The sequence below is a fragment of the Spirosoma endophyticum genome (genome assembly GCF_900112365.1).
GTDB lineage: Bacteria > Bacteroidota > Bacteroidia > Cytophagales > Spirosomataceae > Spirosoma > Spirosoma endophyticum.
In genome coordinates this window covers 378,590-436,260 of the sequence record NZ_FOLQ01000005.1, presented here as the reverse complement: position 1 = coordinate 436,260, position 57,671 = coordinate 378,590, and the positions used below count along the sequence as shown (strand labels likewise).

The 57,671-nt window shown below is 42.9% G+C and carries 49 protein-coding genes (2 of these 49 running past the window's edge); 35 read left to right on the top strand and 14 right to left on the bottom strand.

From position 1 onward, the window contains the following. Positions 1-169, top strand: partial view of a fatty acid desaturase gene (locus BM202_RS16670; protein WP_093828036.1) — the 3' portion only. The gene continues 863 nt to the left of window position 1, outside the view; the window shows 169 of its 1,032 coding nt (coding positions 864-1,032); the start codon falls outside the window, past its left edge; its stop codon occupies positions 167-169. Positions 170-263: 94 nt separating this feature from the next. On the opposite strand, the gene BM202_RS16665 is transcribed toward BM202_RS16670, so the two are convergent. The 3 genes from BM202_RS16665 to BM202_RS16655 form a co-directional block, all read right to left on the bottom strand. Then, entirely contained in the window at positions 264-584 is a 321-nt protein-coding gene (locus tag BM202_RS16665; RefSeq protein WP_093828034.1) for a low molecular weight protein tyrosine phosphatase family protein, read from the bottom strand. A gap of 59 nt (positions 585-643) precedes the next feature. Beyond that, positions 644-2,749: a protein-disulfide reductase DsbD family protein gene (locus tag BM202_RS16660; protein ID WP_093828032.1), complete on the bottom strand. Its 2,106-nt coding sequence runs from the start codon at positions 2,747-2,749 to the stop codon at positions 644-646. 110 nt (positions 2,750-2,859) lie between these two features. Beyond that, positions 2,860-3,693 carry a phytanoyl-CoA dioxygenase family protein gene (locus BM202_RS16655; protein ID WP_093828030.1) on the bottom strand — a complete coding sequence of 278 codons (834 nt, stop codon included), beginning with the start codon at positions 3,691-3,693 and terminating at the stop codon, positions 2,860-2,862. Between the two features lie 168 nt (positions 3,694-3,861). On the opposite strand from BM202_RS16655, the gene BM202_RS16650 reads away from it, so the two are divergent. Beyond that, the gene (locus tag BM202_RS16650) at positions 3,862-4,731 is read left to right on the top strand and encodes a helix-turn-helix domain-containing protein (protein WP_093828028.1); all 870 of its coding nucleotides are present in this window, start codon (positions 3,862-3,864) and stop codon (positions 4,729-4,731) included. A gap of 59 nt (positions 4,732-4,790) precedes the next feature. Here the strand turns inward: BM202_RS16650 and BM202_RS16645 are convergent, their stop codons facing one another. After that, a complete protein-coding gene (locus BM202_RS16645) occupies positions 4,791-5,087 on the bottom strand; it encodes a YXWGXW repeat-containing protein (protein WP_093828026.1) in 297 nt (98 codons plus the stop codon). Between the two features lie 282 nt (positions 5,088-5,369). Between BM202_RS16645 and BM202_RS16640 the strand changes: the two genes are divergently transcribed. The 3 genes from BM202_RS16640 (at position 5,370) to BM202_RS16630 (ending at position 7,930) form a co-directional block, all read left to right on the top strand. After that, positions 5,370-6,659: a serine hydroxymethyltransferase gene (locus BM202_RS16640; RefSeq protein WP_093828024.1), complete on the top strand. Its 1,290-nt coding sequence runs from the start codon at positions 5,370-5,372 to the stop codon at positions 6,657-6,659. 111 nt (positions 6,660-6,770) lie between these two features. After that, positions 6,771-7,631 (top strand): twin-arginine translocase subunit TatC, encoded by an 861-nt coding sequence (gene tatC / locus BM202_RS16635; protein ID WP_093828022.1) that lies wholly within the window; start codon positions 6,771-6,773, stop codon positions 7,629-7,631. Between the two features lie 80 nt (positions 7,632-7,711). After that, positions 7,712-7,930: a hypothetical protein gene (locus BM202_RS16630; RefSeq protein ID WP_394333794.1), complete on the top strand. Its 219-nt coding sequence runs from the start codon at positions 7,712-7,714 to the stop codon at positions 7,928-7,930. Between the two features lie 5 nt (positions 7,931-7,935). Here the strand turns inward: BM202_RS16630 and BM202_RS16625 are convergent, their stop codons facing one another. From BM202_RS16625 to BM202_RS16615, 3 genes are all read right to left on the bottom strand, one after another. Continuing rightward, entirely contained in the window at positions 7,936-9,285 is a 1,350-nt protein-coding gene (locus BM202_RS16625) for a DUF58 domain-containing protein (RefSeq protein WP_093828020.1), read from the bottom strand. After that, a complete protein-coding gene (locus BM202_RS16620) occupies positions 9,282-10,256 on the bottom strand; it encodes an AAA family ATPase (RefSeq protein ID WP_093828018.1) in 975 nt (324 codons plus the stop codon). The genes BM202_RS16625 and BM202_RS16620 overlap by 4 nt, the downstream gene beginning before the upstream one ends. A 123-nt stretch (positions 10,257-10,379) precedes the next feature. Continuing rightward, a complete protein-coding gene (locus BM202_RS16615; protein ID WP_093828016.1) occupies positions 10,380-11,564 on the bottom strand; it encodes a DUF4350 domain-containing protein in 1,185 nt (394 codons plus the stop codon). A gap of 413 nt (positions 11,565-11,977) precedes the next feature. Between BM202_RS16615 and BM202_RS16610 the strand changes: the two genes are divergently transcribed. Further along, the gene (locus BM202_RS16610; RefSeq protein WP_093828014.1) at positions 11,978-12,874 is read left to right on the top strand and encodes a hypothetical protein; all 897 of its coding nucleotides are present in this window, start codon (positions 11,978-11,980) and stop codon (positions 12,872-12,874) included. A gap of 52 nt (positions 12,875-12,926) precedes the next feature. Here the strand turns inward: BM202_RS16610 and BM202_RS16605 are convergent, their stop codons facing one another. The 3 genes from BM202_RS16605 to BM202_RS16595 are packed head-to-tail and all read right to left on the bottom strand — an operon-like array spanning position 12,927 to position 15,473. Continuing rightward, the gene (locus tag BM202_RS16605) at positions 12,927-13,694 is read right to left on the bottom strand and encodes a DUF4129 domain-containing protein (RefSeq protein ID WP_093828012.1); all 768 of its coding nucleotides are present in this window, start codon (positions 13,692-13,694) and stop codon (positions 12,927-12,929) included. Further along, the gene (locus BM202_RS16600) at positions 13,678-14,532 is read right to left on the bottom strand and encodes a hypothetical protein (protein ID WP_093828010.1); all 855 of its coding nucleotides are present in this window, start codon (positions 14,530-14,532) and stop codon (positions 13,678-13,680) included. Before BM202_RS16600 ends, BM202_RS16605 begins: the two co-directional genes overlap by 17 nt. After that, positions 14,529-15,473 carry a stage II sporulation protein M gene (locus BM202_RS16595; RefSeq protein ID WP_093828008.1) on the bottom strand — a complete coding sequence of 315 codons (945 nt, stop codon included), beginning with the start codon at positions 15,471-15,473 and terminating at the stop codon, positions 14,529-14,531. The genes BM202_RS16600 and BM202_RS16595 overlap by 4 nt, the downstream gene beginning before the upstream one ends. Before the next feature lie 106 nt (positions 15,474-15,579). On the opposite strand from BM202_RS16595, the gene BM202_RS16590 reads away from it, so the two are divergent. The 9 genes from BM202_RS16590 (at position 15,580) to BM202_RS16545 (ending at position 26,040) form a co-directional block, all read left to right on the top strand. After that, positions 15,580-16,275: an RDD family protein gene (locus BM202_RS16590; protein ID WP_093828006.1), complete on the top strand. Its 696-nt coding sequence runs from the start codon at positions 15,580-15,582 to the stop codon at positions 16,273-16,275. 70 nt (positions 16,276-16,345) lie between these two features. Next, positions 16,346-17,545, top strand: coding sequence for a M20 metallopeptidase family protein (locus tag BM202_RS16585; RefSeq protein WP_093828004.1), 1,200 nt, complete (start codon positions 16,346-16,348; stop codon positions 17,543-17,545). A gap of 269 nt (positions 17,546-17,814) precedes the next feature. Continuing rightward, positions 17,815-18,453 carry a gluconate 2-dehydrogenase subunit 3 family protein gene (locus tag BM202_RS16580; RefSeq protein WP_093828002.1) on the top strand — a complete coding sequence of 213 codons (639 nt, stop codon included), beginning with the start codon at positions 17,815-17,817 and terminating at the stop codon, positions 18,451-18,453. A gap of 105 nt (positions 18,454-18,558) precedes the next feature. Next, entirely contained in the window at positions 18,559-20,277 is a 1,719-nt protein-coding gene (locus BM202_RS16575; protein WP_093828000.1) for a GMC oxidoreductase, read from the top strand. Positions 20,278-20,459: 182 nt separating this feature from the next. Next, positions 20,460-20,996: a hypothetical protein gene (locus BM202_RS16565; RefSeq protein ID WP_093827996.1), complete on the top strand. Its 537-nt coding sequence runs from the start codon at positions 20,460-20,462 to the stop codon at positions 20,994-20,996. A gap of 70 nt (positions 20,997-21,066) precedes the next feature. After that, on the top strand, positions 21,067-22,494 hold the full coding sequence (locus tag BM202_RS16560) for an ATP-binding cassette domain-containing protein (RefSeq protein ID WP_093827994.1): 1,428 nt from the start codon (positions 21,067-21,069) through the stop codon (positions 22,492-22,494). Positions 22,495-22,519: 25 nt separating this feature from the next. Next, positions 22,520-23,326 carry a 4-(cytidine 5'-diphospho)-2-C-methyl-D-erythritol kinase gene (gene ispE, locus BM202_RS16555; protein WP_093827992.1) on the top strand — a complete coding sequence of 269 codons (807 nt, stop codon included), beginning with the start codon at positions 22,520-22,522 and terminating at the stop codon, positions 23,324-23,326. A 65-nt stretch (positions 23,327-23,391) separates the two neighbouring features. Beyond that, positions 23,392-24,000 carry a cytochrome c oxidase subunit 3 gene (locus BM202_RS16550; RefSeq protein WP_093827990.1) on the top strand — a complete coding sequence of 203 codons (609 nt, stop codon included), beginning with the start codon at positions 23,392-23,394 and terminating at the stop codon, positions 23,998-24,000. 66 nt (positions 24,001-24,066) lie between these two features. Next, positions 24,067-26,040, top strand: a complete 1,974-nt coding sequence (locus tag BM202_RS16545; protein WP_177236605.1) for a M1 family metallopeptidase — start codon at positions 24,067-24,069, stop codon at positions 26,038-26,040. Positions 26,041-26,106: 66 nt separating this feature from the next. Here the strand turns inward: BM202_RS16545 and BM202_RS16540 are convergent, their stop codons facing one another. The 4 genes from BM202_RS16540 to secA form a co-directional block, all read right to left on the bottom strand. Then, positions 26,107-27,045 (bottom strand): 3-oxoacyl-ACP synthase III family protein, encoded by a 939-nt coding sequence (locus BM202_RS16540; protein WP_093827988.1) that lies wholly within the window; start codon positions 27,043-27,045, stop codon positions 26,107-26,109. A 121-nt stretch (positions 27,046-27,166) separates the two neighbouring features. After that, positions 27,167-28,318: a glycosyltransferase gene (locus BM202_RS16535; RefSeq protein ID WP_093827986.1), complete on the bottom strand. Its 1,152-nt coding sequence runs from the start codon at positions 28,316-28,318 to the stop codon at positions 27,167-27,169. After that, positions 28,315-29,397, bottom strand: coding sequence for a hypothetical protein (locus BM202_RS16530; RefSeq protein WP_093827984.1), 1,083 nt, complete (start codon positions 29,395-29,397; stop codon positions 28,315-28,317). The genes BM202_RS16535 and BM202_RS16530 overlap by 4 nt, the downstream gene beginning before the upstream one ends. A gap of 120 nt (positions 29,398-29,517) precedes the next feature. Continuing rightward, positions 29,518-32,907: a preprotein translocase subunit SecA gene (gene secA / locus BM202_RS16525; protein ID WP_093827982.1), complete on the bottom strand. Its 3,390-nt coding sequence runs from the start codon at positions 32,905-32,907 to the stop codon at positions 29,518-29,520. A 432-nt stretch (positions 32,908-33,339) separates the two neighbouring features. Between secA and BM202_RS16520 the strand changes: the two genes are divergently transcribed. From BM202_RS16520 to BM202_RS16425, 20 genes are all read left to right on the top strand, one after another. Continuing rightward, complete coding sequence (locus tag BM202_RS16520) at positions 33,340-35,547, top strand: SLBB domain-containing protein (protein ID WP_317039697.1); 2,208 nt, start codon at positions 33,340-33,342, stop codon at positions 35,545-35,547. A 47-nt stretch (positions 35,548-35,594) separates the two neighbouring features. Beyond that, the gene (locus BM202_RS16515) at positions 35,595-36,668 is read left to right on the top strand and encodes a GumC domain-containing protein (RefSeq protein ID WP_093827978.1); all 1,074 of its coding nucleotides are present in this window, start codon (positions 35,595-35,597) and stop codon (positions 36,666-36,668) included. Next, entirely contained in the window at positions 36,665-37,627 is a 963-nt protein-coding gene (locus BM202_RS16510) for a GDP-mannose 4,6-dehydratase (RefSeq protein WP_093827976.1), read from the top strand. The genes BM202_RS16515 and BM202_RS16510 overlap by 4 nt, the downstream gene beginning before the upstream one ends. A gap of 7 nt (positions 37,628-37,634) precedes the next feature. After that, entirely contained in the window at positions 37,635-38,993 is a 1,359-nt protein-coding gene (locus BM202_RS16505; RefSeq protein WP_093827974.1) for a flippase, read from the top strand. Between the two features lie 68 nt (positions 38,994-39,061). Beyond that, positions 39,062-39,745: a class I SAM-dependent methyltransferase gene (locus BM202_RS16500; RefSeq protein WP_177236603.1), complete on the top strand. Its 684-nt coding sequence runs from the start codon at positions 39,062-39,064 to the stop codon at positions 39,743-39,745. A gap of 23 nt (positions 39,746-39,768) precedes the next feature. After that, on the top strand, positions 39,769-40,707 hold the full coding sequence (locus BM202_RS16495) for a hypothetical protein (RefSeq protein WP_093827970.1): 939 nt from the start codon (positions 39,769-39,771) through the stop codon (positions 40,705-40,707). A 23-nt stretch (positions 40,708-40,730) separates the two neighbouring features. Further along, the gene (locus BM202_RS16490) at positions 40,731-41,546 is read left to right on the top strand and encodes a methyltransferase domain-containing protein (RefSeq protein ID WP_093827968.1); all 816 of its coding nucleotides are present in this window, start codon (positions 40,731-40,733) and stop codon (positions 41,544-41,546) included. 13 nt (positions 41,547-41,559) lie between these two features. Then, positions 41,560-42,666 (top strand): glycosyltransferase family 4 protein, encoded by a 1,107-nt coding sequence (locus BM202_RS16485; protein WP_093827966.1) that lies wholly within the window; start codon positions 41,560-41,562, stop codon positions 42,664-42,666. A 72-nt stretch (positions 42,667-42,738) separates the two neighbouring features. Continuing rightward, positions 42,739-43,542, top strand: coding sequence for a glycosyltransferase family 2 protein (locus BM202_RS16480; RefSeq protein ID WP_093827964.1), 804 nt, complete (start codon positions 42,739-42,741; stop codon positions 43,540-43,542). 61 nt (positions 43,543-43,603) lie between these two features. Beyond that, positions 43,604-44,467: a glycosyltransferase gene (locus BM202_RS16475; protein WP_093827962.1), complete on the top strand. Its 864-nt coding sequence runs from the start codon at positions 43,604-43,606 to the stop codon at positions 44,465-44,467. A gap of 1 nt (position 44,468) precedes the next feature. Continuing rightward, positions 44,469-45,494 (top strand): glycosyltransferase family 2 protein, encoded by a 1,026-nt coding sequence (locus tag BM202_RS16470; protein WP_093827960.1) that lies wholly within the window; start codon positions 44,469-44,471, stop codon positions 45,492-45,494. 361 nt (positions 45,495-45,855) lie between these two features. Continuing rightward, positions 45,856-47,181, top strand: coding sequence for an oligosaccharide repeat unit polymerase (locus BM202_RS16465; protein WP_093827958.1), 1,326 nt, complete (start codon positions 45,856-45,858; stop codon positions 47,179-47,181). A gap of 35 nt (positions 47,182-47,216) precedes the next feature. Further along, the gene (locus BM202_RS16460) at positions 47,217-48,335 is read left to right on the top strand and encodes a glycosyltransferase family 4 protein (RefSeq protein ID WP_093827956.1); all 1,119 of its coding nucleotides are present in this window, start codon (positions 47,217-47,219) and stop codon (positions 48,333-48,335) included. Positions 48,336-48,480: 145 nt separating this feature from the next. Beyond that, positions 48,481-49,623 (top strand): glycosyltransferase, encoded by a 1,143-nt coding sequence (locus tag BM202_RS16455; protein ID WP_245776686.1) that lies wholly within the window; start codon positions 48,481-48,483, stop codon positions 49,621-49,623. 215 nt (positions 49,624-49,838) lie between these two features. Then, on the top strand, positions 49,839-50,579 hold the full coding sequence (locus BM202_RS16450) for a glycosyltransferase family 2 protein (RefSeq protein WP_093827954.1): 741 nt from the start codon (positions 49,839-49,841) through the stop codon (positions 50,577-50,579). A 14-nt stretch (positions 50,580-50,593) separates the two neighbouring features. Then, positions 50,594-51,835 carry a WcaI family glycosyltransferase gene (locus BM202_RS16445; RefSeq protein ID WP_093827952.1) on the top strand — a complete coding sequence of 414 codons (1,242 nt, stop codon included), beginning with the start codon at positions 50,594-50,596 and terminating at the stop codon, positions 51,833-51,835. A gap of 418 nt (positions 51,836-52,253) precedes the next feature. Beyond that, the gene (locus BM202_RS16440) at positions 52,254-53,939 is read left to right on the top strand and encodes an autotransporter outer membrane beta-barrel domain-containing protein (protein WP_245776685.1); all 1,686 of its coding nucleotides are present in this window, start codon (positions 52,254-52,256) and stop codon (positions 53,937-53,939) included. Further along, entirely contained in the window at positions 53,920-54,480 is a 561-nt protein-coding gene (locus BM202_RS16435; protein WP_245776684.1) for a T9SS type A sorting domain-containing protein, read from the top strand. The genes BM202_RS16440 and BM202_RS16435 overlap by 20 nt, the downstream gene beginning before the upstream one ends. A gap of 167 nt (positions 54,481-54,647) precedes the next feature. Beyond that, positions 54,648-56,189, top strand: coding sequence for a capsule assembly Wzi family protein (locus BM202_RS16430; protein ID WP_093827950.1), 1,542 nt, complete (start codon positions 54,648-54,650; stop codon positions 56,187-56,189). A 249-nt stretch (positions 56,190-56,438) separates the two neighbouring features. Beyond that, positions 56,439-57,671 carry the 5' portion of a sugar transferase gene (locus BM202_RS16425; protein ID WP_093827949.1) on the top strand. Its footprint extends 147 nt past the window's final position, so the window shows 1,233 of its 1,380 coding nt (coding positions 1-1,233); its start codon is at positions 56,439-56,441; its stop codon lies beyond the right edge, outside the window.

Genomic DNA, 57,671 nt, shown 5'->3' with positions numbered 1-57,671 from the left:
CCATACATCGTTTGTGAAGCTATTTTTTCTCTTTCTGTTCGATCAGGAGATATCGCTTTACTCGCGCATCGTTCGGAAGGAGCGTGGCCGTGTTCCTGTTTCTGATCAATCGAGACCTGATATGGAATTGGTACAGGCAGAACCAGTTCCTGCCGAAGCAATTGCCTAGCCTACAGAATTTATTATTTGACAAAAAATCCCCGCCAGAGTCTGGCGGGGATTTTTTTGTTTACAGGAGCTACTACGTGTTTTATGTCGATTACTTAATCCAGATAAGGAGAAACGGATGACTTTATGGATTCAATCAATTCTTCATTCATGTACCCGTAGTCATCGGGAATATCAAGAACAATCAGTTGCTTGCTTCTAACCGTATCAGGAAACTTATCGATGATACGTTGTTTATGCCGCTTTTCCATCACGAAAATTAAGTCGGCCCACTCCAGAAGTTTAGCCGTTAGCTTGATTCGGGCAGAGAGCTCTGTTCCAGCAGACTTTGCCGTATAATCAGCATGGTTCTTATAAATTGCTTCTGCCGTTGGACTTCGCCATTGGTTTCGACTACAGACAAAAACTAGGTTCACCCGATTTGTGATGTGTTGATTATCATCAATACATATATTGTGTCCATACCTGAAATAGATTAAAACTTCGCCTTCCCAGATTCCAGAAACGCCACAAAGTGCGCTACGTCGCGATCGTAGTTTTTGGGAGATACCAGCAGTTTGCCGTCGCTGTTCACTAAGCAGTAGTGAGGTTGGGCATTGTTATTGAACTTCGTGATCTGCAAATCGGCATTTTGGGCTCCAATGCTCTTTTTGACTTTCTGATCGTAGGTCGAGGTATACCAATCAGCTTCGGGCAGTTCGGTTTTGTCGTCTACATACAAAGCCAGAATCACGAAATCATTTTGTAGTCGCGACAAGACAGCTGGGTCTGACCATACGCGGGCTTCCATTTCGCGGCAGTTAACACAACCATGCCCCGTGAAGTCAATGAACACGGGCTTATTTACTTTCTTCGCATACGCCAGCCCCTGCTTGTAATCGAAAAAACCCTGTAAGCCATGCGGTAGCTTGAAGAGGTTGGCGTATTTAGGCGTTTCTGACAACGTAGTGGCTGCTGTGGCTAGGGCTGTTGATCTGTTATGAAGATTGAAATCCTGAGAGGTTTCAGGAGGTAGATAACCCGAAAGTGCTTTCAACGGTGCACCCCACAAGCCAGGAACCATGTAAACGACGAACGAGAACGTAGCAATCGCTAACAATAGCTTCTGAACACTGATAAACTTGGTCTCGCTGTCATGTGGCAAACGAAGCTTACCTAAGAAATAGAAACCAATCAGGGCAAAAATGACAATCCAGATGGATAGGAACACTTCACGATCAAGTAAGCCCCAATGGTAAACCTGATCAGCAATACTCAGAAATTTCAGCGCCAGCGCCAGTTCAATGAAGCCCAGCACCACCTTTACCGAGTTGAGCCATCCACCTGATCGGGGAAGATTTTTCAGCCATTGCGGGAAAGCTGCAAACAGCGTAAAGGGAATGGCAAAAGCCGACGAAAAAGCGGCCATCCCTAGAATCGGCTTCACCACCTCGCCACCCGCTGAGGCCACGAGCAAACTGCCCACAATTGGACCTGTACAGGAGAACGACACCAGTACGAGCGTAAAGGCCATGAAGAAAATCCCTAAAATGCCCCCCTGTTCGGACTTCGCATCGGCCTGATTAATAAGTGAATTTGGCAATACTATCTCAAAGAGACCTAAGAACGAAAGGCCAAAGACAAAGAAAATGGCGAAAAACAGGAGATTCGGAAACCAGTGTGTACTGACAAAATTGGCAAAGGCTGGCCCGTTAAAACGGGATACAACCGTCCCAATCAATACGTAAATGCCGATGATAAACGCACCGTATAACAATGCCTTCCAAAATCCACCCTGCTGATTGGTAAAAAAACTGACTGTAGCCGGAATGATTGGAAATACGCAGGGTGTAAGCAAGGCAACAAGACCTGATAGAAAAGCAGCTAGCATAAAACTCCACAATGAACCGCCTGCTGTAGTGCCGGTTTCATTTAGCGCTAAGTTGTTCTTTCTAACGTCTTCTATGACAGCGGCATCAGTTGCTTTAGTCGCTTCTGTTGCACTTACGGTGCTGGCTTGGGTTGTAGCCAGAGCAACCGATTCGGATGCGGCCGACGTAGCAACCGAAGTCGTTTTAGGCGTTGAAGCTACAGCTGTAGCCGTAGTAGCTTGTGGCAGCGTTGCCGTAGAAGTGGCCTTGATCGCTACTGAAAATTCAGCTTCGGCAGGTGGTAAACACACACCCTCTTTGGTAGAACAAGATTGATATTCGGATGTACCTGAGAAAGTTACGTCTGGTTTCAGGATTTTGATTTTCTGAATAAAAATACCCTTGTTCTCAAACTGACGAACTTTGCCCCCCCAAACTTCTTCAAAAACCTCTTTAACACCTACTGGCGTAGGTTTGCCCACGAGCGAATACGCATCGGAGGGAGAAAACTTGAATGACGTTGGAATTGGGCCAATAGTAGGATCAAGATCATTGGAATAAATGTGCCAGCTATCGTCAATACTGACTTGAATCTGAACGCTGACAATGTCGCCAACTTTAGCCGGTTGTTTATCCGCTTTGGCTGACCAATGAGTCGGGTCTTTACGAATTTGCGCCGTTGCGCTTAGGGTAACGAATAACCACGCAACAAGCGCGAATAATGATTTCATACCGCTTTGGGTAAGTGATGGTTTAGTTGGACAACAGAAATACCACCAAAATATTTCCATTTGCATCGACCGAATCAACAAACAGTTTCCCCAAAGCGGTCTACTACGTATCAATAGCTAAACAAAACCGGGTTTAGCTCGTCCTGTGGCTTGCTGCCAATGGGAACATTATTGAGCCATTTGGCGTGATCGGCCACTTGATATTTGTTACGAGGCTGCATAATGACTTGATCCTTATCCATATAAATCATCGTCATTACCCCACGCGGACGATTCGATACGTTAGGTCCAGCGCGGTGGAATGTCCAGCCTGCGTGATAGCTCACTTCACCCAAATCAAAAGGGGCGTCATACACGGTAAAATTTTGCTTTTGTAGTTCGTCGGCCAGAATTTTCTCACTCTCATCGCTAATTTCCAGATCGCGACCGATTTCAACTCGCTGGCTCCCTTCGGCAAAAGCCAGCGGCCCCATTTCCATAGGTGTTTCCTGTAGCGGAATCCAGACAGTAACGGTATTGGGCGATGCCAATGGCCAATAAAACTGGTCGGCGTGCCAGGGCGTAATACCTCCCGACGGTTCTTTGTATAGGGCCTGGTCGTGATAAATACGTACGCCCTGTACGCTCATAAGATCGGTAGCGATTTTGGCGAGTCGCTTCGAGAAAACGAATTCTTTCGCTTCGGCATCTTCCAGCCATAGGTTCATAATTTGCAGAAACGCACGCTCATAAGTCGTCCGCTCTTCCATTGGCTTAATGAGCGTATTAAGTCGGAAAACCAGATCTGTGATGATAGTGCCGTAGTAATCAATAACGGCTTGACTTAATACGTGCTTGAGTTTTACGTATCCATTCTGCTGATAGAATGCAATCGCTTCCGGGCTGACCGTGTAGGGCAGATCTAATTCGTTCAGTAAGGTTTCTTTGTCAATTGTGGTTTCCATCAGTGAAAGGAGTTAGGAGTAAAATCGCTCTTATTTAGACGTAGCGACTGAGACAAAATTAACCGGCTTTACTATCTGATAACTGACACCATTTTGCTGATTTATGTGCAATTTTGACTAGTTAATTCTTCACTAATTCGCTAGTACGTTAAAATAACGTAGTATACTTTGAAAGCACTCTTCGAGAAGATAATGTTCAGTGAGCAGAGTTCGCTACTGGTTCGACGGTTTCAGTTATCCTATTTTGACGCACCCTGGCATTATCATCCTGAGTACGAACTGACGTATATTGTTAGAAGCTATGGGCGTCGGTTTGTGGGCGACCATGTCGAGGCATTTCAGGCGGGTGATCTGGTATTACTGGGACCGGATTTGTCTCATTTCTGGCGCAATGACGACGATTTTTACACCGGCAACGTAGCGCAGCAAGCAGAGTCCATCGTTATTCAATTTCCGGCTTCGTTCGACCAGCGTGTGTTGGCTGCAATACCCGAGGCCGACTCGATACGTCACTTGCTGGAACGTGCCCGGTATGGGCTGCGCTTTAGCTCAGCCGTGAGTCAGTCGCTGGCTGCTCTAATGGAGCAATTGCTGAACCAGAGCGGATTTCCCCAGTTACTGGGTATGCTCGACGTGCTACACCGATTAGCCGCTGATTCTGAGGCAACATTGCTGGCTAGTGCGGGCTATCAGTTGGCTCCCGGTAGAGCCGAAACCGAGCGCATGAAGCGGGTGCTGGAATTTATGCTGACTCACTTCCGGGATGAAATTCGAATAGAGACCATTGCATCAGTGGCAAGTATGGCTCCGGCTGCCTTCTGTCGGTATTTTAAGAAGCGTACTCGGAAATCTTTTGTCGAGTACCTTAATGAACTACGTATTAGCCACGCTCGTAAATTGCTTACAGACGTTAACCTGAGCGTTGGGCAGGTATGCGCAGAAAGCGGATTTGTCAATAATTCGCACTTTCATCGGCAATTCAGGCTGCACACCGGGATGACACCTTTACAGTATCAAACGGTGACGAAAAGGAAATAATAGCCTAAAAAGTAAGGCCACTATCAAACGATAATGGCCTTCCAGAATTTACGTATTAATTAGCGCCAGTGGCCTTCAACCCATACCGGACCACGGCGGGACTGGCGCCACTGACCCGGTACCCAGGCTGAGTACCGTGCTGGTGTAGCCCTATAAAAACCATTGACCCATATGTAATTACGTCCCCGGCGAACGTAGTGTCCCGGAATCCATACGTGCCGGGTCGATGGCGCTCTTGGAATAACTTCAACGCGGGCTGGCGGAGGATCTTGCGTTACGGCTGTCGCTGTGCAGGCTGAAAATAAAGTTGGGAAAAGAAGGCCCAGAAAGATCAATACGCTTACTTGACTTTTCATAGCTTTATTAAGTTTATGTCTTATTCACCACACGGGTATCTTCTTATGTTTGTGTCGTGTTTTAATAAGATTAGGTTTTAAGTCGATGGTTTAAGATACTGTAGTTAGGAAGCCTTGAATTTCTTTATAACCTACGTATTTCGTCTTGTTGTTTCATCACTAAAATCTTCCCCATCCTACCGTTTTCTACCGTACATTTGTAGTATAATAGGTTGGCTATTTTCCAGTTCGAAAATGTGCTAGCCAGCTACTGTACAACCGATTGCACTAACCGCTCGTAGTATGACGACCGCCACCACCACCCGCGATACGCAGGTATTTGATCTGATTGCCAAAGAAAAACACCGCCAAGAGTCGGGTATTGAACTGATTGCTTCCGAAAATTTTGTATCGCCCGCCGTTATGGAAGCGGCTGGGAGCGTCCTGACCAATAAATATGCCGAAGGTCTGCCCGGGAAACGGTATTATGGTGGCTGCGAAGTAGTAGATCAGGTAGAACAGATTGCTATCGATCGTGCTAAAGAGCTTTTCGGGGCTAGTTGGGTCAACGTGCAACCACACTCCGGTGCCAATGCGAATACGGCTGTATTTGTAGCCTGCCTGCATCCGGGGGATACTATCTTGGGTTTCGATCTGTCGCACGGTGGTCACCTGACGCACGGGTCGTCAGTAAATATTTCAGGAAAATATTTCCGTCCAACATTTTATGGCGTTGAACGGGAAACGGGGGTTATTAACTACGATGTTGTTGAAGAGACAGCGAAACGCGAGCGCCCAAAAATGCTCATTTGCGGGGCTTCGGCCTATAGCCGTGACTGGGATTATGCCCGTCTTCGCGCTATTGCCGATGAAGTTGGGGCGCTGCTGCTCGCTGACGTATCGCACCCGGCTGGTTTGATTGCCAAAGGATTGTTAAATGACCCGCTCGCTCATGCCCACATCGTGACGACCACTACGCATAAAACACTACGGGGTACGCGGGGCGGTATTATCATGATGCGAAACGACTTTGAGAACCCATTTGGGATTAAAACACCAAAAGGCGAAACGCGTCTGATGTCGTCGTTACTGGATTCGGGTGTGTTTCCCGGTACGCAGGGCGGGCCACTGGAACATATTATTGCAGCTAAAGCGGTTGCGTTTGGCGAAGCGCTGACCGACGATTTTTATGATTATGCCGTACAAGTGAAAGCCAACGCGCAGGCCATGGCGAATGCGTTCCTGAGCCGCGGCTATCAAATTATTTCGGGCGGTACAGATAACCACCTGATGCTGATCGACCTTCGTTCAAAAGGACTGACGGGTAAATTGGCTGAGAATACACTTATCAAGGCGGATATCACGATCAACAAAAACATGGTTCCGTTCGACGATAAGTCGCCAATGGTAACGTCGGGTATCCGTGTTGGAACGGCTGCTATGACAACGCGCGGATTGAAAGAATCGGACATGGAGCAAATTGTCGTATATATCGACAAGGTGCTGATGAACCATGACGATGCTGCTACGTTAGCGACCGTAAAAGAAGAAATTAATGAGTGGATGAAAGCGTTTCCTCTCTATAAAAGTTAATTGTGAATGGCGAATGAGTGAATGAGCGAATAGCTATTCACAGAGAAATAATTTACATGGTTAGATTCTTATTCACTCATTCATCCAATCACTCATTCGCTAATTGATACAATGCCACTAGATCAAGTAACAGACGAAGAAATACTGTCCGAAGAAGGCAAAGAAATGTCCTTTCTGGACCATTTGGAAGAACTCCGCTGGCACATTATTCGGGCTGTTGGGGCAATTTTTGTATTTGCTATTGCTGCCTTTATTTTCATTGAGGATATTTTCAGAGTCGTGGTTATGGGTCCCAAAAACCCGAACTTCTGGACGTACCGAATGATGTGTAAACTGGCTGACATGACGGGTTACGCTGATTTGTGCGTCAAGAAGCTCAATTTTGAATTGCAGTCGCTGGGCGTGTCGGATCAGTTCACGATGGCTATGACTTCGTCGGCTATTATTGGTCTTTGTTTTGCATTCCCCTATGCCTTCTGGGAGCTATGGCGGTTTATTAAACCAGGGCTCAGATCCGTTGAGAAAGAGGCTGCCCGAGGAGCAGTTTTCTTTGTTTCGATGCTGTTTCTGTTAGGACTTCTTTTTGGCTATTTTATCGTTTCTCCGCTGGCGATCAACTTTCTGGCAAACTATCAGATTACGCCCGAGATCAAAAACCAGTTCGATATTACGTCGTATATCGGTATTCTGGTAACGCTCTCGCTGGGTTGCGCGCTGATCTTTCAGATGCCAATGATCGCTTACGTATTATCGAAAGTGGGTGTACTAACTCCTGCATTCATGCGCTCTTACCGCAAACACGCCTGGATCGTGATTCTGATTGTGGCAGGAATTATCACCCCCTCGCCGGATATTTATAGTCAGGTACTGGTGGCCCTACCCTTAACGCTCCTGTACGAAGTGAGTATTCTGGTATCGGCCCGAATTGAACGGCAGCGCTTGAAAGAGCATCAGGAGTTGATGAAATCGTAAACGTTTAATTTTTATAAGCTGGACGTTAGTTGTTGGAAACTTTCCAATGGCTAACGTCCAGTCTCTTTAATGGAATGCCAATGCAGTACGATTTTAGAAAATACCACTATAAGTCCATTAATGCAGCTACTGATGAAGAACGGGCTGCCATCAATCAGGAATTGAAAGATATGTATGGGTCTCTACCTGATACGGAGAAGGAAGAATTCAACCGCCAGTTGCAGGTATTTCTGGCGAAGGAAATGGGGCGGCTTAAGTCTGATTATGAATCCGTAAAGGGTGGACTTGGCGACAATTAAAGATCTCAAATCATACCACGGGCTTTCAATTCCAGGTATTTATTGACTGTATTAGCGGTCAGATTCTGTGGAGCCGTCAGAATAGTTTGGATGCCGTATTGCGCTAACTCCTTCACAATCTGCTTCTTTTCAAAAGAAAATTTCTCGCCAATTGTTTTGAGGTAAATCTGTTCCGTATCGGTTGCTGGCTGGTCGAGTAAACTGCGGAGTTCTGTATTTTCGAAGAAGATGATCAGCAGTAGATGCTCTTTGGCGAGCCGGCGCAGGTAGGGTAACTGCCGGTGCATGGCGCTCACGGTCTCAAAGTTGGTGAACAACAAGAGCAAACTCCTTTGGCGGATATTCGCCCGAACGTTGGCGTACAGACTCTCATAATCGGTTTCCAGAAAGCGGGTTTTCTGCCGATACAGTACTTCCAGAATTTTGAGCATGTGGCCTGATCGGCGTTCGGCAGGTAGGATTTGGCCAACATGGTCGGAGAAGGTCAGGATACCCGCCCGGTCCTGTTTCATGAGTGCGATATTGCTCAATACCAAACTAGCATTGATAGCGTAGTCGAGGAGTGTCAGCCCATTAAACGGCGACTGCATAACCCGTCCTTTGTCAATCAGGCAGTAAACAGGTTGCGAGCGCTCATCCTGATACGCATTAATCATGAGCGTTGTGCCTCTTGGATCGGTTCGCCGGGAGGTAGCTTTCCAATTAATCGTACGAGCGTCATCGCCGGTGGAGTAGGGACGAACCTGTTCAAACTCCATGCTGTGTCCAATACGACGCATTCGTTTTACGCCCACTTCGTTCAGACGATTAGTAGCCGCCAGCAATTCATATTGTCGCATCTGCAAAAACGATGGATAAACAGCTACTGTTTTGCCCTGTTCAAACTGATAATGCCGTTTAAGCAAGCCTAAGGGCGTCATGACAAATACGTTAACGGCTCCAAAACTGTATTCTCCTCTCCGCGTAGGCCGAAGTTCATACCGTAGTACCTGCGTTTCGCGCGGGTTCAGTCTGGCCTGAAACAATATGTTACGTCGTTGAAACTGGAACGGAATTTCATCAATTACATCGACAGTGGCCCGAAATGTGTACTGGTTTTCCAGATAAATTGACAGCGGGTTTTCATCTCCATTCGATAGACGGTCTGGCAGTTCGCGACGGGCGAAAAAGACGCCGGATTTAACACGAAAGAGTAGCCAGGCATCCAGAAAAATCAGAAATATAAAAATCAAAAAAACGACCTGTGCCAGCGCAAACAGAATAGGGAAAGCGTAGGCCGTTACGAACAGCAGTACAATGGCTAGTAAGACAAGCCAAAGTCGAGTTGCGACGAAGAAGGGACGGATAAATTTCATCGCGGTACCTCAACCTTCTGCACTAATTGCGCAACGACATCATCGGCCGTGCCGCCTTCCATCTCGCGTTCGGGCGTGAGCAACACCCGATGGCGCAATACGGGAGCTGCTAGTTCCTGAACGTCTTCAGGCGTAATAAAGTCACGGCCCCGCAACGTAGCAAGGGCTTTTGCACTGTTCAGTAAAGCTACCGATGCGCGGGGCGATGCACCCAAGTAAAGCGATTTATTGGCACGGGTTCCCTGTACAATCTGAGCGATATAGTCGAACAACTTGTCTTCCACATGCACCTGATGCACCTGCCCACGTAGGGTAGCTAACTGGTCGGCGGTGAGTATCTCATTAACCGCATCGAGCGCATCGGCGAGGTTTCTCCGTTGATGGTGGCCACGGAGAATGTCTACCTCTTCAGTTGCCGAAGGATAGCCGACCACGATTTTGAACAGAAAACGATCTAACTGTGCTTCGGGTAGTCGATACGTCCCTTCCTGTTCAATCGGGTTTTGAGTTGCCAGCACCATAAATGGTTCGGCGAGATGATACGTAGTACCGTCGTTCGTCACCTGCCGCTCTTCCATGACTTCAAACAGGGCAGCCTGGGTTTTGGCCGGTGCCCGGTTGATTTCGTCGATCAGGACCAGATTAGAGAAAATGGGCCCTTGCCGGAACGAGAAATCACCGGTTTTGGGCATAAAAACAGACGTCCCCAATACATCCGATGGCATTAGATCGGGTGTAAACTGAATCCGACTAAAGCCCACCGACATTGTCTTGGCCAGCAGCTTGGCCGTCAGCGTTTTCGCTACACCCGGCACACCTTCAATCAGTACGTGCCCATCGGCCAGCAAGGCTGTTAATAATAAATCGACCGTATTGTGCTGTCCAATAATGACTTTACCAACTTCAGCGCGAATGGCATCGACAGTGGACGTGAGGGTCGTAAGGTCTAATCGAGTTTGAAAATTTTCCATAAAGAATGTCTGACCGCGCGGGCGGTCCCGCCAGGATTCCACTGGTTTATAGATTAATCTGCTTTTGTTCTACGCTTTCGTTGAACGCGAAATTCTGTAAATCTATAAATCAGTGTAATCCCGTCAGAGGGCTTGTTTAAATCGTTCCATGGCCCTGGTTAGGGTCAATAAATCATATTCCGATAGCAAAGTGCTTTTCTGAGCGTTGCGAAGAAGTCGTACTAACTCATCCGTTTCATCGTTTGGCGCACCGCTTTTTCGGCTTAACGTTTCTATAAACTCTCTGTCCAGCACGGTTGTGTTTAGTCCATACTGGTCGCGGATATCAGCCAGGAAATACTGGATTTTCTTCCGGGCCAGGTTATCGTGCTCACCCTGCTGAAAGTACATCTGACCAACGGTCTTTACAAAATCCAGCGAAGTATTTTTAGCAGGCTCAATCACCGGGATGATACGTTGTGTCCGTTTTCCGGCAAAGATTGCGTAAGAAAGCAGTCCAAATGCCACCAGGTAATACGCCCAGTTCAAAGCTGGTTGCGAACGGATATATCGGAAAACAGACTGCTGATCCGCATCGAATCGCCCTTGATTCTGGTATTCGTCCCAGTAGGTCGGCAGAACCGGCAAATAGGAGAGTGCTTTGAATGCGTAGTCTGACGTCTTCTTGTCCAGAACGTAGTAATTCGTGAAGGCTAAAGGCAAATTGTGAACAAAAAATTGGCCTTTCCCATACTGGACTCGAATAAAAGTTGGCTCATTTCGGGCATTTCGCCCTATTACCATTACGTGTTGTGATTTATTGATCATCAGGAAGTTACGTCCATCGTCGTGGAAAAAATTATAGCCCCCCGCCTTCCTCAACTGGGGATTCACAAAATTCTGACGTAGCGTTGAATCCGCTTTGAGTGGATCTTTCTCGTCGGCTTTGAAACCTAATAGCGTACTCAGTGAATCAGGCAGTATATAAGCAGAAATAAAGACATTATTCCCACGACCGACATAGGACAGGAGTTTTTTTAGATCGTTGCCATCGGCATTGAAATCATGGCACACGAACACATAATTACTACGTACCGGCAGCTTTGTTTCTGTTAAAAAATTATAGACCGGCAAGCGAACCGTCTTGATGGGTGCCCCTTGCCATGCGTCAGGCATTAACTCAAACAACGCCTGTGTTCCGAACGGAATTTTGTCGTCATTCTGATACGTTGGTTCCCAGTTAATCGGCTTCGGTCGATAATACTCATAGAGTACGTAGGCCACTACCGTAGTAAGCAGGATAAGGAGATATTTATTAGGCTTCAGCAAGGACAGTTATAAATAGATAAGCATTCTGACAGCCAGCGTCAGGCTTAACGAATCAGACAGATTTTACTCACCGAGTTTCTCTCTGTAATACTACCGTTTCGCGGCTTGTTTTGCAAATACACATTTGTTTAAGATACGGGGAGCAGATGTCTGGCTTTTAGCAAATTCGGTGGATGCGCCACAGTCTAAAAGGACTCACCGTTAAATAAGAGGTCTTTAACTATCTTCATGGCTTATAGTACTTTTAAATAAATGCTCTGAATACCAACAGGTTTTGGTACAGTCTTCTGGTCAGAATTCAGGTTTGATCATCTTTCTCGATAAGGTGTAATGGTTCTACATGCTTTTGTTGTCGTAGTACCTATTTAGTCCCTATCAACAGATATAATTCCTTACCCTTCAATCCCCTTAACATGGCCTACTCATTCAATATTTCATCTGCTGTTTTATCCACAGGCAGAACGGTTTATTATGGTACACGGCTCAATTCGGGCGAAAGCCGGTTTGTGATTGCCTACAGAACTAAATATCAGGATAATTTCGGGCTGTTTAATACAGATACCAAACCCGGCCTTACCTACAACCCCAATGACTACAGAGCCGACTATGGGTTTTGGGCAGATTTTATAAACCCCACGGCCTTTGTCGAAAGTAAAGGATCTTTCTTCTGCCTTAATACGTATGATCGGGCCAAATTTACCTTCAGTTTCATGCAGTATGCTGCCCACGTACCCAATGGCGATTTTGTGCGCTACCTGAAAAAGCTACTTCAATTACCGTTGGCAGCCGATTACTTTCCTCGGTTAAAACTGAGCCAGGGCCGTATTCATTATAAAAATAGCAACGAAACCTTGACCCAGTTGGAGAGTGATACGTCAACACAAGGGTTAATGAATTACTTGAATCCTACGCTTTCAGAAATTGAAAATCAGGAAACCATAAGTGCCGCCCGAATGGTACACTGGGCACAGAATGATCCGCAAAATCGGTTAGTGCAGGTCAGTCTGGCGGTTGATTTCTTTCAGGCAAATTTGCCTCGCTATCATCATCGGCTAGGACTCGATAGGGCACCCGTTAAAGTATGTGTGGTCGTTTGCGACATTCTGCACCAGGGGCGAGCTACGTTTGATCGCATTGCGGCTGCGTTGAACACAAATGGTAACTGGGATCGGGCCTATACGAACCTCCTGACCATTGGAGATGCTGTGTATGCAGAGCGAATTAACTCCCTAAGGCGAAAAATCACCGAATCAGTAAATGCGGGTTTGTTTAACAAAAAGTACGATGCTTCTGCCAATAGCTTCGTCTGATCTGACTACGAATACATAAAAGAAGGCTGGGTTGCGTAAGTCAAACCAGTGCTCATCTGTCGTGTATTGGGGCTGGCCGAGACGAATTAAACTGCTGAAACTGCTGCCTGATTTGCCCGAATTTGGTTTCGTCTACCGGAAAATCGCCGTACCAAACAAACTCAAATTGACGCGTTAGAATCTCAAAACCACTCTGGAGAGGAGAATTTGCTAACTCATAAACGTACTGACGATTTGTTTTTTCGGGTTTATAGTTAATTTGACCCGAGTCGGTCAGGCGTTTGAGCGTTTGCAGGTACAGAAGCCGCACGGCCAGCCGAAAGTTTCGCTGGCTGATGGCGTCCTCAATGGCCGAATCGAAATTGATTTCGTGGATATTTTCCTCCAGCGTTGCGTAATCCAGATCACTCGATTGTGCCTTCTTTGGAAACAAATAACCCAGCACCTCGGCTTTCATCAGCAGATAAATAGAGACACCAGCTATACCCGCCAGAATTACATACTGCCAAACGTCCTGATAGGCTTTGCTGGCCAGAAAGCGGGAAATTTTACGGAAGAGCCAATTGAAAAAACGAGCTATCGGATTGGTAGACGGGGGCGCGTCGTTGTTATACTGGTAATCACGATCGGTTTGCAGTTTATGCAAGTGGTCTGGATTAGGGTAACGGACACGTAGCGCCGAACGGTCGTCGGGGGTCGAAACCGTTTGGCTTTGGGGCGCAGTCATTTGGGCCGAAACCGGCAATGAATACACGCATACCAGCAACGTAGCAACTTGCGCGGCAACAACAAAAAACGTCAATTTAGAAACTGCCTTCATCCGTTTCGCGGGCTTGGGTTGGCTGGGTTCCAATAGAGTCGATGGCAGAAATCATCCCCCGGCCTTCCTGCCGTTCAACCAGGTTTGTGTACTGAAAACCAAGGGCCAGGTAAACTAAACTATTGAGGAGCAAGGCTCCGAGCAGGCTAATAGCCCCCGAGATAATAGCAACAATGCCCTGGGTAGCTACATCACTAGCTAAGAAACCAATAACTATACCCGGAATCTGAAAGATCAGACGTAGCAATCCGGCAAGGATGCCCATTACTAAGGCCAGCCCGAACGTAGACCACCATTTATCGCGGATGAGTTCGAAACATCGATTCCAGGTCTGCCCAAAATTCGTATTTTCAAAGACCAGAACCGGAACCCCCAAACTCAGAACAACACCGACGTAAATGCCTGGCAAAATAAAAAACATCGTAGCGACGATGGTTACGATGGTCGACAGGATGTTAAACACGATGGCGGGTCCGATGTGTTCTTTAGCCTCCTCCCAAACCTGCGATACCTGAATAGGCTGTCCCGCATTTCGGTTATATACTTTCAGGTGAGCAAAGGTTGTCAGACTTACCGCCAATAGACTCAGCATGAATCCAATGCCGATAACCAAAATGGCTGGTAGCTCATTCATGAACCAGAGCGGGTTGGTCTGACTCGACCCAAACAGCAAGATAACATCACTGATCAGGAAACTGCCGGCCACGATCATAAGTAAAACAGGCGGGCCAGCTATGTAAATGATAGACAGGATAAAGCTGTTGATATTCTGAGCGATATACTGAAACGTAGCATTGATTTTGTTCCCAAAATCGCGCTGCTCGAAAAGTTGAATCATGACTGAATCCTGCGGTTAAGTGAAATTGGGTACAGAATGAAATACCAGATAATGAAAGCAGCCGAAACCAGAATAATACCGCCACTCACGACCGGCGGCAGCGTTAGCCGCGTGATAAAACTTTCCAGAAAACCTGCCATAACAAAAATCGGTACTAGCCCAATCGCAATTTTCAAGCCCTGTTTGATGCCGCGCTTAAATGACTCCAGTCGAGAAAATGTCCCAGGGAATAGCAGGCTGTTGCCGACGGTTAAGCCCGCGCAGCCCGCTATGATAATGGCCGATATTTCGAGCGTGCCGTGAATCCATATTTTCAGGATGGAGTCGAGCAGTAACCCACGTTCGTAGAAAAAATATTGAAAAGAGCCCAGCATAATGCCGTTGTAGAACAACATAGCCATCGTGCCAAACGATGCGAACAGGCCAAATATGAACGTCCGGAACGCTACGTAGATGTTATTGAGTGTTATCTGCACAAACATCGACGCCTGATCGCTGCTATTGTACACGCCTAGTGGATCGCCTTTTTTGATGTTTTCGAGCGTCATATTTACGTACTGATCACCCAGAATCAGTCGAACGAACGTAGCATCATGAGCCGCCGATAACCAGCCGAGAATACCCGCTACCAAAAAAATACCCGCCGAAAGCGCCAGCAGCCGATGCGACTGTTGAAAGAGAAAGGGTAACTCGTATTTCCAGAACGTAACGAATCGACTGCGATCGTCGCGCTTGTTCTGCATCAGCCCCCGGTGCATCTGGGCGGTCAGCCCGTTGAGGTAGCGCGTTACGTTCGAATTAGGGTAGAACGTCCGGGCGTACGACAAATCATCAGTCAGTTCTACAAAGCGGTTTGTCAGCTCGTCGGGATCTCGCGTAGGATTTTGTTCGATGTCGCGCCACTTGTCGGAGTTGCGTTTAACGAAAAGGGCTTCGCGCATATAAGTCGTAAGGGTCAGTTGGCTAAGTTAATAGGTTTTCCCTAAAAAGTTTTTGACTAGACGACCTTACTTACGACTTTTGACTGCTGACTTACGACTCCACCCCATGTCTCTTGCCATCCGCACTTCTCAGAACGTTTTACTTGAATACGAGCCCGCCAGCGTTGGTGACCGGATTATAGCCTCTTTAATTGACTATGTAGTGATCTTTGGCTGGGTGCTGCTGGTAATGGCCATTGCCGCTGGCCTCAATCTGAATGTTGGCAAATTCTATGGGGTAATTGCCATGCTGCCCGTTGTGTTCTACGATTTGGCGTCGGAATGGCTTCTCAACGGCAGAAGTATTGGTAAAATCGCTATGAATATTCGGGTAGTCATGCTCGATGGATCGCAGCCGGGCTTAGGTGCTTATCTACTACGTTGGTTGCTTCGGATTGTGGAATCGGTGGCGTTTTTGGGCGGGATTGTTCCAATAATTACGGTAGCGGCTAATGGTAGAGGCCAACGTCTGGGCGATATTGCGGCCGGAACCACGGTTGTTAAGCTCAAGCAGCCCGTTTCGATAGAGGACGTGGTATATCGCCCCGCCCCTGAAAATTACATCGTGCAGTTTGCTGATGTTAGCTTGCTTTCCGACCGGGACATTAGCATCGTTCGTGAGGTTCTTCGCCGAACCGACGAACATGTTCTGGAACGAACCGCCGATAAAGTTAAAGAAGTAACCGGTATTCAAAGTAGTTTGCCAAATCGCGCCTTCCTGGAAACGGTTGTGAGCGATTATCAGTTTATAACAACACAGTAACGCGGCTGGAAAGCCGCCGTATAAATCCAAATGCGGTTTTCCGTCGGAATGCCGCACCACCGCATTACTTATGCTCGATTCCATTAAATCTCTGGCCCGGCAATATGCGGCCGACATCGTTCAGACTCGTAGACACCTGCATGCACATCCCGAACTCTCGTTTCAGGAACATAACACAGCCCGATTTGTCGCCGACCAGCTCAAAGCTATTGGTATAACACCGCAGGAAGGCGTGGCCGATACGGGCCTAGTGGCCCTTATTGAGGGTAACAAGAGCAACAGTTCTTCCCCCTCGAAAGTCGTTGGCTTGCGAGCTGATATGGATGCGTTGCCAATCCACGAAGCAAACAACGTATCGTATAAGTCTACCGTTGAGGGGGTTATGCATGCGTGCGGACACGATGCGCATACTGCAAGCTTGTTGGGTGTAGCGCGTATCCTGCACGTATTACGCGACCAGTTCGATGGTACAGTGAAGCTGGTATTCCAGCCGGGCGAAGAGAAAGCCCCCGGTGGTGCATCGATGATGATTCGGGAAGGTGTTCTGGAAAATCCGGCCCCTGTCAGTATGCTCGGCCAGCACGTAGCACCAAACATTCCTGTCGGGAAAATTGGCTTTCGGGAAGGTATGTACATGGCCAGCACCGATGAAATTTACATGACCGTTCGGGGAAAAGGTGGCCATGCTGCCATGCCCGATAACCTCGTTGATCCGGTTTTGATTGCGTCGCACATCATCGTGGCACTCCAGCAGATAATCAGCCGAAATCGTCCACCGGCCAGTCCATCAGTGTTGTCGTTTGGGCGATTCATTGCCGACGGCGTGACGAACGTAATACCAAACGAAGTTACGATTCAGGGCACGTTCCGGTGCATGAATGAAGAATGGCGCGAAGAAGGTAAAAAACGAATGGTTAAACTGGCCGAAGGTATTGCCGAAGCGATGGGCGGCTCCTGCGAGTTTACGATTGTGCACGGGTATCCTTTCCTGAAAAATCATCCCGAATTGACTCGTCGTGTGCGGGCACAAGCCGTTGAATACATGGGCGCAGAAAACGTTGTTGACCTCGATTTATGGATGGCGGGCGAAGACTTCGCCTTTTATTCGCAGGTGGTCGATTCCTGCTTTTACCGACTTGGAACCCGCAACGAGGCTCGCGGTATCATTTCGGGTGTTCACACCCCCACCTTCGACATCGATGAAGCAGCTCTGGAAACCGGCGCCGGACTGATGAGCTGGCTGGCCGTACGGGAGTTAGCGACAGAATGATGATACACAAAACCTTTCTGTAAAAAGCCGACTCATTCGAATGAGTCGGCTTTTTTGTGACTCATCTTTTAGGCCTCGAGATCACCTAACTGATTTGCCTTGTTCGTTTTAGGCTGATAATTAGCTACGTTCTAAATAGAATTATCCACCAAAAGTGCGTCTCCAAATTGCACAATCCATTCATTGAATGTTATACATTTGTATTTATATATATCGTTCTATTTGAAAGTCTAATTTGCTATAAACCTATGAACAGAAGAGATGCTCTTATGCGGGTAGCCGCGCTGGCTGGCGCCACTATGTCGCTGCCCGGCCTGGTATCGCCCGCATTGGCCGATACGCTCGAAGCGTCGGCCGCCCGACGCGCCCTGACGGGCAAGCCGCTTTTCTTTACGGCCGATCAGGACGCGACGGTCGCGGAACTGGCCGATACCATTATTCCGACGACAGGTACGCCTGGCGCAAAAGCAGCCAAGGTGAACGAAATTATTGATGTTATTCTGAAAGACTGCTACAAGCCAGCCGATCAGCAGCGGTTCCTGGATGGGCTTACGCAGACGAACAAGCTCAGTCAGGATGCCTATGGGAAAGCCTTTGTGCAACTTGATCCAACGCAACGTATTGAGGTTGTTAAAAAGCTTGAAGCCGAAGCCAAACAGCAGCGTGCCGAGATGGCCAATGCTAAAGCCGCGAAAAAAGTGGACAATGGACAGGCTGATTTACAGATGCCGGGTGATAAGGGTGCGAAAACGTACACGCCTTTCTTCACCATGTTGAAGGACCTGACGCTAACCGGCTATTTTACGTCCGAGATCGGTGCAACCCAGGCGCTTGAATACGTAGCCGTTCCTGGTCGCTACGATGGTTGTGTTCCGCTCAAGCCCGGCCAAAAGGCGTGGGCCATCTAAAAAAGTTATAGAGTTAGATAGTTGAAGAGTTATATAATTAACCCGATAGCGGTTTTACAACTTTTTAACTATATGACTTTTTAACTATAAAACTCTTCTCACAGAATGAACTTAAATATTGACGCAAAAAAAGATATGACCTACGACGCTATTGTCGTGGGATCGGGTATTTCGGGTGGCTGGGCTGCCAAAGAACTTACCCAAAAAGGATTGAAAGTGCTGATGCTGGAGCGTGGCCGCGATATTAAGCACATCGAAGGATACGTAACGGCGACCAATAATCCCTGGGATTTTCCGCACCGTGGACGTATCACAACCATGGCGGCTGAAGAATACTGGGCCAACATGCGTACTGGCTATACCGCTAACGAAGAATGGCGGCACCATTTCGAAAATGATAAGGAAAACCCATACCTCGAAAAACGTAAGGTAGACTGGATTCGCGGTTATCATGTGGGTGGACGGTCGTTGATGTGGGGCCGACAAAGCTATCGCTGGAACAAGGAAGACTTTATGGCTAATGGCAAAGAAGGCATTGGTGTCGATTGGCCGATTCGTTATGAAGACCTCGCTCCCTGGTACACTTATGTAGAAGGATTCGCCGGAATTTCGGGCAATAAGGATGGTCTGGATGTGCTGCCCGATGGTAATTTTCTGCCGCCGATGCAGATGAACTGCCTGGAAAAAGAAGCGAAGGCAAAAATTGAAAAAAAGTTTCCAGCTCGTCGGGTTACGATGGGACGTACGGCTCACTTAACCCAGCCAAAGCAACTGCACTACGATTTGGGTCGGGCGGCTTGCCAGTTCCGGAACCAGTGTATGCGAGGCTGTCCATATGGCGCGTATTTCAGTACTCAATCTGCTACGTTGCCAGCGGCTGTTAAGACCGGAAAACTAACGCTACTGCCTGATTCGATTGTGTCGGAAGTACTGTATGACGAGAAAAAGGGCAAGGCAACCGGCGTTCGGATTATTAACCAGAACACCAAGGAGGTTCGGGAATATTACGCCCGGATTATTTTCCTCAATGCATCATCGTTTGCCAGTACGTCTATCCTGATGAACTCAAAATCGCACCGTTTCCCGAATGGTATGGGTAATGATTCCGACCAGCTTGGTCGTAATATCATGGACCACCATTTGGCCGTGGGTGCTGCCGGAACGTTTGAAGGCATGGAAGATCAATACTACTTTGGCCGCCGTGCCAATGGTGTCTATGTACCACGTTACCGGAACTGGGCTGGCGATAAACGCGACTACGTTCGGGGCTTTGGCTACCAGGGTGGTGCCGGTCGTGAAGGCTGGAACCGGGGCAATGGTGCTGACGGTTTCGGCGCTGATTTCAAAGAAAGTTTAACCAAACCTGGTCAGTGGACAATGAGCCTCGGCGGTTTTGGTGAAATGATTGCTGATCCAAATAACCGTATGACGCTTTCGCCAGACCAGAAAGATAAGTGGGGCTTACCACTGATTGTATTCGACGCAGCCTATGGTGAGAATGAGCGGAAGATGCGCATCGATATGATGAACGATGCCGCTGAAATGCTCGAAGCCGCTGGTATAAAGAACGTAACGCCTTATAACGACGAGTCGAAGCATCCCGGCATTGGTATTCACGAAATGGGTACTGCCCGGATGGGACGCGACCCGAAGACGTCGGTGCTGAATGCGCATAATCAACTTCATTCCGTCAAGAACGTCTTTAATACGGATGGTGCTTGCATGACATCAGCCTCCTGCGTGAACCCTTCGTTAACGTACATGGCGCTAACCGCCCGTGCGGCCGATTTTGCGGTGAAAGAAATGAAAAAAGGCACATTATAAATCATTTCTTTGCGTTTGAAAGGGCAGTAAGCATAAATTGCTTGCTGCCCTTTTTTTGTATCTTATGGGATAAACGCTTGCCAATGTGCTGGTTAAAATTAAAAATAACTAAACATTTTTTGACTAGTCGAGTTATGTTATAGAATATCGAGAAACGAATAAAAATAACACTCAACTCAATTATGAAAAAAGTAATGATCATGGGCTGTATGCTGGTAGCTGGCTTAGCCCTCAATGTAAATGCACAAACGACCAACTCGTCAACAAACGCTGGGTCGAGAGGAACAACAACGGGCACAACCGGCTCGGGTACAACTGGTACATATACAAACGGCTCAAACACGGGGACAAATTCTGGTACCTATCAGACGCAGCCACCAACCAATACTGGCATTAATCAGCCTCAACCAACAACTGGCGCGAACCAGATGCAGCCACCAACGAACACAAATACATACCAGAATCAGCCGACCAATATGGGAACGACGGGTACAGTAAATCCAACTACGGGGACGACTACTGTACCACCAACAACAGGCACTGGTAGTACGTACAGTACGGGTACCGGTACAATGAACAATGGTACAACAAACACGGGTACCACTACGGATATGCAATCGGGTACTACGGATCGTATGAATAACGGATCGACAGGAAATGGATCGACTCGTACGAAAAGTGTTCCTTCAACAACGAAGCCCCGTTCCAGCACTATGTAATTTAGTCTGAAGCGACAAAAAGAAGCGAATTGGGGTGATACCTTTGCAAAGGTATCACCCCAATTTTTTTATGCCTGACCTAAATGCACTGATTTCTTTACACAAACTGACTGTCCGCCGGGGTAGCCAGCAAGTGCTACGTGATATTACATTTCAGCTAAACCCGGGCGAATGCTGGGCACTTGTTGGACCGACCGCGAGCGGGAAAACAACACTTTTGCAGACACTTGCCGGGCATGTGATGCCGACTGCATCGGGCATGTTGACCCGTAGGACATCGGCCGAATTGGTTTCGTTTAAAGAAGAATCAAGTCAGTTTTCATACAGCGGTTATTTTTATCAGCAACGCTATCAGGCTACGATGAGCGATAGCCCGGAAGGAACTGATCCAGCCTATAAATCTATACCGACGCTACGTAATTACCTACAGTTTACTGAATCACCTGAGAACGATTTGCTCGTTGAGCGATTAGGGCTGAAACCGTTGCTGGATCGTTCGTTTCTAAAACTCTCCAACGGTCAGACGCGCAAGTCACGCATTGGCAAAGCCTTGTTAAAGCACCCAACCGTGCTGTTGTTGGACAATCCTCTTGTTGGTTTAGACAAGGGATTCCGTACAGAATTGACCAACTGGCTAGGTGAACTGATCAATCACGGTCTGACGCTTATGTTAGTCGCTGATCCACTTGATATTCCCTCGTTCGTAACGCATGTGATCACGCTAAAAAACGGTGAAGTTCAGTGGGCAGGCACCAAAGAAAGTTACGTAGCAGAGCCGTTAGACGTACCAATGGCTGCGCTACCTGAGCTCCAGACGAAGCCCAGACCTGCCGACTTTGACGCAGCATTTCAGTTACGCAACGTGACTGTGCGCTATGGTGATACGATAATTCTGAATACAATTGATTGGGCTGTTCGGGCGGGTGAACGGTGGGCTTTGCTGGGGCAAAATGGGGCCGGAAAGTCGGTACTACTGAGTTTGCTTTATGGTGACCATCCGCAGGCCTATGCCAATGACGTCAGCGTGTTTGGCCATCGACGCGGTAAATCGGGCGAAAGCATCTGGGATGTGAAACGCCGGATTGGGTTTGTATCGCCCGAACTGCATCTTTATTTTCCTCAGAACCTGTCAGTACGCCAGGTCGCGCTGACAGGGCTAACAGATACTCTTACTCCACCCAAACGAGTCTCTGCCGAAACCGAAGCAGATTTAAGGGAGCTGCTAGCCTATTTTGAGCTGACGGGTACGATAAATCGGCCTTTCGGTACCTTGTCGGCAGGTGAGCAGCGATTGGTCTTATTGGTACGGGCACTCCTTAAAAATCCGCCGGTATTGCTACTGGACGAACCTTTTCAGGCAATAGATGCACGCCATATTGAATTGGCCCGGCGGTTAATTGATAGCTTTCAGGAGAAAACTATTCTGTTCGTCACGCACGATCAACACGAGCTCCCCAATAGTGTAAACCAGATTTACGACCTTAATACCCGTAAATAGCCTATATACTCTTATCATTTATCCTGTGATTGTCTTTCCTACCAGTAAAATAAATCTTGGCCTACGTATCACCAAAAAGCGTCCCGATGGGTTTCATAACCTGCAATCGTGCTTTTATCCGGTTGGGTGGGGCGATGTGCTGGAAATAATTCCTGCAGATGAATTTGCGTTTAGTAGTAGTGGATTAGCCATACCTGGAGATGCTGGCAGTAATCTGTGTATCAAGGCTTATAACGTACTAAAAGCTGATTTTGATTTGCCGCCAGTTAAGATGCATCTTCATAAGATTGTGCCCATAGGTGCAGGCCTGGGTGGCGGTTCGGCCGATGCCGCCTTTACGTTGAAGTTATTAAATGAGCGCTTTAGCTTGAGATTAACTGTTTCAGAATTGGAAGAATACGCTCGTTTGCTGGGTAGTGATTGTGCCTTTTTTATCCAGAATCGCCCGTTGTATTGTATTGAGAAGGGAGATACGTTTCTGGAAACAGAGATTGATCTAAGCGGGTATTATATACTATTAGTCTATCCAAATCTTGCCATTTCAACGGCGGAAGCTTACGCTGGGGTTCGACCTCGACAACCTGAAATTTCGCTGGAGGGTCAGTTACAAACGTCCGTCGATACCTGGCGTGATACAATTCATAATGACTTTGAAGACAGTCTGTTCCCGAAGTACCCGATTCTGGCTCAAATCAAGCGGGAACTCTACGGGGCTGGGGCTGTCTACGCCAGTATGACTGGCTCGGGATCAACGCTGTACGGCATTTTCAACGCGCCACCAATCGTGCCAAACCAATTTTTGGATTACAGCGTTTGGCAAGGAAAGTTATAGAGATAGTCGTCAGTCATTAGTGACTAGTTTTACTAACGGCTGATGACTTCTGACTAGTGACTAACATGAGCAACTTTGTGACTAAACGGCGGGAGCCGTTCCGCTTTATGGTCTGGCTGGGCATTGCAAGCAGTGTTATGATATTTACAATGCTGCTCGTCGCTTATGTAATTCGCCAAACGGGTGCAGGATGGACGGACATAAAACTGCCCAGTGTATTCTTAGTCAGTACGTTGGTTATTATTCTAAGCAGTTTTACGCTTAACAATGCCATCCAGGCATTTCGGCACGAACGCTTTGGGAGTTACCGAACAAATCTGGCTACGACCCTGGTGCTTGGTACGTTATTCATTATGCTGCAGGGCTGGGGATGGCGTCAAATGGTTCGGGCAGGCATTGGCTTGGAGGGGAATCCCGCCGGTGGCTTTATTTATATCATTTCGGGGATTCATCTGCTTCATATTCTGATTGGTATCATTTTTTTGGCTGTTGCCTTGGCTGAAGCCATGCGACGCCGACCTTATGTTGATTCGTTTGTGTATAGCGTCAATCCACCAAACCGGTTGAAACTTAAATTAATTACATTATACTGGCATTTTGTAGATATACTCTGGATTGGGCTGTTCGTTTTCCTGTTAGTACATCACGGGCTTGACTTCAGACTATCATTGTAATCACTACCTGATTTTAAGGCTTTATATCGTTATTTGTAAATTACTAGTTTTTGTATTTGACAATTCATGAAAAAAATTGCTTTCTGGGCAGGATTGTGGATGTTAAGTTTAGCGTCCTTTGCCCAAACTGGAACATCGTCCACTTCTGCAACATCTAAATACGATCCTCTGGCGCTGTTTCATCCGCTGTTTAACATGCAGCCTGGTAATGACTACCGTACCGGCAGCGGTGCTCCCGGTCCACGTTACTGGCAAAATCGTTCTGATTATCAGATTAATGTTACGCTCGACGATCAGCAGAACACCATTACCGGCGAAGTAACAATTACGTATAAAAATAACTCACCCGAAACACTGTCCTATCTGTGGCTGCAACTAGACCAGAACGCGTTCAGCGATACGTCCCGAGCAGCCAAAACGACGCCCATTAGTGGTGGCCGCTTTGGTAATCAGGGTTTCTCGGGGGGGCTTTCCATCACCAGCGTTACGGTTGAACAGGGGAAGGGTAAATTCACAACGACGCCTTACGAAGTTACCGATACGCGCATGCAGGTTCGTTTAGCCGAACCCGTGAAGCCCAACGGCGATATAGTAAAAGTGAAAGTGGCGTATTCCTTCAAAATTCCGGAATATGGTTCAGACCGCATGGGGCAACTGAAGCGTCGTGATGGCATCATTTACGAGATTGCTCAATGGTATCCCCGCATGTGTGTGTACGACGATATTGAAGGCTGGAACGTATTGCCTTATTTGGGAGCGGGCGAGTTCTACCTCGACTATGGCGATTATGAATACAGCGTCACTGCTCCCTGGGATCACATTGTAGTGGGTTCGGGAGAATTGCTTAATCCAAATGAGGTGCTGACTGCTGAGCAGATGAAACGTCTGGATCAGGCTCGAAAAAGCGATCAGACGGTAATTATACGTAGTAAAGAGGAAGTTTCGGATGCCAATACACGTCCGAAAAAATCGGGTACGCTGACCTGGAAATTCCGATGCCTGAATACCCGCGATGTTGCCTGGGCATCGTCCCGTGGATTTGTTTGGGATGCGGCCAAAATGAATTTGCCAAGCGGGAAACCTGCGTTGGCGCAATCGGTTTATCCGGCTGAAAGTGCCACAAACGATTCATGGAACCGATCGACCGAGTACGTTAAGGGTTGCGTTGAATTTTACTCTAAATATCTTTACGAATTCAGTTATCCTGTCGCGACCAACGTAGCAGGTATTGTGGGTGGTATGGAATATCCCGGTATTATCTTCTGCGATCACAAAGACAAGAAAGATGCGCTTTGGGGCGTAACAGATCATGAATTCGGCCATAACTGGTTCCCAATGATTGTGGGAAACAATGAGCGGAAATTTCCGTGGATGGATGAGGGTTTCAATACGTTCATCAATACGTTGTCGACAGCTAACTTCAACAAAGGTGAGTACAATCGGGAACGCGGCACAATGCATGACCTGGCACCAGCCCTGTTCTATCCCGCTGAGCCAATCATGACCATTCCCGATGTGCAGCAGCCCAGAGCGCTCGGTATTTTGGCCTATTACAAACCGGGCATGGGCTTAAAACTACTACGTGACGTTATTCTTGGTGCTGATCGCTTCGATTTTGCCTTCAAAAATTACGTTAGCCGCTGGGCGTTCAAACACCCGACCCCCTACGATTTCTTCCGCAGCATTGAAGATGGTGCCGGTGAAGATTTAGGCTGGTTCTGGCGTGGCTACTTCTACGAAACCTGGAAACTGGACCAGAGCGTCAAAGAAGTGAAGTACGTTGACGGTGCAGCTGATAAAGGGTCCCTGATCTCTATTGAAAATCTCGAAAAAATGGCTATGCCTGTCACGATTGAAGTGACTGAGACGAACGGTAAGAAAGGGCGAATGAATTTGCCGATAGAGGTTTGGCAGCGGGGTGGAACCTGGACGTTCAAATACAATTCAACGTCACCCCTGAAGACCGTCGTCGTTGACCCGGATCAAAAACTCCCGGATATCAATGGGAAGAACAACGTCTGGCGGGCAGAAGCCCAGTAAAGTCATAAGTCGTAAGTCAATAGTTTCTAGTAACTGACGCTGGAGGCTACTGACTTACGACTATTTCTATACTTCCACCAGCATAGCCCCGTAGGAATAACCACCACCAAATACGGTGATAACGATACGTTCGCCTTTCTTAAATGTATCCCACCGCTCTGATAGGGCAATAGCACAGCCGGCACAACCCGTATTGCCGTACCGCTGAATGTTGGAGATTAACTTTTCTTCCGGTAAACTGAGCGTATTCATTACGTTCCGGGATATCCGCAGATTAGCCTGGTGAGGGAGAATGTAATCAACATCGGCAAGTGTCAGGCCACAGCGTTCAAGAATTTGTAAGCTGGCTTTAGGCATGTATTGGCAGGCGTTAATGAATACGTCACGACCGAAAGGCATCGTAACACCTCCTTCCATGGGTTTCATCATAACCGCCGTAGTGGCTTTTGCAGTATGGGCTGCCCCGCCAGTCAGTAAGGCAACGATATTAAAATCACCTTCGCTTTGCCGTTCTTTGGTAATGAGCAGAGCGGCTGCTCCATCACCCCACAAATGCCCGGATACTTTGTCCTGCTCGTTGTTGTAAACGGTGTTGTGTTCCGACACAATGACTAAAGCCCGACTGGCTTTATTCAGCGCGAAGTAGCCTTCTACTACCTCAATTGCATTTATGAAAGACGAACAGGCAGTCGAGATCGACACAACCGGAATGTCAGCAATACCAAGGTGGTGCTGTGCCTCGTGGGCAAGCGAAACGATGGTGTCATAAGGGGTATATGTAGCACCTACAATCAGATCAACCGTGGTCAAATCTGTTTTGTCCATGAGTCGTTGAACCACGTCAACCGTCATGGTATTTGTATTTTCACCGGGGGCGGCTTTGCGTCGCTCTACAATTCCAGTGCGCTCAATAATCCACTCGCTGGATAAACCGTTGAGTTGGGTAAAATATTCGTTGCCAACTACCTCCGTTGGTAGGTAATGGCTTACTGCATGTATGTACATCAGGCCAAAAAAGTAGCGCTAACATAGGTATAATCCCAATTAGCACCTAAAGTTAAATCCTTCCGGGAAAACGTGGTATTGAACATTAGAACAATGCTACAATATGTTGAATATATCTTGTTTAAGTACTATTATGCCCTTGTGAAAGAACAAGATCATAATAGTTAAGTAGTTTTTTTGATTCACTTGTCCAGTTATAAATGGTTTCGACAGCATCACGTCCCCGTTGTCCCATAGTGCGGGCTTCCTCTGGATGTTCGATTAAATAGGTTAGCGCATCGGCAATTTGGTTGGGGTCATAAGGAGAAACACAGAAGCCGCAATGATGCCGCTCTACTACGTCCTTATAAAGCGGAAAGTCGGATGTAATAACGGGCAGGCCTAAAGCCATATATTCGAATAATTTAGTCGTATAGGAGTCGGGGTAATCTCCGACTGGCTTAAGTAGCGCCATACCGGCAGTTGCCCGGGCTGCATAAGGAAAGGCGCTACGTTGGTCTGCATAACCGTAAAAGCGCAGGTTATTACGTATATCCGTAAAATTTGGCAAATTAATCAGATCCGATTTTGTAAACGTTTGTCGACCAAACAGATGCACAACGAAATCGGGATATGTTAGCTTTAGCTTCACCAAGCCTGCTACTAACGTATCGAATGCTCGCTCGAAACTCAGCCAGCCAATATAAAAAAATGATGGCTGCGCTGAATTTGGTTGATAAGGTTGTCGAAACGGTTCCAGAAAAGATAGCAAGGGGTAATTGTAAATGACTGCATGTGGTTTAGCCAGTGAGGTATACGTATCTAAATAGCCATGTTCAGTAAAGATGAGATAAAAATGCCGTCGGGCGAGAGCATCAAACCACCGAAATGCTTTTTCCAGTATATACCCTTTGTTAAAGCTTTTCAGGTGAATTTTCTTGTACAAATTTTCTTGCACTTCATAGATTACCTGCGCGCCAAAAAGTTGAAAAACAAACGCAAACGGTATGAATTCCGGTACGTATATGTGGATAATGCCTGGTCGTAACCACAAACAACGTAGCAAAATAAGCGGGCAGGTAAGCAACGTTCGCCAGATAACACGCTGAAAATAAGGCAGCCGGATAAAATGAATACCAGACGCAACAGCCGGGTCTGCATTTGGTAAGGCGCAGAATACGTCATACAACGACTCAGCAAGTGTCTGACATTGTTTGAATACAATACGCGGGTCCTGCGGCTGGTGGGCAGTACTAATGTGCAGAACGCGGACTTTCTTATCTCTTTGACTCATTTTATCACGCCAAAGCCGCGTAGTTCTGCATCAATTTTTTGATTCCAGCGTTCCTGGACCGCCTGATTCAAACTATGATTGGTCTCGTCGTCATATTGGTTCTGCATTCGGTTCATTTCCCGATACGTCTCAATAAACTGGTATTGGACAATGCTATTGTAGTCTTCCAGCGTCAGGCTGTCGGCCTGAATTTTACGCTTAAAGCGCTCAATAATAATTTTTACAATATCGAAGTGTCTTTGTTCATGATTCAGTGCATATGCATTTCGGGCATCGGCGCGCCCCCACGAGGAGTTTTTTAGCATGTAGGCTTTGGCCGTCAGATTAAGATTTATGACTCCGTCTTTAACCGTACTTTTTCCTTCATACGCAAAACTGGTGAATACTTCGGCCGCGTAGTGACTGCCCTTGCGAGGTTCTGCCCGAAAGTCAGACCAGGTCAGTTTTCGGTCAGGATTGTAATGAACCGTATCGTCGTTGGTAATTCTGGTATCGTCAATAAAGTTAACCCTGAGTGCCTTCGCCAGTTTCTCGTTCTGGCCACTCTCGCGATTCATGTACTCATTTAAACTACGTAGCGAAGCAACCAATGCCTGCCGAATAGTTTGCTCAATAACGGCCGTCTGGCCGAGTGCTCGTGTGTAATTCGCACTACCTCGATAGTCAGTCAAACGGGTACTGGTTTCGTCTCCCGAATCGTCTTTTCCCAATAACTCGAACGTAACGGCAAACGCAAATTGGCCTGACACCCGGTTTCCAGCAGCGGTTTCATTGACTCGACATTGTCGAATGCGCATCGCAATGGGACGTAACCCCTTGTTTTGCTTCAACCCCTGATTGATAAACTCCTGAAAACTAGCGGCTACTCCTTTTTCTAAATCAACCATTTGGGTAGGTTGATTTAACGTTACAGCCAGTCGGGCAATAGGGCCCTTCTCGGAACGCTGATCTGTGACGGTGGCAATGTAGAATTCTTTGGGTGTAAAAGCCAACCGTTCTGTTCGTAACAGAATGGGGGCGGCTGGTGGTGCGAAGGAAAATAATCCGAATAAAAACAGAGAAAAAATGACCTTATTCATGCTGTTTTATAACGATTTGGCTTGTCTAAAAGTGTCTGTACCTCCCGTTGTTGCGATCAAAAAAAAACGCCCTCAGAACATATGTTCCAGAGGGCGTTTATATGAGCTTCGTGTGACTCTTTATTCAATAAGCATCGCTTTGCCGCTTACTACGTCATTTTCAACCGTCTTGAATTTAACGTCGCGCTTGACAGAGCCATCGGCATATTGTACACTTACTTTGGCATTGCGATCCATTTTGGCCACCCGTGCAGGCTGACGTGGTGGCATTGGTGGAGCACCCGCGCCCATTGCATTATTTTCAGCCATTCTACGGGCGTATTCTTCAGGACCGGTAGCGAGGTGATCGTCATCAAAGTCCTCCATGTTCGTGTGCAGCTTTGGTTGTGGCTGCGGCCGATGCTGTGCGGGGGCCTGACGAATCTCCTGCTGTACTTCTTCTGGTTCCTGCGCTGGAATGTCGGCTTTCGTCAGGAAACTGATCGTGTCGAAGTTTACTTTGTTGAGGAACCGTTTGAATAACTCAACCGACTCAAATTTATAAACCAACAAGGGATCTTTCTGCTCGAAGACAGCATTCTGTACCGACTGTTTCAGGTCGTCCATTTCGCGGAGATGTTCTTTCCACTCCTGGTCAATTACCGACAGGGTTACGGCCTTCTCCATTTCAGTTACGATCTCGCGAGCTCCCGAACTAACAGCTTTTTGCAAGTCAGAAACAACCGTCAATTCATGAATACCATCAGAGAAAGGCACAACAATATTTTTGATCTGATGGCCCTGCTCATTCATGACTTGCGTTAGAATGGGTAACGCTTTCTCAGCGATAGCTTGGTTCTTCGCTTGGTATTGCACTTCGGCTTCGTCATACAGGCGTCGAATCTGATCCGGCTTTTTCAAGCGGTTAAACTCATCGTTCGATAAATTCGGAGTGACGCCAAGAGTCGTTAGGAGCTGGAGTTTTATTTCCTCGTAATTCCCCTCCGCATTATTGACGGTTTCTTCCACTACGTCGTACATCGTGTTGGCAATGTCCAGCGGTAACCGATCGCCAAACAGCGCATTTCGACGACGTTTGTAAATAGCCTCGCGCTGATAATTCATTACGTCATCGTATTCCAGCAACCGCTTCCGAATGCCGAAGTTGTTTTCTTCAACTTTTTTCTGGGCCCGTTCGATGGACTTCGTAATCATCGAATGCTGAATAACCTCGCCTTCTTCAAGCCCCATACGGTCCATTACTTTTGCAATCCGGTCGGAACCGAATAAACGCATGAGACTATCTTCGAGCGATACAAAAAATTGCGACGTACCGGGGTCACCTTGACGACCCGCCCGACCACGTAACTGCCGGTCAACCCGACGCGATTCGTGACGCTCGGTGCCGATAATGGCCAAGCCTCCAGCACTCCGGGATTCAGGTGTCAGTTTAATATCTGTACCACGACCGGCCATGTTGGTCGCAATCGTAACGTTGCCTGGCAAACCGGCCGATGCTACGATTTCAGCTTCACGCTGGTGGTATTTGGCATTTAAGACTTGGTGAGGAAGTTTCCGTAGCGTTAACAATCGACTCAATAATTCGGAGTTCTCGACCGAAGTTGTACCAACAAGCACGGGCCGTCCTTTCTCAACCAGACTGGTAATCTCTTCGACTACGGCATTGTATTTCTCCCGAACCGACCGATATACTTTGTCTTCCTCATCAGCCCGGCTAATGGCCCGGTTGGTCGGAATGACGACCACGTCCATTTTGTAAATCTGCCAGAATTCTGATGCTTCCGTCTCGGCGGTACCGGTCATACCGGCCCGCTTGTGATACATGCGGAAGTAGTTCTGGAGCGTAACAGTTGCATAGGTCTGTGTAGCGTCCTCAACTTTTACGTTTTCCTTCGCTTCAACAGCCTGGTGCAACCCATCCGACCAGCGACGCCCTTCCATAATTCGGCCTGTCTGCTCATCCACGATCTTCACTTTTCCGTCCATGATAACGTACTCAGTGTCTTTCTCAAAGAGTGTATAGGCTTTCAGTAACTGGTTGACCGTATTGATACGCTGCGTTTTGACCGCGTAGTCCCGAATAACGGCTTCTTTATGAAGAATTTTCTCCTGTTCCGAGAAATCAGCGTCTTTATCAACTGCGTTGAGGTCAATAGAAAGATCAGGGAGAATAAAGAAGTTAGGATCTTCACCTGAGCCTGTGATGTAATCAATCCCTTTCTCCGTCAGATCGATGCCATTATGGCGCTCGTCAATCGTGAAATATAAGGGAGCATCGGCCTCCGGCATGAGTTTCTGGTTCTCAGCCAGATAGATTGACTCGGTCTTTTGCAGCAGCGCTTTGTTCCCGGTTTCGCTCAGAAATTTAATGAGTGGCTTATGTTTCGGTAAACCACGGTATGCCCGAAACAACGACAAGCCCCCTTCTTTTTCATCGCCAGATGCTATTTTCTTTTTAGCATCGTTCAAAAAATCGTAAACTAATTTACGCTGGGCTTCAACGACGCGAGCGACACGGGGTTTCAGCTCAATATAGTCCTGCTCATCGCCACGAGGTACAGGGCCACTGATAATGAGTGGGGTACGAGCATCATCAATTAAGACAGAGTCAACCTCATCCACCATAGCGTAGTGGTGCTTACGCTGTACTAGCTCACCCGTTTCACGGGCCATGTTGTCGCGCAGGTAGTCGAAGCCAAATTCATTGTTTGTGCCATACGTAATATCGGCCAGATAGGCATGCTTACGTTGCTCAGAGTTTGGCTGGTGTTTGTCAATGCAATCCACTCGCAGGCTATGAAACTCAAACAAAGGCGCCATCCATTCCGAGTCACGTTTAGCCAGGTAATCGTTGACCGTCACAATATGGACACCCCGCCCCGCAAGACCATTCAGAAATGCAGGGAACGTAGCAACAAGTGTTTTACCTTCGCCAGTTGCCATCTCCGCAATTTTGCCCTGATGAAGCACCACACCACCAATAATCTGGACGTTATAGTGCACCATGTCCCATTTTATTGGTGTTCCAGCGGCATCCCAGGTATTTGCCCAGTGCGCCTGATTGCCATCGATAACAACGTTTTTCTTACGACTGGCAATCTCACGGTCAAAGTCGGTAGCGGTTACGGTCAATTGCTCATTTTCAGTAAACCGGCGGGCAGTTTCCTTAACAACAGCAAAAGCACGGGGTAAGATGTCGAGTAAGACGCGCTCCAGTTCGGTGTTGCGATCGGCTTCGAGTTTGTCAATCTGATTAAAGATCTGCTCTTTCTCGTTAACGTCTACATCAGGATTGCCAGCCTGTTCTTTGAGCTCAGAAAGTTGGTTGTCAATATCGGCTAACTCAGCGGCAATCTGGGCTTTAAGCTCGGCCGAGACCCGACGTAGTTCGTCATTTGAAAGCTCTTTTAACTGGACAAATTCGGTATTTACCTTCTCAACATAAGGGAGTAGTTCTTTAATGTCCCGTTGTGATTTGGTGCCGAAAAATTTAGCTATTAAGTTAATCATTTCGTTTTATTCATTAGTAATCGGTCAGTAATCGTTACTTTTCACCTATTGATGCATCTAATTACCAGCAACTACCGATTATTTTTCTGCAAATTTAGTGCATTACAACGGTACTACAAGGTAAGGGTGGTGTTGCAGTATATACTTTGCAACAGTGCAACAACGTTTTCAAGGGAATCTATTACTTTTGTAATTCAATTTTTGGCCCAATAGCCAGTGTTCATGCTTACTAAGGACAAATTGTCATATTCTATCTGCCGAAATTATCAATTCTCATTTATTCTCCTGCTATTTACGCTGATAGGAATGAATTGGGCAGCCGCTCAACAGGCTGGTTCGCGAGCCAATTTGATGAGTGACGAACAGGTACTGGACTTCTACCGGCAGGCACAAAGTCGGGGACTTACTGAATCACAGATAGAAATAGCGGCTATGTCGCAGGGATTCACTCAAGCAGACATTGCTATTCTGCGCCGACGTAATGCCGAGATTCAGACAAAAGGTGCCGCGCAGTCGAAAGATAGGGTCACGACTTCTTCCAGTAACGCTCGTACGTTACCCTCGGATGTTTCTACCCGCAACGCCACGGATTCTCTGCCTACAACTACTCGGCGGGACGCAAATGGCGGATTAGCCGTATTCGGGGCCTCCCTGTTTGCCAATGCTAGTCTGTCTTTCGAGCCAAATCTCCGTATTGCGACACCCCGTAACTATATCGTAGGCCCTGATGACGAAATTGGGATCGATATTTCGGGGGCATCGTCTGACAATTTGAAGCTTAAAGTTGCGCCAGAAGGAACCGTTAAAATTCAGAATCTGCCTCCCATTTTTGTTAGTGGTCTTACAATTGAACAAGCTCAAGCACGTATCGTAGACCGGTTACGAAAAAGTGGATATCAGGGCTTAGGGGTTCCTGGCAGCAATACGTTCGTAAATGTGACCCTTGCTAATATTCGGAGTATTAAAGTTACTATAGTTGGTGAGGTGGTGCGGCCAGGAACTTATACGATTTCATCATTAGGATCAGCCTTTAACGCTTTGTATTTGGCTGGTGGACCAAATCCAGCGACAGGTTCATTTCGTAAAATTAATGTCATTCGGGGTAATCATGTGGTTCGTACCATTGATCTGTATGATTATATTCTTCGGGCTGATCAGCGGGATAATATTCGATTAATGGATCAGGACGTTATCCGCGTTGCTGATTATCAGACACACGTCGAATTAACAGGACAAGTGCGCCGACCAGCTATTTTTGAAATGCTACCAGGCGAAACGGTAAAGACAATGTTGAGCTTCGCGGGCGGCTTTGCTGATGATGCCTACCGAGCTAGTATAACCGTTCGCCGTAATACAGACCGTGAACGTCAGATAAAGACAATTACTGAAGCCCAAATGGCTGATTTTGTGCCTCAATCGGGGGATACTTACTTTGTTGGTAAAATTCTCGAGCGCTACGAAAATCGGGTTCAAATTGGTGGTGCCATCATGCGACCCGGCGATTTTGCTATAGAACCTGGGACAGAAACTGTTCGTCAGCTCATTCAACGGGCTGAAGGACTACGTAATGATGCTTTTAAAAATCGGGCGATGATCGTTCGTGAATTGCCTAATTTAGATAAAGAGAATATATCATTTGATTTAGGTAAATTGATGAAGGGCGAAATTGCTGACATCCCCTTGATGAAGCAGGACGTTCTTACAATTTTATCGATTCGGGATTTGCGTGAAGAGTACTTTATTAATGTTGAAGGGGCGGTTAATGAGCCATCGGCTATTCCTTTCGTTAGCAACATGAGCATAGCCGATCTAGTGGCTAATGCCGGCGGTTTTCGGGAAGGCGCTAAACCAAGTTTAATCGAAGTGGCCAGACGTATTCGCCAGGACTCGTTGGATGCCAATACCCCGGCTTTAGAAATTCATAGGTTTTCTATCGATCGAGATTTGCAGATTAGTGCTCAAGAAATTGGTAATGATCCCGCAAAATCAAAAGTCCCATTTGCTTTACAGCCTTTCGATATTGTTTATGTTCGTACGTCACCTACTTATGAACCTCAACAACAAGTATATATAGGTGGGCAGGTAATGCAACCTGGTAGTTACGCTATTTTCAGGCCCCGAGAACGGATTGCTGATTTGATTAAGCGCGCTGGTGGATTGAAACCTCAAGCCTATTTAGCTGCAGCGCAGTTTAAACGGGATGGCTTAAATGTTGGCACGGATATAAGTAAGGTAATCGAGAATCCAAATACAGACGATAATCTTTTACTTAGCCCCAATGATACACTGTTTATTCCACGTCGACCAGAGGTTGTATCAATCCAAGGTGCTGTTCTAAACCCTGCCTTAGTTAGTTATAAAGCCAGTTACTCATTTGATGATTACGTGAGCGATGCTGGCGGTTTTACTGAGAATGCAGTAGAGAAGAAAACGTATGTTATCTACCCAAACGGGCACAAAAAACGAACACATAAATTTCTTTTTTTCAAAACGTGGCCTGAAATAGAACCAGGCTCAACAGTTATCGTTCCGTTTAAGCCATTCGACGTAAGAAGCAGACTATCAACTGGCGAACGAATTTCTATTCTTTCGCTACTTGCAACACTGGCTTTTGCACTCACTAACGTATTGCGTAATTAACAGGCGTAATCTACTAATTATAAATCTACTGTTCATGTAAAGTAAAAATGGATGTTATAGAAGAAAAACTCCGAAAATCTAGTGATGAAGCCGAAATAGAAGTTCGGCTAAGTGATATTGTACTGTTTTTTAAAAGTAATTTCCGAAAAATATTGATTGGAGGTGTGATTGGGCTTATAGTTGGTGCAGTATATGCTTTTTCTCAACCTAATATATTTAAGGTAGAGGTAACTATTATGCCAGAAGTACAGGGCAGAGGGGCAGGGGGATTTGGTTCTTTGTCTAGTTTTTCTGGCCTTGGGATAGATAACGTCAGCACACTTGATGCTCGTCCTGATTTATACCCAAATGTTCTTCAAAGCGTTCCGTTTGCTATGGTCATATTAAAGCAGCAGGTGCAGTCTAAGGAATTAGATACTACCATGACTTTAGAAGAATACATTAATCGGACTAGTTCAAGCAGCATCCTTGATAAAATAAAAAGTATATTTATTATTAATGATGACGGAAGTAATACCGATAAAGGTAAGTTAGTCTCAAAAAATATTGGCCAAGCAATTAAAGTAACAAAGGGGCAGTATAATTTAATTAAAGCGGTACAAGGGAGTGTATCTTCGACGTTTGACAAGAAAACAGGTGTAATTACGGTTGTTGCTACTGAGCCTGATCCTGTTGTGGCGGCTATGGTAGCTAACTTATCGCTGAAATATTTGACTGACTATATTATTGCTTATCGTACCGATAAAGCACGTAGGCGTGTCAATTTTCTGACAAAGCAAGTAAGCGATGTGAAACGACGGTATGAAAATGCAGAATTTGCGTTGTCTAATTACCGGGATCGTAATGTAAACGTCTATTTAAATACCGCTAAAATAAATGAGCAACGACTCCAGTCTAATTATCTGCTCGAACAATCGGTCTACAATGATTTAGCCAGACAATTAGAGCAGGCCAAAATTAAAGTTGAGGAGGATACGCCAACATTCAAAATATTAGAGCCTCCTATTGTACCTATCTATAAAAGCGGACCAAAACGTACTTATATTATACTTGGCTTTGCAATAGTAAGCGCAATTATTACGTGTGGTATACTATTTATCCGAAATTGGAAGTTTATATGAAAACAGCCTTGATTTGTGGCATATCAGGCCAGGATGGCAGTTATTTGTCTAAATTACTGCTAACAAAAGGCTATCAGGTTTTTGGGGGGTCGCGTGATGCGCAAATGACTTCCTTTACTAATTTAGCACGATTAGGAATTCGTAATGACGTTCAAACTGTATCGATTAATATTAATGATTTCAGGAGTGTTTTACAAACGTTGCTTAAAATTAAGCCAGATGAGGTATATAACCTGGCCGGTCAGAGTTCAGTTGGCTTATCTTTTGAGCAACCAGTTGAAACGCTTGAAAGTATTAGCGTAGGAACACTAAATCTATTGGAAGCTATTCGTTTCAGCAACCTTCCTATCAAATTTTATAACGCTGGATCTAGTGAATGCTTTGGCGATGTAGGTAGCTTGGCAGCTGATGAAAATACTCCTTTTCGCCCTCGTAGCCCTTACGGAGTAGCTAAAGCAGCCGCATTTTGGCAAGTAGCTAATTATCGGGAAGCGTACCAGTTACATGCTAGTACAGGAATTCTTTTTAATCACGAGTCGCCATTGAGACCTGAGCGGTTTGTAACACAAAAAATCGTGGCTGCTGCCTGCCGAATTGCAAAGGGTAGCTATGAAGTATTAACATTGGGTAATATAGACATAGCTCGAGACTGGGGCTGGGCCCCTGAGTATGTAGAAGCTATGTGGCTTATGCTTCAGCAAAAACAAGTTGATGATTATGTGATCGCAACAGGTCAGACGTATAAGTTGCGTGATTTTATACGCATTGTATTTGAGTCTGTCGAACTTGACTGGCAAAATCATATTCGAATAGACCCTGTACTATTTCGGCCAACTGATATTGCAGAAGGACATGCCAATCCGACAAAAGCACATAAGCAATTAGGTTGGTCTGCCAGCAGCAATGTCTCGGATGTAGCTCGACTTATGGTAAAGGCGTATATGAATCAAACTGTTTAGTTATTACATGAAGAAAGTGTTAAGTAGCTCGCTAAGTGTAACGCACTTTCGGACAATAATTCCATTTAGTAAATCTCTCGTTAATGTAGGGTGGCTATTTTTCGATAAAATATTTCGAATGGCAACCGGTATGATAGTTGGAATATGGCTTGCACGTTACTTAGGCCCTAGTGAATACGGGTTATTAAATTATGTAAATGTATTTCCATTGATTTTAGCTCCTTTAGCATCATTAGGCGTAAACAATATTTTAGTTAGTGAAATACCTATTCAAAATGTTGAGGCTGTAGATAGACTTGTCAGAACAACTGTGAGCCTCAAATTTTTATCGGGATTAATTTCGTTTTTTCTGATCTTAATAGCATGTAATATTATTCATGCATCGAATCAGCAACTAATTTTATTAATTTCAATATCTTCGCTTGGCTTAATCGTTCAATGTTTCGACGCCGTAGACGTTTACTTCCAGAGTATACAAAAGATCCACTATTCCATTATTCCAAAAGTTATTTCTTTTAGTTTAACTACAGCTGTTCGGATATATGGTTTGACTGCACATTATCATTTAAGCTTTTTTATTGCTATATCAATTTGTGATATTTTAATTAGCTATCTGACGATTTACTGGATTTATTTGACCCAGCATGGCCATTCGATTTTTAGTTTTTTATTCGACAAAGCTATTGTTCAAAGGTTGATACAACTTGCTTGGCCATTAATGTTGGCTGAGTTTTTCATTTTTATTTATATGCGTATCGATCAACTTATGCTTAAATACTTAGCAGATAGCCATGAGTTAGGTCGTTATAGTGCGGCATTGCGTTTATCAGAAGTTTGGTATTTTGTGGCTGGCGCTATTACAATGTCGTTTTATCCAAGCATTATTGCACTGCGTGCTCATGACTACAATGGCTATCTTAATCGTTATCAAAAGCTGTTGAATATTCTAGCTGTATGCGGTATTACTATCGGCATTGTATTTTCTATATTAGCAAATGGTATTACGTCAATGTTGTACGGACCAGAATACGAAGGAGTTGGCCCTATTTTGAGTATTCATATCTGGACTGGTCTATTTGTATTTATTGCGGTCGGTACTAATAATTGGTTTATAGTTGAGAACATGCAACGTTTTCTTCTAGGACGTACTATTATGGGGGCTGTTGTAAATGCTGGATTAAATCTTTTTCTTATTCCACTCTATGGTGCTATCGGAGCATCAGTTGCGACATTATTGGCGCAGCTTTGTGCAGCATATTTGACAAATGGGCTCTATAGTAGAACTAAAGAAGTTTTTGAACTTCAATCTAACGCATTATTATTTGTTCCCCGTTTCCTGATTAGTCGCCTGCGTCAAATACTTTAAAATATAATACTAATTTTAATTGTATAAGTATAATTAAAGTTTGCATTTCACTACAAAACCATATGATTATGTTAAAAAAGTTATTTTTCAAATTATTGCCTTATGCATCACAGGTGTCATATAATAATTATAAGATACTTAGTCGTGAATATGGACATTATAAAAGTGCCAAATTGTGGCAAAGTATGGATAAGAATGGACAACCAATTCCTTGGTATTCTTACCCGCTGATTGAATACCTTCAGCAACTTGACTTTAGCCAAAAAACGATATTTGAGTATGGATCTGGCAATTCAACATTATTTTGGGCCAGTCGTAGCAAACATGTGGTCGCTATTGAAGATGATCCAGCTTGGTATGCCCAAATTAAGCCTAAGTTACCATCCAATGTTACCTACTTGTTAGTTGACAACAAAGAAGACTATGTAAAAGCAATTCACCAGTTCTCAACGTCTTTTGATGTTATTATAGTGGATGGTAGCCATAGATATGATTGCATTATTAGTGCAAGACCTCTGCTTTCTAATACTGGTTTTATAATCCTAGATAACGCTGACTGGTTCATTGAAGCTACAGCTTTTTTACGTGGTACCGACTTAATTGAAGTGGATATGGCGGGTTTCAACCCAATAAATGGCTATACCACGGTTACCTCGTTATTCCTTACACGGCAAGTTAGTTTATCACCCGCAAGTGATAAGCAACCCAAAACGCCTATTGGTGGAATTGAACAGTACCTTGATCACAAGTAGTAATTATGTTTAATTAGTAATCAATGGAGATAAATACATCATTTGATGTCCCGGTCTTATTGGTCATGTTTAATCGTCCAACTTTAGCACTGCAAGTGTTTGAACGTATACGAGAAGCTAGGCCGTCAACACTCTATTTAGCTGTTGATGGGCCCCGGCTCAATCACCCTACTGATAATGAAGCAGTTTTAGCGTGTCGTGATATAGAAAATCGTGTCGATTGGCCATGTGCAATAAAGACGTTATATCGAACAGAAAATTTGGGCTGTAAAAAGGCCGTGAGCTCAGCGATCACTTGGTTTTTTGAGCAAGTTGAAGCTGGGATTATTTTGGAAGATGATTGTTTACCTGATTTGACATTTTTTGAGTTTTGCCGAATCCTATTGCATAAATATACTCATGAACATAAAGTTATGCACATTGGTGGTGCTAACTTATATGGGGGCCATAAGTGGGGAGGAGAAACATTTTTTTTCTCTAATATACCTCATATTTGGGGATGGGCTACTTGGCGCCGAGCTTGGCAGCACTATGATGTTAATATGAATAGTTATCCTGAATTTATGCGATCTGAAGAGATTAAAAACGTAATAACTTATTCACCTTCAGTATCATACTGGCAAACCGCCTTTTATGGGACTTATTCGGGTAACATAGATACTTGGGACTATCAGTGGGTATTTGCTATCTGGAAAAATAAAGGACTATCTATTATACCTAACCAAAATCTTATCTCAAATATTGGTTTTGGAGAGTCTGCAACGCATACGTTAAGCAATTCAGAGTTTGCAAATCTGGGAACGATACCACTTGAAACTAAACGAATTATTTTCCCTAAGGCGATAACACTCAACAAAGAGGCTGTCCATTATGCACTTGCTAGATTTTATGCCCCATCATCTTGGTGGAACAAACTTAGATCGATAAAGAATTACTTCATCGGTTATAAAAGCTATATTTAATCTTATCCTTTTTTTGTTAAATTATGAAATGTAAGATATGTTTATCAAATAGCGCTTATTATTTGTCTGTTGAAGTGTTAGGCAAATATAATATTAAGTATTACAAGTGCTCAACATGTCAATTTATACAAACTGAAGATCCTTATTGGCTCTCTGAAGCTTATGCAAATGCTATAACAAAACTGGATATTGGTCTGATTACACGTAATGAATTTATTGTTCCAGTCGTGAAAGCTGTAATAAATAAATGGTTCAATCCTGATGCTCAATTCATAGACTATGGGGGAGGTTATGGTATGTTGGTACGTATGATGCGTGATCGCGGATACAATTTTTATCGACAGGATATTTATTGTGATAATTTGTATGCTCAATTATTCGATGTAACAGACGTACCACCATTTACTGCCGAACTTTTGACTGCTTTTGAAGTATTTGAGCACTTAGTTGATCCAGTAGTAGAATTAGAAAAAATACTTACATTTAGTGATACAGTTTTGTTCTCTACTACTGTACAACCAACTAAAGATGTTAGCCCTGAATCATGGTGGTATTTTACGCCTGAAACGGGACAACACATATCTTTATACAGTCGTGCATCTTTGCAAGCACTTGCTGATCGATTTAGTCTGAACTATAATTGGAATGACCAGAATGTCCACCTTTTTAGTAAAAAAAAAATAAATAATAGATTGTTCAAAGCCATCACACATCCGCGTTGGGGCCATTGGTACAATAAGATCATGGACAAGCATCAAACTTTATTAGAAAAAGATTTTTCATTTGTTCAAAATCGATTGAAAGAAAGTTTTTTACTGGGGAACTTATCAAATAAATAATTCAGTAAAAAATATGGATATTTTTTTTGACCATCAAACATTTACCGAACAGAATTATGGTGGTATATCGCGTTATTTTTCTGAATTAATTGCTGGCATAAATAAAACGGAGAATGATAACGCTTACGTTTCTTTGCTATTTTCTAACAATATTCATATACAAGAAAGTGGTGTAAAAGTAAAACCTTTTCTGGCTGAGCATAATGTCCCTGGTAAGCAAAAGTTCATCCGAGAAGTGAACCATTTATTTTCAATTGCCAAATTACATATAAAACAATATGATGTTTTTCATGCTACGTATTACGATCCCTATTTTATCCCCCATCTGAAGAAGCGTCCCTTAGTAGTTACATTTCTGGACATGATTCATGAGAAATTCTCTGGTCAATTTCCTGAGTTGTCAGATGATGGTGTACTTACGAAGTATAAACAGACTTTGGCCGATCGAGCAGACCGAATTATTGCTATTTCGGAGAGTACCAAAACTGATATAGTAAATTTATTAAATGTCGACCCTACTAAAATAGAGGTAATATACCTAGGTAACTCGCTAAAGCCTTTAGCAGCAGAAGTAACCGAAAAAATAGCCCCTGAGCCATACCTTTTATTTGTGGGGCGCCGAGAACGATATAAAAATTTCAAAGGCTTACTTTATGCAGTTCATCCAATATTAAAGAAATATAAATTGAAATTGTTATGCGCTGGTGGAGGACCTTTTACTAATGAGGAGAATAGCATGATACATTCAGTTGGTGTTAATGAGTTAGTATCACAACTGCCAGTTAACGGTGACAAGTTGTTGCAAAAACTTTATCAACAGGCAACAGCGTTTATATTTCCGACTTTGTATGAGGGGTTCGGAATTCCAGTACTAGAAGCATTTGCTTGCAACTGCCCTTGTATTATTAGTAATCTAAGTTCACTACCTGAAGTTGCGGGTAATGCCGCCTTATATATTGATCCTATATTACCTGATTCAATATCAAATGCTATCGAGCGTTTGTTAAATGAAGGCCAACTTCGTCAGATGTTAATAAAAAAAGGACGCGAGCAATTAAATAATTTCTCTTGGAACCGTACTGTTGTCGAAACTCTTAATCTCTATAAAACAATTATTTGATTAGTAGAAGATTCAAATTGAGTCTTAAAAGCTTTAAGAAATTGCTCTTGGATTGAATATTAAAATTAATCTATGAATAACCCACTCATCTCTGTTATTACAGTTGTATTTAATGCCGGCTCGACATTAGAATTCACGCTTAAAAGTGTTCTTAGTCAGGATAAAGATTTATTTGATTATTGGATTATTGATGGAGGAAGTACAGATGGGTCGATTGATATAATACGAAAATATGAAAGCCAGCTTGCTGGATGGATCAGTGAACCAGATAAAGGAATTTTCGATGCTATGAATAAAGGAATAGATAAAGCGAAAGGTGATTGGCTTTTTTTTTTAGGTGCAGATGATATACTGCCTACTGATGTGTTTGCTAAAATAGCTCCTTACCTTCAACCTAACTTGGCAGTTGTATATGGTAATGTTTTACTTGATAACGGTGCAATTTTTCGTTCTCATATTGGCATAAGATGCTTGTTCGAAAATAGACTACATCATCAAAGTGCATTTTATCATAAGAGATTATTTGATGATTTTCGTTATAATCAAAAGTTTAAAAGTGCTGCTGATTATGAATTGACTCTGAGAATTTACTCACAGAAGCAGCCTTCATTATTCATTCCATACATAATCTCTATTTTTTCTACAGAAGGATATAGCTCTAGTGCTGGAGTTGGAGTTAAAGCTGGAATTACTGATGCTAATAACATAAGAAGAATTTATTTGAAAAATTCCTTCATCAATTTTGTACTTAGCATTTCACTTAAACTATATTATCCGTATATGCATACAAGAGGAAAATTAATAGCTAAATTACGAAAGGTTCTAAAAATGGAGAGGATTAAACCTAACTTAAAAAATGTGCAAGACGGGATTTAATTTTCCAGTATATCTTTTTTTTCCTCACTGACCTATGCTTTCATTTGTATAAGTTTCTACCATGGCATTTGATAAATATAGCATTGCTGGATCAGTTATACTGTACAACTCTAATATGCAAGTAATTAAAAATATACATAGTTATATAGACCAGATAAATCATCTTTTTGTAATTGACAACTCGGAAAAGGTAAATTATGAGCTAGTTGAAAAAATAAAGATGATTTCCAATATAACTTATATTTATAATGGCAGTAACTTGGGTGTAGCCTATGCGTTGAACCAGGCTGCAAATATGGCTATAAGATTCGGATATCAATTTCTATTAACTATGGATGATGATACATACTTTCCCTCTGATGGCATTCAAAAAATGTTGGCTTATGTAAATCAACACGGTATTGAAAAACTTGGTATAATTGCTAGCCAATGTAATCCTCAGCTTTTTGATAATACGGTAAGAATAGTGCCATATACCATAACGTCAGGTAATTTGTTGAACTTATCAGCTTATAAAGAATGCGGTCATTTTATGAACGAATTATTTATTGACTCTGTAGATCATGAATATTGCTTTCGTTTAAAGAAATATGGTTATACTATTACAGAAATAAATAGTATTCAGCTTGACCATAAATTAGGAAAGCAAAAACAGGTAAAGATTTTAGGTTATAGATTGCCAATTTATTGGGGGTCGCATAACCCCTTACGGATTTATTATAAAACTAGAAATGGTATTTTCTCTATAAAAAAATATGAATTGGTAAGCCTAGAGACAAAGTATATATTTTTTAAAGAAATATTGAAAGACTTCTTTAAAATCATTTTTTTAGAGAACAAGAAGAAAGTTCGATTGCTTCTATTTATAAAAGGGCTTCACGATGGGTGGAAAGCTAATTTAGGTAAAAGAACTTTTAAGATGTAACATGCCTAAGGTATATATAATTATACTCAATTATTGTGGTGCATTTGATACTATCTCTTGTTTGGAGAGTGTGTTCAAAATATCGTACCTCAACTATCATATTATACTAATAGATAATTGCTCTCCTGATAATTCTATTGATATTATACAAAATTGGGCAACAGGTAAAGCAATAATAGAAGAACATAATCAATTACTTGATACTTTGGCTAAACCATTTGCTCAGAAACCAATTCAATATCATTTATTCAATGAGGATGATCCGGAGTTATTAAATAAGTTATCAATTCAATGGGATTTAACAATTATAAAGGCTAAATCGAATAGAGGTTTTAGCGCAGGTAATAATTTGGGCCTGAGTTACGCAAAAGCGCAGGGAGATGCAGAGTATTATTGGTTACTTAACAATGATACATTAGTTACAGCTAATTCGTTAAATGAGTTAGTGAAATGCCATCAGCAATATCAAGCGTCTGATAAGATAGGTATTGTAGGCGGAAAGTTATTGTATTACAATGAGCCAAATATAATTCAATGTTTAGGGGGAGGCATTTATAATGAATTATTGGGCTTCATAAGACAAGTGGGTGATGGTCTGCCAGTAAATACAGAACATATTAAAAGCAGTGAACGGCTTGATTACATAAGTGGTGCATGTATGCTCGTAAAGCCTGAATTTGTTTATGAAGTAGGCCTTTTAGCAGAGGATTACTTTTTTTACTATGAAGAACTTGATTGGTGTGCTCGGGGAAGGAAAAAAGGATGGGGTATAAGTTACACTAAAAACGCTATTATTTATCATAAAGTTGGCGCAAGCGTGAATGCTAATTATAAAAAAAAACAGAAAAGCGAAATGTCCGATTATTATAGTGTGCGAAGCAAATTGTTATATGCATCTAAATATAATGGTCTTTTTACAAATTTTATTGTTAGATTAGGGCTTTTGGCTACGATAGCAAACCGAATTTTTAGAGGACAGTTTAAACGTATTTTCACAATTGTTAAACTATGCTTTGCCAAATATTAAATCTAAGGAAGTCGGTTTCTTTTTATTCTTTAGTTTCTAAAATTATTTTTTTTAAGTTTGCTTCAATTTGTTTTTGGATGGATATCAGTGTTAATTATTTAAATCGCTAGTTTTTATAAAGTAAGCCGGTCGTGAGATTGTCTTTTAATAAACAGTAAATTATTAATCATTATGATAAATATTTCCATTATATATTTTATTTTTGTAAAACCTATTTAAAAGATTCGAATTTTATTCATTCTATTTTCGATTTGATATTCTTAACCGAAAAATGTCCAGCATTTATTTTTTAATAAATTTAATAATTTGAATTAACTATTAGATACTTATTAAGATTTTAACGTCTTTCAAATGAATAGTTATGAGATATGTTATAGATATTGATGATTTTTCTCTAATTTTTACCCAAGCAGCTCTTTTCTTTGGTATTTATTTGCTTTTTTTTAAAAGGTATATATATTCTTTGCTGGACCCGCTTTTTATATACGTCTTCACATTATCCTTTTCTAGCGTATTAGTCGTTAACACTTTAGGAGTAACGCAAGGTGAGTTTGCGGTACATTTTTTTTTGTGTCATTCCTTCTTTTTTTTAGGTTTTGCTTTAACAAGTTACAAGTTCCAAGTTAGTAAGACAACGCCGACGATTTTATCGTCGTCCTTTCCTGATTATTATATTTTTAGAATAATTCTATATTTACTTTTAGCGTTATATTTTTTCGCAAATATGGCACTATTTTACACTACTGGATTCGCACTTTTAGCTGATGATCCTAGTAGAGCTAAAGTCGAAAACCCGGAGATTGGCTTTGCAATTCTAACGCAGATTAATATAGGGGTAGGTAGTTTTTTATTTACTGGACTGATTTTTCTGTTATTTTCTAAACCAAAGTATAGTGATGTTGTATTATTAATAATTGTTATATTTTTAAGCTCTCTATCTGGAGCTAAGGGGGCTTTGATATACATTGCAGTTATAATTGGATTTATAACTAATCAACCTCTATTTAAGCAGAATAATAAAATTAGATTGATTATAAGATTCATTACTCCTATTGTTCTTCTTCTTGCAGCGTCTCTTCCTTTTCTCATATATAGAAAAGAGGTTGGGGGTTTAGAAGAATCACTTATAAATTATGTTACAAGATTATTGATGGGTGCAGATTCAACGCTTTATTTTTATCAACCAGTTAACGAGCAGTATTTCGCCCAGTATCATTTTTGGGATTATCCTGCTTATTTATTTAATGGAATTTTATCCTTTTTGAGGATTGTACCAGGTATAGAAGCTAATGGAAATGTTATGATAAGGAACATTATTAATAACTATAACGCTATTGTTGCTGGCCCTAATACTCCCTATTATATAGAGGGACAGATATATTTTGGATATTATGGGGCATTCATTTATAGTGCTTTTGTCGGTACTATTTATGCCTACTCCAGATATAACTTCTTTAATAAGCAGTTCTCTTCTGCCTTTTCTTTTGTTTTAACAGCTTGTATTGCTAATCACCTTAGTGCAATTCCAATGGAGTTAACTTTTGGCGTCTTCTGCGCTTTTCTTACATGTTTTTTTACTTTGCCTGTGTATTTCTTTGTGAACTTTATATTACGCAGTAAGGTAAAATGGAAAGTAAAAAAGAGTAATTTTAGCATTAATTGGCTGCGTAGTAGGAAAACAAACTAAATATATAAGTGAGTGTACATTATTAAACAGTAATCATGACACAGAAAACAATAGTTATTGATGTTCGCATGCTTAATAATTCGGGTATAGGTGTATATATTGAGTATTTAGTTAGAGGCTTAATTTCTGAAAAAAATTATAACATTATATTAATAGGGATTAAAAAAGATATAGAAACTAAGTTTGATAAAAATGCTATTTACAAAGTAATCGACGTGAATTTACCAATTTATTCTCTTAAAGAACAATTCTACTTGCCGTTTTTGATTCCAATGTGCGATATATTCTGGTCACCGCATTACAATATACCTTTATTACCCATACTAGCGAAAAAAAGAATTGTGACTATACACGATACCTATCATTTAGCATACAGTAAAACTTTAAATGTATTCAAGGTTTTGTATGCTAAAGTTTTGTTAAATAGCGCTGTTAGACTCTCTGAAATGGTGTTGACCGACTCAGAATTTTCAAAAAGTGAAATTATTAAATTTACTAATTCTAGAGCAGACAAGATTAGTGTTCTATATGTTGGTATTGATGCTGACAGATTTATTAAAGTTTTAAGTAATAATACTAAGATTGTAGCAGCTCAAAAACTTCACTTACCAGACAAGTTTGTATTATTCGTAGGTAACGTTAAACCTAATAAAAATTTGACAAAATTATTAGAAGCGTTTTTAAAGATAGTTAGAGATCATCCAGAATTACGTTTAGTTATAGTGGGTAAAAAAGAAGGTTTTATTACTGGAGACAAGGAAGTATATAAGTTAATTGAGCAAAATAAACTTTTAAGGTCCCATGTGCATTTCACTGGTTATGTTTCCGTGAATGATTTGCCTTTGATATATAACTTAGCGACTTTATTAGTATTTCCTTCTATTTACGAAGGTTTTGGGTTGCCACCACTTGAAGCAATGGCTTGTGAATGTCCTGTAGTAGCTTCATCAGTAGCGAGCATGCCTGAAGTGTGTGGCAATGCTGCACATTATATAGACCCTTTTGACACAGAGAGTATAAGTAAAGGCATAGATTTGGTGATGTCTGATGAAAAAATAAGATTAAACTTGATTGAGCTTGGCAAAGCCAGAGCTAAAGAGTTTAGTTGGCCCTCAATAATAACTAGATTTATTTCTATTATAAATACAGTTTAACATTCTATAATTGCTTAGATAAGCATTTAATAGTGTCTATATTATATACTAATTATTTTCAAAGTATTGGCTCCGTAAGATCAAGTTGCTTAATTGCGTCATTGATTCTGATTGAATTACTTGAGCGCAAAATTATGTTTTTATTATGGAAATTGCTTTAGTACAAGATGGATTAATGTGTCGGGCAGGAGCTGAGCAAGTAGCTTTATGTTTCCATAAAGCTTTTCCAACGGCGCCCATTTATACGCAGTGTTATCAGCCTAAATTGACATTTTCGGAATTTCGAGATTGTGACATTCGAACGACTTGGCTACAATATATTGCCAAGACAGATGATACAATGAAGAATTTGTTTTTTCCAATGGGTATTTGGGCAATGCAAGCTCATGATTTAACCAAGTTTGACGTTGTTCTTATATCATCGACTCATTGTGGTAAATATATTAAATTGAATCCTTCAGCACTAGTTATTAATTATTGTCATACACCATTTCGGTTGGCTTGGGATCCCACCTCCTACGCTCAATACGTTCGGTCTACAGGTTTTAAACGATTGATTTTTGATAGCGCGGTTAAAATAATGCGGTCTATTGATTTTAAAGCAGCACAGCGTCCAGACTATTATATAGCTAATACGGAAGAAACTGCGCAACGCATTAACACTTTTTATCAAATTAATAAACCTATTGAAGTTATCTATCCGCCTGTTAATACGAAAAAATTTTACGTTTCTGAGAAGCCCAAAGGTTACTTTCTAGTTGTTTCTCGATTAGAATATTATAAAAAAGTAGATTTGGTAGTAGAGGCATTTAATCAATTGGGTTATCCCCTGGTAATTGTTGGTAAAGGTGTACAAGCAAATGAAATTAAGAGTCGTGCGAATCAGAATATAATCTTTATGAGTGGCTTGTCGGCTCAAGAATTAGCGGATGTATATGCTGGTTGTAGGGCATTTATTTTTCCACAACATGAGGACTATGGGATCACACCTTTAGAAGCTAATGCTGCGGGCCGTCCTGTCATAGCTTATGGTGCAGGGGGGGTTTTAGCAACTCAGATTCCTGTTAGAAATGATCCATCCTATTCAACAGGAGTTTTTTTTTCACATCAAACAGTTGATGATTTAATCAATGCGATAAAACAGTATGAAGTATTCGAACAGTACTTCAATCCCAGTTTTATTCGTAAACATGCGGAAACGTTTGATGAAGAAAAATTCATAAGCAAGATTCGAACATTTGTCTTCGAGAAGTACCAGCAACATTTAAATATATCCGTTAAAAACTAGAAGAGTTATTTTACATGTTTGTAATTCTTGTTATTCTAATGATTATGCGTGGTAAAGTATTTGTGTGATTTACTTCAAAAAATCACTTCAAATCTTTAGGTGATTTTGAAAACATTCTTTTTTCTACGAAAATTGTTAGAATATCCAGCTTCTTTATTGTCTTATTAAGTTTTAAATGACTAATTTTTAAAGTTAATTAACCAGTAGGTATTGGAATGACTCGTATTAGTGTTTGCATAGCCACCTATAATGGAGGTCGATTTATTCGAGAGCAATTAGTTTCAATATTAGCTCAGTCGCTACCTGCTGATGAGTTAATTATTTCAGATGATTCCTCTACTGATGATACATTAACTCAAATTCGACAAGTAGCAGATTCACGTATTTTAATATTAACTAATCCTGATCAACGTTCCCCAGTCTGTAATTTTGAAAATGCGTTGCGTTATGCCACAGGTGACATAATTTTTTTGTCGGATCAAGATGATATTTGGTTTCCGAGTAAGATAGAAACAATGTTAGTATATCTGCAAGATTATGATTTGGTTGTGAGTGATTGTGATTTTATTGACGAAGCTGGCAAAGCGTTTGGAAAATCGTTTTTCGAAACCTTTCACTCTGGTCCTGGCATTTTAAAAAATTTTCTGAAAAATACTTATTTAGGAAATTGCATGGCTTTTCGCCGTTCTGTACTTAAACGGGCCTTACCTTTCCCTAAAGAAACACATCGGGCAACCAAGTATCTAATTTATCAAGACGTTTGGCTAGGGTTATTGGCTAATTCCCTTTTTCGGGTGATGTTTATACCTGAAAAATTGTCTGGTTTTCGTCGTCATAACAATAACGCTAGTCCTACAGAAATGACTCTTAAAAGTCCTCAATCATTAGGCAGAAAACTAATTGGGCGCATGTTGCTAGCTTTGGGTTTGCTAAAACAGATTCTTAATATAGCTTGACTTGACTTTACTTCATGCATATTTTACTGTATAGTATTAGCTATTCTCCAGAGGTTGCCGGATCTGGGCGTTTTAATGGGGAATTAGCTCAGTGGCTTGCTGACCATGGGCACTATGTAGATGTGATTACGGCTTATCCATATTATCCGGAGTGGAAAACTAGGGCTGAATACCAAGGTAAAGGTTGGTTTACAGAGAAAGTAGGGAACTTGACAGTGTATCGCACTCCATTATACATACCTAAACGGGTTACTAGTAAAAACCGAATCCTGCATGAGTTATCATTTGCTTTAAGTTCTTTAATTCATTTGTCAAGATTACTATTTAAGCGCTATGATGTTTTGATTGGTGTCTGTCCACCGCTTCAAGCCGGTTTAATGCCGTACATATTTAGCCGACTTAAGCGGTCCCCATTCGTATTCCATATTCAGGACTTACAAGTTGATACAGCCAGAAATCTAGGGCTAATTAAAAACAAACGCTTACTAAACTTCTTAGCTGGAATAGAACAATACTTATTACGTAACTCTGACTTTGTATCGAGCATAAGCGAAGGTATGAAACGTAATATTCTCTCTAAAGGAACGCCAATAAAGCGATATCGTATGAATGAAAATTGGGTGGATATAGATACATTTGCTCCCTTGTCTATTCAAGAATCACTTCGATCGGAACTAGGATTCAGTACAACCGATAAAATTGTGCTTTACTCAGGTAATATAGGTGAGAAACAGGGCTTGGAGATTCTGATTGAGGTTGCTAACTATCTGATTCAATATGCTAATATAATACTTGTAATTGTGGGTGAAGGAGTTGCTAGAAAAAAATTAGTACAGCAAGCGGAAGATAAGGGATTGAAAAATATACGTTTCTTGCCGCCTGTTCTTTACGCAGATCTACCTCGGATGTTGTCTATGGCAGATATACATCTGGTAATTCAAAAACGAGCTACATCTGATTTAGTTATGCCCTCTAAGTTAGTAAATATACTAGCTGTAGGAGGGGTAGCTATTGTTTCTGCTAAAAGAATTTCATCACTCAGTAGTGTTATTGTTGATAATCAGTTAGGTTGGGTTGTTGAACCAGAGGAGAGTGAGGAACTCGCTAACACAATTCTTAAAGCTTTAAATTCCTCAAAATTGGACTATTATCGCTTTAATGCTCGTAAATATGCCGAGAAAAACTTGAGTAAAAAGGATATCTTGTCCCGCTTTGAAAATATGCTTTCTGAACTTATATGCAATAATCCACGCTGAGCGATTATCCCCTGTGTCCTGTCAACTCATATGAATAGATTGATAAATTGTCTTTGGTGTTTATCTTAAGTGAAGTAGTGGCGAGTGCAAGAAATATAAACCTACTGGGTATTTTGCACTTTTCGACTACTTTATATAGCTTAGACTTCAGTAAGACAATAGCTATCGAGCGCCATTCCTAGTAGGAGTCCAATGTGAGTGAGTTCTCTAAACTGGCAAAAACGTATTTATTGGTTAAGGAGATCAGGGAGGTGTTCGAAGTCATGGCTTACTTAGGCTACCACCAATGAAGATTGAACTTTAGAGGGCTTTCAATAAAATTCTAATTTATTAATATGGTAATTACTAAATATAGATAATATATTTACTCATTATTGTATTTCAACGGTTACTTTTTTTTGAGCAAATGTTTTATCATATGAAAAATAATATATACGTTCTTTTGATATTGTGGGTTCTAACATATACAACTGGTTGGGCCCAGACAAACTACGTTGCCACGACGCCTTCATCTACGCCTGGTTCCGATAATACAGTTATTGGTGTAGGAGCGGGTAATATGAATATGAGTGGGGCTAGCAATCTATTTATTGGCCGAGGTACGGGTACGTTGAATATGTCAGGTACGCAAAATGTTTTCTTGGGGGCATCCTCTGGAAATCAGAACTCATCTGGGCAGCAAAATTCTTTTTTAGGCTTTAGTTCAGGATATAGTAACTCGGGTGGAAGCAATAATACATTTCTAGGGGCATCAAGTGGTTTCACAAATTCCAGTGGATACAATAATGTGTTTACTGGCGACCGATCTGGCTATTTTAATACTAGTGGTCATCACAATGCTTTTTTTGGCTCGGGAGCTGGGTATACAAACCAGCAGGGTAATAATAATACATTCGCTGGTGCAGATGCTGGGGGAGGAAATACCAGTGGGTATGAAAATACTTTTATAGGGGCACTGTCCGGCTCATCAAATGGTACAGCTCCACAAAACACGTTCCTCGGAGCCTACACGGGTATTATTAATACTGGCCAATCCAATACGTTTATAGGTCATAGTGCAGGTAAGAATAATCAGTCTGGTAGTTATAATGTATTTTTGGGCTTTGCTGCAGGAACTAATAATACTACCGGTATAGGTAATCTATTTTTAGGACAGAGTGCGGGAAATAGTAATACAACAGGCAGCTATAATTTGTATATGGGTAATGTTGCTGGAGTTTCGACAACGACTGGATTAGGGAATACTGCTATTGGTGATGGCGCAGGGAACAACAACACTATTGGCAACAATAATACCAATATTGGACGATACGCTGGTTATAATATAACTACTGGCTCAAATAACACATTTATTGGTGTTGGTGCTTCTGCCCCAAAATCTGCCAGCGATATCAATAATTCAGTGGCAATCGGTTATAATGCGGAGGTTACTATATCAAATGCATTAATTCTTGGTAACAATCTTAATGTCGGTATTGGTACAACAGCTCCAGCTACCAAGTTGGAAGTCGTCTCAGGCGCATCTGGTGTTTCAGGGCTACGATTAACTAATTTAGGAACTACAGCAACAGCCCTTAATCAGACTAAGTTTTTAACAGTTAACAGTCAGGGTGATGTTGTTCTAGGCAGTATTAACGGTTCAGGTCGTGTGGGTGCTGAGACGGAAAGTTTGTGGCAAACAAATGGAGAAAACTTACAGAATATAAATGCTGGTGGAGTAGTAATTGGTCCAGGCGTTAGTAAGACCCCGGCAGGTTACCGTCTCTACGTCGCGGATGGGATTCTGACCGAAAAAGTGAAAGTGGCGGTGAAGAGTACTAATGATTGGAGTGATAAGGTGTTTGATCCAAGCTACCAACTCCGGAGCTTAAGTGAAGTAGAAAACTACATCAATCGTGAAAAACACCTGCCTGGTGTGTTATCAGCCGAAGAAGTTGTTAAAGAAGGAGTAGATGTTGGGAAAATGCAGGCGAAACTACTCGAAAAAGTGGAAGAGTTGACTTTATACGTCATTGCTCTAAAAAAGCAGAACGATGCACTGACGCAAAAAAGCAATAAATTGGAGCAACGCATCAACAAACTGAATGCTAAATCTCGTAAATAAGATGCGACTCCTACTAGTAATACTAGGGTGCTGTATAACGCTGATTAGCGTAGGACAGACGCCCCAACAATCGTTACGTGTTCAGATAAGCTACGAAAAAGCAGGTCACTATCTTGAACAGGCTGTAACAACTATAGACGCTGCTAATATAGTAAGTGCTTCGACAATAGTAGAATATAGAGCGGGAGGCTCAATTACGTTGTTGCCAGGATTTGAAGCTCGTACAGGTAGTACGTTCAGTGCTAATATTAAGCCAGTTTATATCGGTAAAGAAGGTGATACTCGCCTACAGCTTGCGGCCTTCCCAAACCCCTTTGAACATTCTACTACGATAGATTACTATTTACCGGCTGACGGCAAAGTAAATCTATGGATTACGGATACGCAGGGTAAAATTGTAGGTCAGTTGCTGCAGGACGAAAACCAGTCTGCAGGGCACCACAAGGTAGAATGGAAACCACAGTTTATATCTTCGGGCGTGTATATTCCTATTCTAGAAGCTAACCAGCAGAAAGCTGCCAGTCGAATTGTAAAGAAATAAATGTAATTAATATATACCTCGAAATGACCAATGCTAAATAGCATGGGTCATTTCTTTTAGCTATCTTTTATGTAAGTATATTTTAAAAAGATAAGTGACTTAGTGATAAAGATTAAATGAAGGTATTATTATTGTGAAATAGTTCTTCTCACTCTACCCGACATTCAATGCATACTTGCTCAAAGTCAGGTTTCTTATATGTATTTATTATTTTTATAGTTGCTTCTTCTTATTTACAAGCTCAGCCTATTCGTAAACCTACTCAATACTTCGCCGAAGTTGGTACTTATCTGTCTTCATCAACTGAAACACCGTTCTGGCTGAGAGCTAATCAGTATGGTATCGTTCCGAATAGATCACCTGTGGCGACGTTTCGAGCAGGTTTATATAGCGCTTATGACACCAATCGGTACAATAATGGCCGGTGGCGAGACTCTAAATTTGATGTCGGTTACGGGTTTAATGCAGTTGTCAATGGCACTCAGAACGGGCTATCTTATGAACACAACGTACTACTTCCTGAAGCCTATGTGAAAGTTCGACGGGGCATGTGGGAGCTTTACATTGGCCGTAGACGCGAGAAATTTGGCCTGGCTGACTCTGTATTATCTACAGGCTCATATGCTTGGTCAGGTAATGCAATGCCTGTCCCTAAAATTCAACTTTCGATCCCAACTTTCATGCCAATTGGGTTCACGAAAGGCTGGCTCGCCGTTCAGGGTACCTTCGCGCACGGCTATTTGGATGCAAATGGCTACATTGATAATACCATGCTGCATCAGAAGTCGCTGTATCTACGATTAGGGCGGCCACGAGACGTTGTTAGAGCTTACGGTGGGCTAAATCATCAAGTAGTATGGGGGGGGAGGGTAGCGGACCCTGCCAATGTGCCATCAACTATTCAAGCTGATGGTAAGTTGCCATCAGGCTTGCAGAATTACTGGTATGTAGTGTCTGCCCTTTATCCTAAACAGACTGATACCTCACAATATAACTATTTTGACTTGACCAATCGAGTTGGTAATCACCTCGGTTCGGTAGATGTGGCTATTGAGATTGACTTGGTAAGGCATATGCTTTACATATATCGGCAGAGTGTGTATGATGATGGATCGTTGTTTTTACTTACTAATGTTGTTGATGGCCTGAATGGCGTTCGAATACGTCGGAATGACCCCAATGCGATTGTTCGGGACATTTTGTTTGAATTTCTAAACACGACAAATCAGGGCGGTCCTGAATTTATAATTGACGATCCTCAACGTCGTGGTAAGGATGACTATTTTAATCACCAGCAATTTCGGGATGGTTGGGCTTATCGGCAACACACAATTGGTACACCGTTTATTCCACCTGCATTAGGGCCGAGGGATCAATATCCGTATGGTACGTTTACATCAAATAATCGGGTTTATGTATTCCATACGGGATTAGCAGGTAGTCTGCCTCTACATGGCCGTGCATTATCAGGGCCTATTGCTTATCAGATAAAACTGTCATACAGTCGTAACTTGGGTACATATAACTCCCCATATTCTCCAATCCGTACACAGTTTTCTGGCTATGCTAGCGTAGTAGCTCCTTTAAACGTTTTAGGCGGACTTCAGCTTACAGGAAATATTGCTGTTGACTCTGGCACACTTTATCAAAACAGTGTTGGTACATATATCAGCATACGAAAAATGTGGACTGCAAATCAAGCTAAATGAGTGCTTTGCTGTAAGGCAATCCAAAGTGAACTATAGCAGTATCTTTTTCTTTCAGAGGCAACTATATAATCTATCACCAAACATCTTGGAGATTTTATAGAACCGATGAAGCGGCTTTTATAAACGAAGATTTATCATTACTTTTCGGTCTAATTTCTAGGCTCTTAGTGAAACTAATTATCTTGAATGCGCTACTTTAGCGTTTAGGGTCTGTCTAACAATAGACATAGACAAGTAAATCGGGCAGATATGAGGCATCGCTATTCTATACTGTTTTTTCCACTTCATGTAATTGTTGATTCACTGAGCCTAAATGTAGCTTTTGTAGGGGCTTATCTGCTTAAATTTCAGACAATTGAGGGCGTTTCAACACCGCCTTATACCTCACTTTGGTTGCTCTTCAATCTGATCTGGCTGATTGAAGTTTTGATACTTAAACCTTATGTTTTCCCCCGACAATTATTTAAAGCTGGCCATCTCCTAAAAAAAATGTTGCTATTGACTGCTATTCATATAGCAGTTATTTCCATGTATTGGGTAGCTATCAGAGGCTATTATTACTCCAGGGAGCATTTAGTGATAACGTACGCTCTATTTCTAAGCTTGGGGGCGGCTCTTCGCATAGCAGGACTAGTTTTTTTGCGTGAATATAGAGCTCGGGGTTACAACACGCGGCGGTATGTTATTGTAGGCTATGGTAAATTGGCTGCTTCAATTCATAGTTTCTATGAGACACATCCTGAAATGGGCTTCCGATTTCATGGCTACTTTGATCAGCCCACGCCCGAAAATGTAGGACTAATCAAGGGAACTTATAACGAATTGTTAAGCTATGTAGAAAAGGAAAGTATAGACTGTATTTACTGTTGTTTGACGTATATGGATAATGACAGGCTAAAGGTTATTGCTGACCACGCAGAAGCTGGTAATTATCAGGTAAAGATATTGGTTGACTTCAGAGGATTTCTGGCGCGTGGGGCATCAGTGGAATATCATGATTTTTTGCCAGTGCTGAACCTTTCTTCACAAGTATTGTCAGATTTTCAGGTAAACATCTTCAAGCGGTCATTTGACATTCTGTTTTCCGTAGCGGCCCTTGGCTTGGGTATGCCCATATTTTTCCTTCTGGCGGCAATAACAAAGCTTACTTCGGCTGGTCCAACCTTTTATGCTCAGGAACGTATTGGACAAGGTGGTAAACCTTTTAAAATATACAAGTTCCGAAGTATGTATACGAATGCAGAACAGTCGGGCCCTGTTTTATCGGGTGGACTGCTTGATAACCGTATTACGCCGTGGGGGCGATTTATGCGACAAACTCGACTCGATGAAATACCTCAATTTTATAACGTACTAAAAGGGGATATGTCGGTAGTAGGGCCACGGCCGGAGAGGCAGTTTTTTATTGACCAGATTATTGAAATTGCTCCAGAGTACCGCTCTTTATTAGAAGTGAAGCCAGGTATTACCTCCATCGGGCAA

Bases quoted from the DNA above. Each gene is read 5' to 3' on its own strand.
- BM202_RS16660 (WP_093828032.1), bottom strand. From the start codon at position 2,749: ATGAAATCATTATTCGCGCTTGTTGCGTGGTTATTCGTTACCCTAAGC.
- BM202_RS16655 (WP_093828030.1), bottom strand. From the start codon at position 3,693: ATGGAAACCACAATTGACAAAGAAACCTTACTGAACGAATTAGATCTG.
- BM202_RS16645 (WP_093828026.1), bottom strand. From the start codon at position 5,087: ATGAAAAGTCAAGTAAGCGTATTGATCTTTCTGGGCCTTCTTTTCCCA.
- BM202_RS16640 (WP_093828024.1), top strand. From the start codon at position 5,370: ATGACGACCGCCACCACCACCCGCGATACGCAGGTATTTGATCTGATT.
- tatC (WP_093828022.1), top strand. From the start codon at position 6,771: ATGCCACTAGATCAAGTAACAGACGAAGAAATACTGTCCGAAGAAGGC.
- BM202_RS16630 (WP_394333794.1), top strand. From the start codon at position 7,712: ATGCAGTACGATTTTAGAAAATACCACTATAAGTCCATTAATGCAGCT.
- BM202_RS16625 (WP_093828020.1), bottom strand. From the start codon at position 9,285: ATGAAATTTATCCGTCCCTTCTTCGTCGCAACTCGACTTTGGCTTGTC.
- BM202_RS16620 (WP_093828018.1), bottom strand. From the start codon at position 10,256: ATGGAAAATTTTCAAACTCGATTAGACCTTACGACCCTCACGTCCACT.
- BM202_RS16610 (WP_093828014.1), top strand. From the start codon at position 11,978: ATGGCCTACTCATTCAATATTTCATCTGCTGTTTTATCCACAGGCAGA.
- BM202_RS16605 (WP_093828012.1), bottom strand. From the start codon at position 13,694: ATGAAGGCAGTTTCTAAATTGACGTTTTTTGTTGTTGCCGCGCAAGTT.
- BM202_RS16600 (WP_093828010.1), bottom strand. From the start codon at position 14,532: ATGATTCAACTTTTCGAGCAGCGCGATTTTGGGAACAAAATCAATGCT.
- BM202_RS16595 (WP_093828008.1), bottom strand. From the start codon at position 15,473: ATGCGCGAAGCCCTTTTCGTTAAACGCAACTCCGACAAGTGGCGCGAC.
- BM202_RS16590 (WP_093828006.1), top strand. From the start codon at position 15,580: ATGTCTCTTGCCATCCGCACTTCTCAGAACGTTTTACTTGAATACGAG.
- BM202_RS16585 (WP_093828004.1), top strand. From the start codon at position 16,346: ATGCTCGATTCCATTAAATCTCTGGCCCGGCAATATGCGGCCGACATC.
- BM202_RS16580 (WP_093828002.1), top strand. From the start codon at position 17,815: ATGCGGGTAGCCGCGCTGGCTGGCGCCACTATGTCGCTGCCCGGCCTG.
- BM202_RS16575 (WP_093828000.1), top strand. From the start codon at position 18,559: ATGAACTTAAATATTGACGCAAAAAAAGATATGACCTACGACGCTATT.
- BM202_RS16565 (WP_093827996.1), top strand. From the start codon at position 20,460: ATGAAAAAAGTAATGATCATGGGCTGTATGCTGGTAGCTGGCTTAGCC.
- BM202_RS16560 (WP_093827994.1), top strand. From the start codon at position 21,067: ATGCCTGACCTAAATGCACTGATTTCTTTACACAAACTGACTGTCCGC.
- BM202_RS16550 (WP_093827990.1), top strand. From the start codon at position 23,392: ATGAGCAACTTTGTGACTAAACGGCGGGAGCCGTTCCGCTTTATGGTC.
- BM202_RS16545 (WP_177236605.1), top strand. From the start codon at position 24,067: ATGAAAAAAATTGCTTTCTGGGCAGGATTGTGGATGTTAAGTTTAGCG.
- BM202_RS16540 (WP_093827988.1), bottom strand. From the start codon at position 27,045: ATGTACATACATGCAGTAAGCCATTACCTACCAACGGAGGTAGTTGGC.
- BM202_RS16535 (WP_093827986.1), bottom strand. From the start codon at position 28,318: ATGAGTCAAAGAGATAAGAAAGTCCGCGTTCTGCACATTAGTACTGCC.
- BM202_RS16530 (WP_093827984.1), bottom strand. From the start codon at position 29,397: ATGAATAAGGTCATTTTTTCTCTGTTTTTATTCGGATTATTTTCCTTC.
- secA (WP_093827982.1), bottom strand. From the start codon at position 32,907: ATGATTAACTTAATAGCTAAATTTTTCGGCACCAAATCACAACGGGAC.
- BM202_RS16520 (WP_317039697.1), top strand. From the start codon at position 33,340: ATGTCGCAGGGATTCACTCAAGCAGACATTGCTATTCTGCGCCGACGT.
- BM202_RS16515 (WP_093827978.1), top strand. From the start codon at position 35,595: ATGGATGTTATAGAAGAAAAACTCCGAAAATCTAGTGATGAAGCCGAA.
- BM202_RS16510 (WP_093827976.1), top strand. From the start codon at position 36,665: ATGAAAACAGCCTTGATTTGTGGCATATCAGGCCAGGATGGCAGTTAT.
- BM202_RS16505 (WP_093827974.1), top strand. From the start codon at position 37,635: ATGAAGAAAGTGTTAAGTAGCTCGCTAAGTGTAACGCACTTTCGGACA.
- BM202_RS16500 (WP_177236603.1), top strand. From the start codon at position 39,062: ATGTTAAAAAAGTTATTTTTCAAATTATTGCCTTATGCATCACAGGTG.
- BM202_RS16495 (WP_093827970.1), top strand. From the start codon at position 39,769: ATGGAGATAAATACATCATTTGATGTCCCGGTCTTATTGGTCATGTTT.
- BM202_RS16490 (WP_093827968.1), top strand. From the start codon at position 40,731: ATGAAATGTAAGATATGTTTATCAAATAGCGCTTATTATTTGTCTGTT.
- BM202_RS16485 (WP_093827966.1), top strand. From the start codon at position 41,560: ATGGATATTTTTTTTGACCATCAAACATTTACCGAACAGAATTATGGT.
- BM202_RS16480 (WP_093827964.1), top strand. From the start codon at position 42,739: ATGAATAACCCACTCATCTCTGTTATTACAGTTGTATTTAATGCCGGC.
- BM202_RS16475 (WP_093827962.1), top strand. From the start codon at position 43,604: ATGGCATTTGATAAATATAGCATTGCTGGATCAGTTATACTGTACAAC.
- BM202_RS16470 (WP_093827960.1), top strand. From the start codon at position 44,469: ATGCCTAAGGTATATATAATTATACTCAATTATTGTGGTGCATTTGAT.
- BM202_RS16465 (WP_093827958.1), top strand. From the start codon at position 45,856: ATGAGATATGTTATAGATATTGATGATTTTTCTCTAATTTTTACCCAA.
- BM202_RS16460 (WP_093827956.1), top strand. From the start codon at position 47,217: ATGACACAGAAAACAATAGTTATTGATGTTCGCATGCTTAATAATTCG.
- BM202_RS16455 (WP_245776686.1), top strand. From the start codon at position 48,481: ATGGAAATTGCTTTAGTACAAGATGGATTAATGTGTCGGGCAGGAGCT.
- BM202_RS16450 (WP_093827954.1), top strand. From the start codon at position 49,839: ATGACTCGTATTAGTGTTTGCATAGCCACCTATAATGGAGGTCGATTT.
- BM202_RS16445 (WP_093827952.1), top strand. From the start codon at position 50,594: ATGCATATTTTACTGTATAGTATTAGCTATTCTCCAGAGGTTGCCGGA.
- BM202_RS16440 (WP_245776685.1), top strand. From the start codon at position 52,254: ATGAAAAATAATATATACGTTCTTTTGATATTGTGGGTTCTAACATAT.
- BM202_RS16435 (WP_245776684.1), top strand. From the start codon at position 53,920: ATGCTAAATCTCGTAAATAAGATGCGACTCCTACTAGTAATACTAGGG.
- BM202_RS16430 (WP_093827950.1), top strand. From the start codon at position 54,648: ATGCATACTTGCTCAAAGTCAGGTTTCTTATATGTATTTATTATTTTT.